Annotated in this window: 52 protein-coding genes, 1 tRNA gene and 1 other RNA gene (1 of these 54 running past the window's edge); 29 read left to right on the forward strand and 25 right to left on the reverse strand. The window is 33.2% G+C overall.

The annotated features are described in order from the left end of the window. Positions 1-179 (forward strand): integrase core domain-containing protein (locus tag ACYIAM_RS03155; RefSeq protein WP_141672912.1); only part of this gene is annotated, 179 nt, incomplete at its 5' end. Between the two features lie 183 nt (positions 180-362). Here ACYIAM_RS03155 and ACYIAM_RS03160 read toward each other — a convergent pair. Further along, a complete protein-coding gene (locus ACYIAM_RS03160) occupies positions 363-809 on the reverse strand; it encodes a YaiI/YqxD family protein (RefSeq protein WP_174797412.1) in 447 nt (148 codons plus the stop codon). Between the two features lie 254 nt (positions 810-1,063). Between ACYIAM_RS03160 and thrS the strand changes: the two genes are divergently transcribed. The 11 genes from thrS to ACYIAM_RS03215 all read left to right on the forward strand — a co-directional run bounded on the left by thrS (position 1,064) and on the right by ACYIAM_RS03215 (position 12,636). After that, positions 1,064-2,989 (forward strand): threonine--tRNA ligase, encoded by a 1,926-nt coding sequence (gene thrS, locus ACYIAM_RS03165; RefSeq protein ID WP_174797411.1) that lies wholly within the window; start codon positions 1,064-1,066, stop codon positions 2,987-2,989. A gap of 27 nt (positions 2,990-3,016) precedes the next feature. Next, a complete protein-coding gene (infC, locus tag ACYIAM_RS03170; RefSeq protein WP_065587350.1) occupies positions 3,017-3,556 on the forward strand; it encodes a translation initiation factor IF-3 in 540 nt (179 codons plus the stop codon). 84 nt (positions 3,557-3,640) lie between these two features. After that, positions 3,641-3,838, forward strand: coding sequence for a 50S ribosomal protein L35 (rpmI, locus tag ACYIAM_RS03175; RefSeq protein WP_034945602.1), 198 nt, complete (start codon positions 3,641-3,643; stop codon positions 3,836-3,838). A 30-nt stretch (positions 3,839-3,868) separates the two neighbouring features. Further along, complete coding sequence (gene rplT / locus ACYIAM_RS03180; protein ID WP_024496189.1) at positions 3,869-4,222, forward strand: 50S ribosomal protein L20; 354 nt, start codon at positions 3,869-3,871, stop codon at positions 4,220-4,222. Positions 4,223-4,432: 210 nt separating this feature from the next. Further along, on the forward strand, positions 4,433-5,416 hold the full coding sequence (gene pheS, locus ACYIAM_RS03185) for a phenylalanine--tRNA ligase subunit alpha (protein ID WP_483747214.1): 984 nt from the start codon (positions 4,433-4,435) through the stop codon (positions 5,414-5,416). A gap of 16 nt (positions 5,417-5,432) precedes the next feature. Then, positions 5,433-7,820, forward strand: a complete 2,388-nt coding sequence (pheT, locus tag ACYIAM_RS03190; protein WP_483747215.1) for a phenylalanine--tRNA ligase subunit beta — start codon at positions 5,433-5,435, stop codon at positions 7,818-7,820. A gap of 5 nt (positions 7,821-7,825) precedes the next feature. Then, positions 7,826-8,119, forward strand: a complete 294-nt coding sequence (locus tag ACYIAM_RS03195; protein ID WP_065637551.1) for an integration host factor subunit alpha — start codon at positions 7,826-7,828, stop codon at positions 8,117-8,119. A gap of 137 nt (positions 8,120-8,256) precedes the next feature. After that, an RNA gene (gene ffs, locus ACYIAM_RS03200) (signal recognition particle sRNA small type) lies at positions 8,257-8,352 on the forward strand. Positions 8,353-8,595: 243 nt separating this feature from the next. Further along, entirely contained in the window at positions 8,596-9,465 is an 870-nt protein-coding gene (gene htpX / locus ACYIAM_RS03205) for a protease HtpX (protein ID WP_174797408.1), read from the forward strand. A gap of 138 nt (positions 9,466-9,603) precedes the next feature. Next, the gene (locus tag ACYIAM_RS03210) at positions 9,604-11,541 is read left to right on the forward strand and encodes a peptidase U32 family protein (protein ID WP_483747216.1); all 1,938 of its coding nucleotides are present in this window, start codon (positions 9,604-9,606) and stop codon (positions 11,539-11,541) included. A 258-nt stretch (positions 11,542-11,799) separates the two neighbouring features. Then, positions 11,800-12,636, forward strand: a complete 837-nt coding sequence (locus ACYIAM_RS03215) for a phage/plasmid replication protein, II/X family (RefSeq protein ID WP_483747217.1) — start codon at positions 11,800-11,802, stop codon at positions 12,634-12,636. A gap of 418 nt (positions 12,637-13,054) precedes the next feature. On the opposite strand, the gene ACYIAM_RS03220 is transcribed toward ACYIAM_RS03215, so the two are convergent. After that, positions 13,055-13,357 carry a hypothetical protein gene (locus tag ACYIAM_RS03220; RefSeq protein WP_483747218.1) on the reverse strand — a complete coding sequence of 101 codons (303 nt, stop codon included), beginning with the start codon at positions 13,355-13,357 and terminating at the stop codon, positions 13,055-13,057. A 170-nt stretch (positions 13,358-13,527) separates the two neighbouring features. Next, a complete protein-coding gene (locus ACYIAM_RS03225) occupies positions 13,528-13,710 on the reverse strand; it encodes a hypothetical protein (RefSeq protein WP_483747219.1) in 183 nt (60 codons plus the stop codon). A gap of 161 nt (positions 13,711-13,871) precedes the next feature. Here ACYIAM_RS03225 and ACYIAM_RS03230 point away from each other — a divergent pair, with 161 nt between their 5' ends. The 3 genes from ACYIAM_RS03230 (at position 13,872) to ACYIAM_RS03240 (ending at position 16,981) form a co-directional block, all read left to right on the forward strand. Then, positions 13,872-14,987 (forward strand): phage/plasmid replication domain-containing protein, encoded by a 1,116-nt coding sequence (locus ACYIAM_RS03230; protein WP_483747220.1) that lies wholly within the window; start codon positions 13,872-13,874, stop codon positions 14,985-14,987. Between the two features lie 186 nt (positions 14,988-15,173). Then, complete coding sequence (locus ACYIAM_RS03235; protein WP_483747221.1) at positions 15,174-15,887, forward strand: helix-turn-helix domain-containing protein; 714 nt, start codon at positions 15,174-15,176, stop codon at positions 15,885-15,887. A gap of 50 nt (positions 15,888-15,937) precedes the next feature. Further along, positions 15,938-16,981 carry a YdgH/BhsA/McbA-like domain containing protein gene (locus tag ACYIAM_RS03240; protein ID WP_174797406.1) on the forward strand — a complete coding sequence of 348 codons (1,044 nt, stop codon included), beginning with the start codon at positions 15,938-15,940 and terminating at the stop codon, positions 16,979-16,981. A gap of 70 nt (positions 16,982-17,051) precedes the next feature. Here the strand turns inward: ACYIAM_RS03240 and hrpA are convergent, their stop codons facing one another. Next, positions 17,052-20,927, reverse strand: coding sequence for an ATP-dependent RNA helicase HrpA (gene hrpA / locus ACYIAM_RS03245; protein WP_483747222.1), 3,876 nt, complete (start codon positions 20,925-20,927; stop codon positions 17,052-17,054). A 76-nt stretch (positions 20,928-21,003) separates the two neighbouring features. On the opposite strand from hrpA, the gene ACYIAM_RS03250 reads away from it, so the two are divergent. From ACYIAM_RS03250 to ACYIAM_RS03265, 4 genes are all read left to right on the forward strand, one after another. After that, positions 21,004-21,423 carry an META domain-containing protein gene (locus ACYIAM_RS03250; RefSeq protein ID WP_483747223.1) on the forward strand — a complete coding sequence of 140 codons (420 nt, stop codon included), beginning with the start codon at positions 21,004-21,006 and terminating at the stop codon, positions 21,421-21,423. Between the two features lie 346 nt (positions 21,424-21,769). After that, on the forward strand, positions 21,770-23,182 hold the full coding sequence (gene pykF / locus ACYIAM_RS03255) for a pyruvate kinase PykF (protein WP_483747224.1): 1,413 nt from the start codon (positions 21,770-21,772) through the stop codon (positions 23,180-23,182). Positions 23,183-23,292: 110 nt separating this feature from the next. Then, positions 23,293-25,359 carry a polyphosphate kinase 1 gene (gene ppk1, locus ACYIAM_RS03260; protein WP_483747225.1) on the forward strand — a complete coding sequence of 689 codons (2,067 nt, stop codon included), beginning with the start codon at positions 23,293-23,295 and terminating at the stop codon, positions 25,357-25,359. 1 nt (position 25,360) lies between these two features. Further along, positions 25,361-26,884, forward strand: coding sequence for a Ppx/GppA phosphatase family protein (locus ACYIAM_RS03265; RefSeq protein ID WP_483747226.1), 1,524 nt, complete (start codon positions 25,361-25,363; stop codon positions 26,882-26,884). Positions 26,885-26,965: 81 nt separating this feature from the next. Here ACYIAM_RS03265 and ACYIAM_RS03270 read toward each other — a convergent pair whose 3' ends face one another. From ACYIAM_RS03270 to ACYIAM_RS03280, 3 genes are all read right to left on the reverse strand, one after another. Beyond that, positions 26,966-28,429, reverse strand: a complete 1,464-nt coding sequence (locus ACYIAM_RS03270; RefSeq protein ID WP_483747227.1) for a DASS family sodium-coupled anion symporter — start codon at positions 28,427-28,429, stop codon at positions 26,966-26,968. Between the two features lie 219 nt (positions 28,430-28,648). Beyond that, positions 28,649-29,620: an FAD:protein FMN transferase gene (locus ACYIAM_RS03275; RefSeq protein WP_483747228.1), complete on the reverse strand. Its 972-nt coding sequence runs from the start codon at positions 29,618-29,620 to the stop codon at positions 28,649-28,651. Positions 29,621-29,649: 29 nt separating this feature from the next. Next, on the reverse strand, positions 29,650-32,421 hold the full coding sequence (locus tag ACYIAM_RS03280) for a flavocytochrome c (protein ID WP_483747229.1): 2,772 nt from the start codon (positions 32,419-32,421) through the stop codon (positions 29,650-29,652). A 511-nt stretch (positions 32,422-32,932) separates the two neighbouring features. On the opposite strand from ACYIAM_RS03280, the gene ACYIAM_RS03285 reads away from it, so the two are divergent. After that, positions 32,933-33,997, forward strand: a complete 1,065-nt coding sequence (locus ACYIAM_RS03285) for a dihydroorotate oxidase (protein WP_483747230.1) — start codon at positions 32,933-32,935, stop codon at positions 33,995-33,997. Between the two features lie 135 nt (positions 33,998-34,132). On the opposite strand, the gene ACYIAM_RS03290 is transcribed toward ACYIAM_RS03285, so the two are convergent. Both ACYIAM_RS03290 and dnaQ read right to left on the reverse strand, forming a co-directional pair. Continuing rightward, a tRNA-Asp gene (locus ACYIAM_RS03290) sits at positions 34,133-34,209 on the reverse strand. 114 nt (positions 34,210-34,323) lie between these two features. Further along, positions 34,324-35,061 (reverse strand): DNA polymerase III subunit epsilon, encoded by a 738-nt coding sequence (dnaQ, locus tag ACYIAM_RS03295; protein WP_483747231.1) that lies wholly within the window; start codon positions 35,059-35,061, stop codon positions 34,324-34,326. Positions 35,062-35,285: 224 nt separating this feature from the next. On the opposite strand from dnaQ, the gene rnhA reads away from it, so the two are divergent. From rnhA to ACYIAM_RS03310, 3 genes are all read left to right on the forward strand, one after another. Then, complete coding sequence (gene rnhA, locus ACYIAM_RS03300) at positions 35,286-35,759, forward strand: ribonuclease HI (RefSeq protein ID WP_174797801.1); 474 nt, start codon at positions 35,286-35,288, stop codon at positions 35,757-35,759. 75 nt (positions 35,760-35,834) lie between these two features. Further along, positions 35,835-36,563, forward strand: a complete 729-nt coding sequence (gloB, locus tag ACYIAM_RS03305; protein ID WP_483747232.1) for a hydroxyacylglutathione hydrolase — start codon at positions 35,835-35,837, stop codon at positions 36,561-36,563. A 40-nt stretch (positions 36,564-36,603) separates the two neighbouring features. Next, positions 36,604-37,839 carry a transglycosylase SLT domain-containing protein gene (locus ACYIAM_RS03310; protein ID WP_483747233.1) on the forward strand — a complete coding sequence of 412 codons (1,236 nt, stop codon included), beginning with the start codon at positions 36,604-36,606 and terminating at the stop codon, positions 37,837-37,839. Here the strand turns inward: ACYIAM_RS03310 and ACYIAM_RS03315 are convergent. The 3 genes from ACYIAM_RS03315 to rlmC form a co-directional block, all read right to left on the reverse strand. Then, complete coding sequence (locus ACYIAM_RS03315) at positions 37,811-38,599, reverse strand: endonuclease/exonuclease/phosphatase family protein (RefSeq protein WP_174797803.1); 789 nt, start codon at positions 38,597-38,599, stop codon at positions 37,811-37,813. The genes ACYIAM_RS03310 and ACYIAM_RS03315 overlap by 29 nt on opposite strands. Further along, complete coding sequence (gshA, locus tag ACYIAM_RS03320; protein WP_483747234.1) at positions 38,592-40,163, reverse strand: glutamate--cysteine ligase; 1,572 nt, start codon at positions 40,161-40,163, stop codon at positions 38,592-38,594. The genes ACYIAM_RS03315 and gshA overlap by 8 nt, the downstream gene beginning before the upstream one ends. 230 nt (positions 40,164-40,393) lie before the next feature. Then, positions 40,394-41,542, reverse strand: coding sequence for a 23S rRNA (uracil(747)-C(5))-methyltransferase RlmC (gene rlmC, locus ACYIAM_RS03325; RefSeq protein WP_483747235.1), 1,149 nt, complete (start codon positions 41,540-41,542; stop codon positions 40,394-40,396). A 218-nt stretch (positions 41,543-41,760) separates the two neighbouring features. Between rlmC and map the strand changes: the two genes are divergently transcribed. Next, positions 41,761-42,549: a type I methionyl aminopeptidase gene (map, locus tag ACYIAM_RS03330; RefSeq protein WP_483747236.1), complete on the forward strand. Its 789-nt coding sequence runs from the start codon at positions 41,761-41,763 to the stop codon at positions 42,547-42,549. Positions 42,550-42,800: 251 nt separating this feature from the next. On the opposite strand, the gene ACYIAM_RS03335 is transcribed toward map, so the two are convergent. After that, entirely contained in the window at positions 42,801-43,670 is an 870-nt protein-coding gene (locus ACYIAM_RS03335) for a co-chaperone YbbN (RefSeq protein ID WP_174797807.1), read from the reverse strand. Positions 43,671-43,696: 26 nt separating this feature from the next. After that, on the reverse strand, positions 43,697-44,488 hold the full coding sequence (locus tag ACYIAM_RS03340) for an SDR family oxidoreductase (protein ID WP_483747237.1): 792 nt from the start codon (positions 44,486-44,488) through the stop codon (positions 43,697-43,699). A 77-nt stretch (positions 44,489-44,565) separates the two neighbouring features. On the opposite strand from ACYIAM_RS03340, the gene mtnN reads away from it, so the two are divergent. Beyond that, positions 44,566-45,258 carry a 5'-methylthioadenosine/S-adenosylhomocysteine nucleosidase gene (gene mtnN / locus ACYIAM_RS03345; RefSeq protein ID WP_483747238.1) on the forward strand — a complete coding sequence of 231 codons (693 nt, stop codon included), beginning with the start codon at positions 44,566-44,568 and terminating at the stop codon, positions 45,256-45,258. Further along, positions 45,255-45,881 carry a TRIC cation channel family protein gene (locus tag ACYIAM_RS03350; RefSeq protein WP_483747239.1) on the forward strand — a complete coding sequence of 209 codons (627 nt, stop codon included), beginning with the start codon at positions 45,255-45,257 and terminating at the stop codon, positions 45,879-45,881. Before mtnN ends, ACYIAM_RS03350 begins: the two co-directional genes overlap by 4 nt. A 32-nt stretch (positions 45,882-45,913) precedes the next feature. Here the strand turns inward: ACYIAM_RS03350 and rnd are convergent, their stop codons facing one another. After that, positions 45,914-46,996, reverse strand: a complete 1,083-nt coding sequence (gene rnd / locus ACYIAM_RS03355; RefSeq protein ID WP_483747240.1) for a ribonuclease D — start codon at positions 46,994-46,996, stop codon at positions 45,914-45,916. Positions 46,997-47,020: 24 nt separating this feature from the next. Continuing rightward, positions 47,021-48,175 carry a metallophosphoesterase gene (locus tag ACYIAM_RS03360; RefSeq protein WP_483747241.1) on the reverse strand — a complete coding sequence of 385 codons (1,155 nt, stop codon included), beginning with the start codon at positions 48,173-48,175 and terminating at the stop codon, positions 47,021-47,023. 33 nt (positions 48,176-48,208) lie between these two features. On the opposite strand from ACYIAM_RS03360, the gene cmoA reads away from it, so the two are divergent. Then, the gene (gene cmoA, locus ACYIAM_RS03365) at positions 48,209-48,979 is read left to right on the forward strand and encodes a carboxy-S-adenosyl-L-methionine synthase CmoA (RefSeq protein ID WP_483747242.1); all 771 of its coding nucleotides are present in this window, start codon (positions 48,209-48,211) and stop codon (positions 48,977-48,979) included. Between the two features lie 36 nt (positions 48,980-49,015). Beyond that, positions 49,016-49,984 (forward strand): tRNA 5-methoxyuridine(34)/uridine 5-oxyacetic acid(34) synthase CmoB, encoded by a 969-nt coding sequence (gene cmoB / locus ACYIAM_RS03370; protein WP_483747243.1) that lies wholly within the window; start codon positions 49,016-49,018, stop codon positions 49,982-49,984. A gap of 423 nt (positions 49,985-50,407) precedes the next feature. On the opposite strand, the gene ACYIAM_RS03375 is transcribed toward cmoB, so the two are convergent. After that, positions 50,408-50,698 (reverse strand): hypothetical protein, encoded by a 291-nt coding sequence (locus ACYIAM_RS03375; RefSeq protein WP_483747244.1) that lies wholly within the window; start codon positions 50,696-50,698, stop codon positions 50,408-50,410. 76 nt (positions 50,699-50,774) lie between these two features. On the opposite strand from ACYIAM_RS03375, the gene ACYIAM_RS03380 reads away from it, so the two are divergent. Continuing rightward, entirely contained in the window at positions 50,775-51,008 is a 234-nt protein-coding gene (locus ACYIAM_RS03380; protein ID WP_483747328.1) for an alpha-2-macroglobulin family protein, read from the forward strand. A 181-nt stretch (positions 51,009-51,189) separates the two neighbouring features. Here the strand turns inward: ACYIAM_RS03380 and ACYIAM_RS03385 are convergent, their stop codons facing one another. From ACYIAM_RS03385 to ACYIAM_RS03420, 8 genes are all read right to left on the reverse strand, one after another. Then, positions 51,190-52,125 carry a hypothetical protein gene (locus tag ACYIAM_RS03385; RefSeq protein WP_483747245.1) on the reverse strand — a complete coding sequence of 312 codons (936 nt, stop codon included), beginning with the start codon at positions 52,123-52,125 and terminating at the stop codon, positions 51,190-51,192. 712 nt (positions 52,126-52,837) lie between these two features. Then, positions 52,838-53,335, reverse strand: coding sequence for a hypothetical protein (locus ACYIAM_RS03390; protein WP_483747246.1), 498 nt, complete (start codon positions 53,333-53,335; stop codon positions 52,838-52,840). A 29-nt stretch (positions 53,336-53,364) separates the two neighbouring features. Beyond that, positions 53,365-53,574 carry a hypothetical protein gene (locus ACYIAM_RS03395; RefSeq protein ID WP_483747247.1) on the reverse strand — a complete coding sequence of 70 codons (210 nt, stop codon included), beginning with the start codon at positions 53,572-53,574 and terminating at the stop codon, positions 53,365-53,367. 73 nt (positions 53,575-53,647) lie between these two features. Beyond that, entirely contained in the window at positions 53,648-54,445 is a 798-nt protein-coding gene (locus ACYIAM_RS03400; RefSeq protein ID WP_483747248.1) for a DUF3944 domain-containing protein, read from the reverse strand. A gap of 115 nt (positions 54,446-54,560) precedes the next feature. Next, positions 54,561-54,827, reverse strand: a complete 267-nt coding sequence (locus ACYIAM_RS03405; protein WP_174797819.1) for a YkgJ family cysteine cluster protein — start codon at positions 54,825-54,827, stop codon at positions 54,561-54,563. Next, on the reverse strand, positions 54,824-56,395 hold the full coding sequence (locus ACYIAM_RS03410; RefSeq protein WP_483747249.1) for a cobalamin adenosyltransferase: 1,572 nt from the start codon (positions 56,393-56,395) through the stop codon (positions 54,824-54,826). Before ACYIAM_RS03410 ends, ACYIAM_RS03405 begins: the two co-directional genes overlap by 4 nt. A 62-nt stretch (positions 56,396-56,457) precedes the next feature. Next, positions 56,458-57,528 carry a chemotaxis protein gene (locus ACYIAM_RS03415; protein ID WP_483747250.1) on the reverse strand — a complete coding sequence of 357 codons (1,071 nt, stop codon included), beginning with the start codon at positions 57,526-57,528 and terminating at the stop codon, positions 56,458-56,460. A 61-nt stretch (positions 57,529-57,589) separates the two neighbouring features. Continuing rightward, positions 57,590-57,671, reverse strand: partial view of a WCX domain-containing protein gene (locus ACYIAM_RS03420; protein WP_483747251.1) — the end only. The gene runs 860 nt beyond the window's last position; only the last 82 of its 942 coding nucleotides appear in the window; its start codon lies off the right edge, out of view; the stop codon is at positions 57,590-57,592.

Consider the following 57,671-nt stretch of genomic DNA (forward strand, 5'->3'; position numbering starts at 1 on the left):
TTGAACGATTTAATCGTACCTATCGTACTGAAGTACTCGATTTATATCTTTTTAACAACTTAGCACAAGCAAGGAGAATAACCGAAGAATGGTTAACGATTTATAATACCGAAAGACCGCATGAGGCATTAAATAACATGACACCGATTGAGTATAAAACACTAAAACAAGCAGCATGATTTTCTACTTGAATCTTGTACTAAGTTTGGAGTATTTACATATTAACCCTCGCATTAATCAAAAATTCACGAACTCTATTTACCAACAAACATATGGAAAAGACGAGAAAGTAATACAGACATTTATAAAGATGTAGCATGATGAGTAAATATTCGAAGATTCAAAAGATAGAAAACAAAAGTTTAAACGATCCTACATATTAGAATATCAAGCTGATTAGCAAACTTTTCTCTATCTCTGTTTGAAAAAGGAGAAGGACCTTTAGACTGTATTCCGCTAGCTCGCATCGTTTCCATAAAATCTCGCATAGTTAATCGTTCTTTAATTGTATCAAGTGTATATTGTTCTCCTCGTGGTGTGAGGACTAAAGCACCTTTATTTAAAATCTCTGATGCAAGTGGAATGTCAGACGTAATGACTAAATCATTTTTTTTAACCAACTCAATAATTTTATTGTCTGCAACATCAAATCCTTTTTCAACTTGCAAGCTTTTAATATAAGGCGAGGAGGGGGGATATAGCCGCTGATTAGCAATTAATACAACATTAATTGCTTTCCGGTTAGCTACTCGATATAAAATCTCTTTAATTGGGTTTGGGCATGCATCGGCATCAATCCAAATGTTCATAACAAGTATGTCTATATTATAAAATATCAATTGCTAGCAATTATAGCTGTTATTAGGGGAAAAGTGCTATTCATTTTTTGTGAAAATATTTTAGGTAAACCAGCAGTTTATTCTATTTTATGAATTTATTTATGTTGATATAAACTGATTCTTTCTATTTAAAATTTTGATGATAAGTGGTAATATATCCGACCAATTTATTTATGTACGCAAGTGCGCTTTCGTGTGGCGCACCACTGTTATAAGGATTTATTATGCCAATTATTACTCTTCCTGATGGAAGTCAACGCCAATTTGATAAACCCGTTACCGTTTTAGAAGTTGCACAAAGTATTGGTGCAGGGCTGGCAAAAGCTTGTATAGCTGGACGTGTAAATGGTGAGCGTAAAGATGCCTCTGATATCATTGAGCAAGATGCAACATTAGCCATCATTACTACTAAAGACGAAGATGGACTTGAAATTATACGCCATTCTTGTGCGCATTTATTAGGTCATGCGATTAAGCAATTATGGCCTGATACACAAATGGCAATCGGTCCAACAATTGATAATGGCTTTTATTATGACGTTGATTTAGATCACTCATTAACGCAGGAAGATCTTGATGCATTAGAAAAACGCATGCATGAATTGGCTAAAAAAGATTATGAAGTAAAAAAAGAAGTCGTTAGTTGGGAACGAGCTAGAGAAGTATTTTGGGAGCGACGTGAACCATATAAAATTGCTATCTTGGATGAGAATATCCCTAAAGATTCAAAACCAGCACTTTATCACCACGAAGAATATATTGATATGTGTCGTGGACCACATGTTCCTAATATGCGTTTTTGCCACCATTTTAAATTGCAAAAAGTTGCAGGTGCTTATTGGCGTGGTAATAGTGACAATAAAATGTTACAACGCATTTATGGAACAGCATGGGCAGATAAAAAACAACTTGATAGCTATTTACAATTTTTAGAAGAAGCGGCTAAACGTGATCACCGTAAAATAGGTAAACAGCTTGATCTTTATCATATGCAAGAAGAAGCACCCGGTATGGTATTTTGGCATAATGATGGATGGATTATCTTCCGTGAACTTGAGGTTTTTGTTCGCACTAAATTAAAAGAGTACGATTATCAAGAAGTCAAAGGTCCGTTTATGATGGATCGTGTTTTGTGGGAAAAAACAGGGCATTGGGGTAATTATAAAGAGTTAATGTTTGTCACTTCATCTGAAAATCGTGAATATTGTATTAAGCCAATGAACTGTCCAGGGCACGTACAGATTTTTAATCAAGGTTTAAAATCTTATCGTGATTTACCATTACGTATGGCGGAATTTGGTAGCTGTCATCGAAACGAGCCATCTGGATCTTTACACGGATTGATGCGTGTTCGAGGTTTCACCCAAGATGATGCACATATTTTTTGTACTGAAAGTCAAATTCGCAGTGAAGTTAATAGTTGTATCAAAATGGTTTATGATACTTATAGTACTTTCGGTTTTACAGATATTACTGTTAAGTTATCCACTCGTCCAGAAAAACGAATCGGTAAAGATGAAACATGGGATCTTGCAGAAAAAGATTTGGCCGAATGTTTAACTGAAAACGGCATTGATTTTGAATACCTACCAGGTGAGGGTGCCTTTTATGGACCAAAAATCGAGTTTACTCTACATGACTGTCTAGGGCGTGCATGGCAATGTGGTACTGTTCAATTAGACTTTATGCTACCAGAACGTTTAGATGCAACTTATGTTGGTGAAGACAACGAACGTCATGTTCCCGTTATGATTCATAGAGCTATTTTAGGTTCAATGGAGCGCTTTATGGGAATCTTAACAGAAAACTGCGCAGGATTTTTTCCTACATGGCTTGCTCCATTGCAAGTTGCAGTAATTAATATTACCGATAATCAAGCTGAATATGCAAAACAATTAACCGCGCAACTACAAAAAGTTGGCATTAGAGCAAAAGCGGACTTGAGAAATGAGAAAATAGGGTTTAAAATTCGCGAGCATACTCTTAAACGTGTTCCTTATATGTTTGTTTGTGGAGACAAAGAAATGGAATCAGGAACAATTTCAGTTCGAACTCGCCAAGGTAAAGATCTTGGTAGCTTTGAAGTGAAACATGTTATAGAATTGTTGCTTAACGAAATTCATAGTCGTTCATTAGAACAAATGAATTAATGATAAATTAATTTGGAGGAATGAGATATTAAAGTCAGTAAACGAATTCAGTCAACACGAGCACATAAGATTAACGATGAAATTACCGCTCGTGAGGTGAGATTAACCGGCGTCGATGGTGAGCAGCTCGGTATAGTAAGCTTAGATGAAGCTTTAAAACAAGCTGAAGAGGCAACTTTAGATTTAGTTGAAATAAGCCCTAATGCAGAGCCACCTGTTTGTCGAATTATGGATTATGGCAAGTTCCTCTATGAAAAGAGTAAAGCAACAAAAGAGCAGAAGAAAAAGCAAAAGGTTGTTCAGGTTAAGGAAATTAAGTTCCGACCTGGTACAGACGAAGGCGACTATCAGGTAAAACTCCGCAGCCTGATTCGCTTTCTTGAAGATGGCGATAAAGCTAAAGTCACATTACGTTTTCGTGGTCGTGAAATGGCTCACCAACAGTTAGGTTCTGAAATGCTTGATCGCATTAAAGAAGACTTAGCTGATTTGGCGATCATTGAGTCTTATCCAACTAAGATTGAAGGTCGGCAAATGATTATGGTACTTGCGCCGAAGAAGAAATAATGGTTTGACAAGCTAGTTTTCGATTTATTGAAAATTACACCATTATTTTATTTTTATTAACAATGCGAAGTGGAAATTAATAAAATGCCTAAAATTAAAACTGTAAAAGGCGCAGCAAAGCGCTTTAAAAAAACAGCTTCTGGTGGCTTTAAGCATAAGCAAGCTAACAAAAGCCATATCCTAACTAAAAAATCAACTAAACGTAAACGTCATTTACGTGGTTTGACGACTGTGTCAAAAGGCGATTTAGGTTTAGTTACTGCGTGTGTTCCATACGCTTAATTTTGGTTAATTATTTAGAGGATATAGTTTATGGCTCGTGTTAAACGTGGTGTTATTGCTCGTGCACGTCACAAGAAAATTTTAAAACAAGCAAAAGGTTATTATGGAGCTCGTTCACGTGTATATCGTGTTGCTTTCCAAGCTGTAATTAAAGCTGGACAATATGCTTACCGTGACCGTCGTCAACGTAAACGCCAATTCCGTCAATTATGGATTGTTCGTATTAATGCTGCAGCTCGTCAATGTGGTCTTTCTTATAGCCGTTTTATCAATGGTTTAAAGAAAGCATCAATTGAAATTGATCGTAAGATCCTTGCTGACATTGCTGTATTTGACAAAAATGCATTTGCTGCATTAGTTGAAAAAGCAAAAGCAGCGCTATAATGACTTGATAAAAGCCGAGTTATCTCGGCTTTTATCATTTTAATTTTGATATTTTTGAAGAGTAAATTAATTATGAAGATAGTTATTTTTCGTTTCTTTTTTGGTTTCTGTTGCAATATAAATTCCTGAGGCAAAGAAAAAACGAAAAATGATTATAAAAGCCTCAAAAGAGGCTTTTTTTATGCAATGAACAATAAGCAGGAGAACTGTATGTCTCAATTAGTTGAACTGGTTAATAATGCCAAATCCGCTATTGAAAGTGCTAATGACATTAATACGATCGAACAAATTCGTGTGGAATATTTTGGTAAAAAAGGCTATTTTACAATGCAAATGGCTTCATTACGCGATGTTCCTGCCGATGAGCGTCCGGCTGTCGGTCAAAAAATCAATGAGGCAAAACAAGAAGTCATTGAAATATTAAATCAAAAGCGCAATCTTTTAGAGCGTCAGGCTCTTGATGCAAAGCTGGCAAACGAAACAATAGATATCACTTTGCCAGGTAAAACACTTGAATTAGGTGGATTACATCCAGTCACAAAAACAATTAATCGATTAGTTGATTTTTTTGGTGAGTTGGGTTTTGTTGTTGAAACAGGTCCAGAAATTGAAGATGACTACCATAATTTTGATGCACTGAATATTCCGGCTCATCATCCTGCGCGTGCTGATCACGATACATTTTGGTTTGATGCAAAACGATTATTAAGAACACAGACGTCAACTGTGCAAATTCGCACCATGGAAAACCAAAAACCCCCAATCCGAATCATTGCACCAGGTAGAACTTATCGCAATGATTATGATCAGACTCATACGCCTATGTTCCACCAAATGGAAGGCTTACTGGTTGATAAGGATATCAGTTTTACACATTTAAAAGGGTTATTACACGATTTTCTTCATTGTTTTTTTGAAGATAATATGGAAATTCGTTTTAGACCAGCCTATTTCCCATTTACAGAACCTTCAGCTGAAGTTGATATTAAAGCTAAAAACGGTAAATGGTTAGAAGTGTTAGGTTGTGGAATGGTACATCCTAATGTATTACGTAATGTAGGCATTGATCCTGAAATCTATAGTGGTTTTGCTTTTGGTATGGGTATAGAGCGATTAACCATGCTACGTTACGGTGTCACTGATTTGCGTTCTTTTTTTGAAAATGACTTACGTTTCTTAAAGCAATTTAATTAATTCTGGAGATCAAAACATGAAATTTAGTGAAAATTGGCTACGTGAATGGATCAATCCAGAAATTAGTAGCGAAACGCTTGCCAATCAATTGACAATGGCTGGTTTAGAAGTCGAGGATGTCGAAAAAGTAGCGGGCGATTTTACTGGAGTAGTTGTCGGTAAAGTTGTTGAATGTATGCAACATCCGAATGCAGATAAACTTCGCGTAACAAAAGTTGATATAGGTAAAGCCGAACTACTTGATATTGTTTGTGGTGCGCCAAATTGCCGTCAAGGTTTAACTGTTGCTTGTGCAACAGTGGGGGCAGTATTACCTGGCGATTTTAAAATTAAAGCGGCTAAATTACGAGGCGAACCTTCGGAAGGAATGCTTTGTTCTTATTCTGAATTGGGAATTTCGGATGATCATAATGGGATCATTGAGTTGCCAGATGATGCACCTTTAGGCATGGATATTCGTGAATATTTAAACCTTAATGACGTTATAATAGATATTAGTGTTACACCAAATCGAGCGGATTGTTTTGGAACTGTTGGCATTGCCAGAGATATTTCCGCAGTTAACAATATTGCTATGAAAGAACTAAAAGTTGATAGTGTATCTGCAACAATTAATGATACATTACCAATCCAGATAGATGAACCGAAAGCAGCACCACGTTATTTAGGTCGTGTAATTAAAGGCATCAACGTTAATGCCCCAACGCCATTATGGATGAAAGAAAAACTACGCCGTGGTGGAATCCGCTCTATTGATGCAATCGTTGATATTACCAACTATGTATTATTAGAACTTGGTCATCCAATGCATGCGTTCGATTTGGCTGAAATAGAGAAGGGGATTGTTGTTCGTTATGCCCAAAAAGAGGAGAAACTTGTTTTACTTAATGGTAATGAAGTTAAACTTAATGATAAAACCTTAGTTATTGCTGATCACCAAAAAATCTTAGCATTAGCAGGAATCATGGGGGGTGAAAAATCAGGCGTAACGCAATCGACTAAAGATGTGTTTCTTGAATCTGCGTTTTTTAATCCATTAGCAATAACAGGTAAAGCTCGTGAATATGGTTTACATACAGAAGCGTCACACCGTTATGAGCGTGGAGTCGACCCATCTCTACAATTTGTAGCAATGGAACGAGCTAGCAAATTATTAATTGATATCTGTGGTGGTGAAGCTGGTCCAATTATTGATGTAACGCATAAAGAAGAACTTCCTGTACAAGCAACTATCCAGTTACGTCGCAATAAAATTGATCGTATTATTGGTTATACAATCGAAACACAAAAGATCACTGATATTTTAGTTAGACTCGGTTGTGAAGTTGAATACAAAGAGAATGTGTGGGTTGTAAAATCACCAAGTTGGCGTTTTGATTTACAAATTGAAGAAGATCTAGTTGAAGAAATAGCTCGAATCTACGGATATAACAATATCCCAAATGCTAACCTGAAGATTGAATCAGTAATGAGACCAAAACCAGAAAGTCAAATATCATTACGAAGAGTAAAAGACTTATTGGTTGATAAAGGGTATCAAGAAGCTGTTACATATAGCTTTGTTGATCCAAAAGTTCAGCAAATTCTTCATCCTGAACAGCCTGGAATCAAGCTACCTAACCCGATTTCAAGTGAAATGTCAGTCATGCGTTTATCACTATGGTCTGGGTTATTAGACGCGGTATTATACAACCAAAATCGTCAGCAAGCACGTATACGGTTATTTGAAACAGGTCTACGTTTTATACCAGATGAAAAATGTGAATTAGGTGTACACCAAGAACTGATGTTATCTGGTATCGTTACAGGTAGTTTGTACGAAGAACACTGGCAGCTTCCGAAAAAGCACGTGGATTTCTACGATCTTAAAGGTGATATTGAGTCAATTTTTTCACTTTTAGGCTGTGCGGATAAAGTGCAATTTAAGAAATCGCAGCTTACTACCTTACATCCAGGACAGAGTGCAGATATTTATTTAAATGATGATATAGTAGGCTATTTTGGTGTCTTACATCCAGAAATTGAAAAAAAATTATCTTTAAATAGTAAAACGCTTGTTTTTGAAATAAATTTAGCTAAAATTGGTAGCAAGAAAGTACCTGTTGCTCAAGATTTATCAAAGTATCCATCGAACAAACGGGATATAGCTATTGTTGTATCAAATACAATTCCAGTAGCAGATATTATTTCTGAGTGTAAGCAAGCTGGTGGTGAGCAACTTATAAAAGTTAATCTGTTTGATGTTTATCAAGGCGAAAATATCAAGGAAGATCAAAAAAGTCTTGCTATCAGTTTGATTTTGCAAGATAAATCGCGTACACTTGAAGAAGAAGATATAACAAACATTGTAAGTAAGTGCGTCACTGCTTTACAAAATCGTTTTGAAGCCCTATTAAGAGAATAATAACTATGACATTAACTAAAGCTGATATTGCAGATCGTCTTGCCGAAAAATTTAACATTGATCGTCAAGAAGCTAAAGTCCTTGTTGAACTCTTTTTTGAAGAGATCCGAGTGGCTTTAGAAAAAGGAGAGCCCGTAAAATTATCTGGATTTGGTAATTTTGCAGTACGTGATAAGAATTCACGTCCAGGACGTAATCCAAAGACAGGCGAAAGTGTGGATATCTCTGCTCGTCGAGTTGTTACATTTAGACCTGGAATTAAATTTAGAGAGCGTGTAGAAAAAAATTTAGTTATCTAGTTGCTAAGTTTTGATCCTACTTTTGCAATATAATGCCTTTCTTTTATTGAATATATTAGAAGGGCGTAGTAATTTTTGATAAAAATAGTTGTATTAGTTTCTTAAATAAAGCATAATAATACCTCCAATGGAGGCTCTATGGGTCCTCTTGCAACATTTTTTTGCTCATCAGGTCAGGTCCGGAAGGAAGCAGCCAAAGTAAAAAGCATGTGTGTGGGATGTGGCTGATAGAGTCTCCTCCAGTACTTTCTCATCGGTTATTTACTTCATTATGTTATAAAATATTTAATTTGCTTTATGTTTAACAAACAAGCAAATATCGCATATTCCTCAAAATATACTTATATTGATAGTTGTATCTAGGCTGTATTTTTGCGATCATAAGCAGTGTGTTATTAATTAAAATTCATGATATTGCAATTTAATTTAATCATTAAGAATTTGAAATACATGTAATATATAAAAAGAGAAAAATTATGATGCGAGTTGGATTATTTATTCTAACTAACTTAGCGGTTATGTTAGTATTTGGAATTATTCTAAGTATTTTAGGTGTTGATTCACATAGTACCTTAGGATTACTTATTTTTGCAGCAATCTTTGGTTTTGGAGGATCTTTTATATCCCTTCTATTGTCTAAGCGAATGGCTTTGCGGTCAGTAGGGGGACAAATCATAACTCAACCTAGTAATAGTCAAGAACAATGGTTAATTGATATTGTTCGTCGCTTATCAACAGAACTTAATATAAAAATGCCAGATGTTGCTATTTATGATGCTCAAGACGTTAATGCTTTTGCGACTGGTGCAACTAAAAATAGCTCTCTTGTTGCGGTAAGTTCAGGTTTATTAAATACGATGACCCAAGATGAAGCTGAAGCAGTGATTGGCCATGAAATGAGTCATGTCGCAAACGGTGATATGGTTACAATGACTTTATTACAAGGTGTACTGAATACTTTTGTTATTTTTATTTCACGAACTTTAGCGTCTGTTGTAGCTCAAGCACTAGATGATCGCAATCGCGGCTTATCACAATTAACATATTTTATAATAGTTATGGTATTTGAAACGGTCTTTGGTATTTTAGCTAGTCTTATCGCAATGTGGTTTTCTCGTTATCGAGAGTTTCACGCTGATGCTGGTTCGGCTAAATTGGTTGGAAGCACAAAAATGATTGCCGCTTTAGAAAAACTCAAAACTAGCTATGAGCCAAACGAAGATACTTCAATTTTAGCATTTTGTATTAATGGTGCTAAAAAAGCGAAATTTTCAGAATTATTTATGTCTCATCCTCCCTTAGAAAAACGTATAGAAGCCTTACGGAACAATACTTACCAAAGTTAACGTTAGCTAAGCTATAACAATATTTATACGCAAACGTATACTTACCTGAAACTTTTTGACAAGCATTAGGGAATTAACAATAATGCTTGTCAAATAAAGATTAAACTATCAAAAATTTACATTTTTTAAGAGTTCATCATGCTATATCATAGTGCCAATAATAAATTAGAATTACTTAGCCCCGCTAAAAATATTGAAATTGCTCAGCAAGCCATTTTACATGGCGCAGATGCCGTGTATATTGGTGGACCGAGCTTTGGTGCTAGGCATAATGCAGGTAATTCCGTTAGCGATATTGCTCAGTTAGTTGAATTTGCTCATCGTTATTATGCAAAAGTGTTTGTAACCTTAAATACCATTCTTCACGATAACGAACTTGAACCAGCAAGACAACTTATATGGCAGTTTTATGATGCGGGTATTGATGCGTTAATTGTGCAAGATATGGGTATTTTAAATATGGATATTCCACCCATAGATTTACATGCTAGCACTCAAATGGATATTAGAACACCTGAAAAAGCCAAATTCTTGTCTGATGTTGGTTTTTCACAAATAGTATTGGCTCGTGAACTTAATTTAGCTGAGATAAGCAAAATTAATGAGCAGATTGATGCAAAAATAGAGTTTTTTATACATGGTGCACTTTGTGTGGCATTTTCGGGACAGTGTTATATCTCTCATGCACAAACAGGGCGTAGTGCGAATCGGGGAGATTGTTCCCAAGCTTGTCGGCTTCCTTTTACCTTAAAAGATGATCAAGGCCGTATTGTTGCTTACGAAAAACATTTATTATCAATGAAAGATAATAATCAATCGGATAATTTGAACGAATTAATTCAAGCCGGTGTGAGATCTTTCAAAATAGAAGGACGTTACAAAGATTTAAGTTATGTCAAAAATATTACCGCTTTTTATCGTCAAAAAATAGATAATATTTTAACTCAATCATCAGATTTACAACCTGCTTCAAGCGGTCGAACAGAACACTTTTTTACACCTGATCCTAACCGAACATTTCATCGAGGAAGTACAGATTATTTTCTGCACGGAAGAAAACCAAATATAGGCGCTTTCAATTCACCTAAATTTATTGGTTTGCAAGTTGGAGAGATAATCAGAATTACGCCTAAAACCATCGATATTAAATCCGAGAAAATGTTAGCTAACGGAGATGGTTTAAATGTACTGATAAAACGAGAGATTTTTGGATTCAGAGCCAATAAGGTAGAAAAACTTTCGGTCAATCAATACCGAATTTACCCAAATGAAATTCCTAAACTACTTTTTTCAGTTAAATTACCTTATGTGGTTAATCGAAATCTTGATCACGTGTGGCAACAAAATTTATTAAAAGAATCAAGTAACCGCAGAATTGGTGTGTCATTTGAACTATATGATATCGAAAATGGTATTGAGCTAAAAGCAAAAAGCGAAGAGGGGATTTGTGTTAAATTAAAACTAACTAGCTCATTCGATCTTGCAGAACAACCAAATAAATCATTATTAAATATTAGAGATAATTTATCTAAACTAGGTCAATCTATATATTATTTAACTGATTTTGATGTAAATCTATCGAAAATTTATTTCATTCCAAGTAGCCAATTAAACCAATTTAGACGGGATGCTATTGATAAATTGACTGCCACAAGATTAGCGAATTATCATCCCGAAAAACGTAAACCTGAGCAGAAGCCAGCTCCAATTTATCCTGAAAATCATTTAAGCTTTTTAGCCAACGTTTATAATCATAAAGCAAGAGAATTTTATACACAACATGGCGTTGAGTTAATCGAAAGTGCCTATGAAGCTCATGAAGTTAAAGATGATGCACCATTAATGATAACGAAACATTGCTTACGATTTGCTTTTAATTTGTGTCCAAAACAAGCAAAAGGGATTCAGGGAGTTAAAACCAAAGTTACACCAATGAAATTGATTCAAAATAATGAAGAATTACTATTAAAGTTTAATTGTAAAGCTTGTGAAATGCAAGTTTGGGGTAAAATCAAAAAACACATTCTAAAAATGCCTCTTCCTGGTAGCGATGTTATTTTTATGACAAAAAATTAAAGTATCTAAAAGTAGTAGCGGAAAGTTCGCAATAATGCACGTTATTTAACATAATATACATTATTTTTACTTTAACATTTTGATATTTAATGTTTTTTATTGTGTAAAGGTGAGGGCGATAATTTTTCCACAAATTAGTTTTTGAAAGATATAAATCATTTATTAATTAAAACAAAAAATACCATTGAGTTAGCATTCGTAATTACCAGTTCAGCGTTGAAAATATCGGGTAATCCTAGTCAGTAATGGCGGTTTGTTTTGCAAACAAAATCGCATGATGATATCGGTGGTCGTTATGGGCAATATGTCGATTTGATGGAAATTTGTAAGCTGTCGGGTTGCGCACTTGGTGCTCGTACTGTTGAGTTTTGCATCAATGGTGATTTGCAAGTTCGAGATCTTAATCATCCTTTTGAATCTTTGCCGTCGAGTTTCGGTAGTTTAGCGGTGAAAATTCATGCTGGCTCTATAACTATGAAGCCTTGTGTCGAGATAAAGGCGAGTCCTGCTAAATTGTTACAAGGTCACAATGTTTTTGGTTCTGAAAATTTAGAATTATGTGCAACTGAATTATTGAGCGGTTTAGCATATGGTATGCCTAAACTTTTTGATTTATTAGATATTTCTAATACAAATTTGGACTGGATTGATGTTACTTATTCAGCTCATGTTGATAATGAGCTAATAGCTCAACAAGTGATTGATTCATTGAAAAATGTTACTAGCGGTCAAACAAAAAAATCACGTTATAACAGAGAATATCAAACTACTGTTGAATGGAATACAGGTAGTCAACTTAAGTCATTGAAAGTTTATCTTAAATTTTACGAAGTCATCAATCAATTATCAGAATTAGAAAAATTATCATTATCTAAACCGCAAGATCATTTATTACAACGAAAAATCAAAATCTTATCAAATCCCGAGTTAATTAATTGGGCTAAAAAATGCGTTAGATTTGAAGCACGGTTAAAGCATAGTTATTTAGAAAAGCATAATATACCCGGAAATTTATTTAAATTTATTAAATATCAACAAGATAAACAAAACAATGGCATTAATATTATTAAAGAATTATGGCAGACAGCATTATAGCAGTTAAAGGCGCAGAAATGAATATTTATGATGATAAACGTATACGAACATTATTAAATGATAGTTATTTTACTATTACTAGAGCTGGGAAAATCTCATATTCAAAAATAACGTAATTCCTTTATGTAGGGTTATTAATATCGACTTTGGTCGTCAGCGTCCAGACTGATATGTTGAACCGATTTCATTTTATGATGATATTAAAAATTTGGAATATCTAAAAGCTGTTTAATGATTAAGTGAATTTAAATTGACGACATGATTTTGTTGGTTGTATCTACAGAATTCACGTACGTTTATCTTGGTGCGCGTAATGTAAAATGCGTTATGTTGAAGTCGCAGATTGTAAAATGTTGGCCGACTCAGTCGGCTAACAATCAAGAATTTAGCATAACGTCATTATGCGAATTAATATTTATTACTCAATGATTTCTGTGGTAGCAATTGTTCCATAATAAGTTATATAAAGAAATGTACCGTTTGAAAAGGATCCAATTGCTGTTGATATTTTTACGCCATATATGGTATTACCGTTACCTAACTCTTTGGCTGAATTAACAAAATTATCATAAGCCTCTTGATGTTCATTTTTATTGCGTTCTACAAGACCTCTAATAAATCCTTTTTTTGATATTTCAATTGGGTACGTTGTTTCAATAATACCGTGAATTTCTTTTATTCTCATATTATTAGGCAAAGTGTCTGCGGTTATTATATTCATAATTATTTATCCTTATATTCATTTTGATTAATATAGAAATAGTTCAACTTTGTAACAACATGTTACAAATAGCTTGTTATTTATACAACCACTTTTTACGCCAATTAAGTTTTAAGTTCGGATGTTCAGTGACACCCGAGACACCCGAACTTTACCATGGTTTACCATGGTTATTTATTTTTTTTGCTTGCTAATTTTATATAGTCTTCATCTGTTATATTTTCTATACCTTTTTTTATTAATATTTTTAATATTTCAGTATCTTTTAATGATGTTTTAGTTAATACGACGGCTTTTACTGTTTCATCTTGTATTTTTTTCCACGTTATATCGTCTATATGTTTGCTGGGCATTTTTACCTCCAACTTTAAAATTTAATTTTATCATTTCTGTTATTCTGATCTGTTATTCTGATTAATGTTTTTCTTGACAAATTAGAATCTAAGAAATTAGAATCCATCTATAAAATAATTTCTCAGATTCTAAGAAATCTTTCGAGAGAATAATAAAATTTATGTTTTTGGACTGGTTGGCAATAGAACAGGATTTTGGTCATCAACTCCCGCTTATTGGGGATGTTGCTTATCAACGCATATTTTTAGAAACAGGGGAAGCGAGCTCTTTATCTCAACCTGCTTATAAGCATTCTGGTTCATTTTGTGATTCTGTTCTGATTAAGATTTCTGGCTCGGTATTAAAAATGTCGGGAAATCCTTCTCGGTGGGGACGTATAGAGAATCTGTTCGGTTTACGTTCTGTTGATAATTGTGTTGATGTTTACAACAAAATTTTAACTGAACTTAATTTACCCGTATTTACAAAATGCACTAAATTGCAGTTTAGACAACCTAATGGTTCAAAAATAGAAACTTTTTCTGACGGAGCAATTATAAAAGAACTGCATATCACATCAAATAAAACGGTTGGCGCAGGCAACGTTAATGATTATTTAACAGGGTTATCGACTTTAAACTATCGTTACAGTGTCCCACGATTACACAGTAACGGTCAATCTGTGGATTGGCTATCAAAAAATGGTAATGCACATCTGATTTATCCAACTGTCTACAATAAAGCCCATGAACTTGAATTACACAGCATAACAAAAATTAAAAATAAATTTGGTGAAAACTCAATAGAATTTAAATACTTAATTGACGTAATAGAATATTGTAAAAATAACGGTGTAGTACGATTTGAACAAAAATTAAAATCCCGATTTTTAAAACGAGAGAATTTACATTACTGGGGATTATCAGACTATACACGATTAAATAAACTACATGATGAATTTTTAAACTTAGATAAGAAGCTATCGGTGAATGCTATGGATTTTGAAACTATCAGCGAACGATTGATAAGATGCGGTGTGGTTGATACTACACGAGCAGCTAATACGACCGCTATGTATGCCATTCAATGGATGCATGGACAAACGTTTAATTTTGAAAAATCTCAGGTGCAAATACACAGAGCAAGATTACGAAAAATCGGCATCGATATAGCACAACGTTGTAACTTAGCTAAGTTTAGTCCAGTGACGGTTAAAGAAATAAGGAAAGTGGAAGTTGCGGATTGTCGGATCCCTGATTGGTATAAGATGCCGCAAATTTTTAAATTAGCGTCATGATTTTGTTGGTTGCATCTACAGAATTCACGTACGTTTATCTTGGTGCGCGTAATGTATATTATGTTAAATAACGTGCATTATTACAAACTAATTAATATAATAAAAATATTATTTATTAGTGAGCAATTGTTGTTTTATTATAAAATATGATAATCTAATGAATTATGATTATTTCTTTTGGTTAATATGCAAAATATTTTTAAGACACTACGTTCAAAAAGTTATTCTGTTCCATGTGAATTATGTAGTATAGGCTCTCTTTGTATTCCCATGATGCTCAACAATAAGATAGATAGCATTTTAAATCGCAAAGTATCTTATAGCAAAGACGAAATTGTAGTTAAAGCTAATACACCATTTACCAAATTTTATATTATTCATGCAGGTGCATTTAAAACCTTTGTTACAACGGCAGATAATCATCAACAAATTAATGGTTTTTACTTACCTGGTGATATTGTTGGTTTAGATTCAATTTCGACAAAAGTATATAATAATACTATCCAAGCGCTTGGCAATACGCAGGTTTGTGAGCTTCGTTATGATGAATTAATGTCACTTGTTGATAATCAAAAAAACATTAGAGACATGGTATTTAATTTACTGAGTTCTGATATTTATAATTATCAAAAATTAGTATTATGCTATTCACAAAAAAAAGCGGATGAGCGATTAGCAACATTCATATATTCGCTTTATCAACGTTATGAAAAAAGAGGACATTCTTCATTAAATATTAAACTGATGATGAGTCGAGCTGATATTGCTAACTATTTAGGCCTAACGATTGAAACAGTTAGTAGAAATTTATCAAAATTTCAGGAGCAAAATATTTTATCAGCTAGAGGAAAATATATATTTATTAAAAACTTAAATGCTTTAATAGATTTAGGCAACTAGATTTATTTATGTTAAAATAATCGCAATACTATATTGTAAGGTCTTAATATATGACAAGTTTAAAGAAAACATTTATTGTAGCAACTTTGGCTCTCGCCCCTCTTTCTTCGTTTGCTGCCCAACAACTAACCGAGCAACAAGCTAAAGATTTGCAATCATTTAAAAGCATAACTATCCGTGGAGCGTTTTATACTGATAATGACTATGTTTTGGCTATGTCAAAAGCGGCAGATAAAGAAGGTGCCGCATCTTTTTTTATAACAACTACCAATATCAGCCCTTCTAATGATACTTTACGCATTGTCTACGCTAGATTATATAAATCTGATGCACCTCAAACTGAACAACAAATAGAAAGTTTCCGCAAATTCGAGGGTGTATATGAATATCCCAAATCTAAAGCCATACGTTTAGAGCCTTTCAATATTGTGCGTATTCGTGGTTATTTCCCTAATGAATATGATGTGAACCAAGCAATTGCTAAAGAAGCATCAGCAAAAGGTGCTTACGCCTTTTATATTGATTCACGTTCTGAATTAGGTAGTAATATACAAGTTGCCGCCTATTTATTTAAGAAGGATGCACCTGAACGTAAACTACAACCAGAAAATGCAATTCCTTATGATTCTGAAGCTGGTCAACAAGCCCTAGCTAAAGGTGGTGATGCCGCAATGCAAGTTGAAAAAACAGGATATTATTCTCCATCAGCGTTTAATGAAAAATTTTATGCGGATAAATTTAATAATAAAGTAAAAGTTATTAATGAACCTACTAATAAAACGAAAACTTCTGCAGCAACCAGTATCCATGCATCTGAAGTTACCACGGTTGCGACTGAACCTCAACGTGTTAATCGTTACACTGTCACTCTTTCAGACGGGCGAAAAATTCAAGAATTAAATGATGCAACTGCAGCTAAAATGGTGGCATTTGATACAATTAAATTCAGAGGTTATTATGTTACCGATCAGGAAATTTCTTATCAGGCAGGTAAACGAGCTATTGATGCCGGTGCTAAGTATTATCATATTGCTAGAGTAGCTCATGATTCAAATGGCCCGAATATAACAGTTTTTGTCGATCTTTATCGATAAACTTATATAGATAATTGGGCGCATAAACGCCCTATTTTTTATCGAACAAATATCTTCATTCAATTAACTGTTACAACTCAGATTTTACTTTGTCGATTTGTTGCTTAATACGTTTTGCTGAAATTGGATATGCAGTACCTAACTGCTGTGCAAATAGATTTACTCTAAGTTCTTCAATCATCCAACGGATATTTGTTACTTTTTCTTGTGATTTTGAATTTTCCGATAAACTATTAACCCATTTTTTATATAGAATTTCAACCTCTTCAATTATGTTCATCGATTGCCTATCTTTAGTGAAATTCAACATTAGTTTTTCAATTCTTTTTTCAATCGCCAATAAATAACGATTGATATCTGGCAGTCGTTTATAACCCGATTTTGCAACAAAACCTTTATAAATAAGATGATCCATTTGCTTTTTTATATCAGATAAAGCAAAAGCTAATGATATATCAATACGACCCTTTAACTTTTTACTGATGTTGTAAAATAAAGTCAAAATGGACTCAACTTCTTTGGCAATATTAACCACAACATCATTAATATGACTTTTAGTATAATCCAATAATGCCTCATAATCATCTTGGCTTTGAATGACTTTACCATTTTTTTCAATCAAATAGTCAACACCACAAGCAATGCAATCATCAATTAAACTCAGTACTGTACCAAAAGCATTGAAGTATAAGCCTAATTTAGATTTATTCGGTAACTTTTCGTGCAAATACTTGATTGGCGATGGTATATTGAGCATAAGTAGGCGTCTTAGCCCTAGTTTTGTAAGTCTTTGTTGCTCATCTTGATTATCGACTAACTTAATGCTTACAGAATGTTGATTATCAATGATTGCAGGATAAGCTTTAATCGTATAATTTTTATGATTTTCTTCATAGATACTAGGCAGAGAGCCGAAATTCCACTCAGTTAAATTATTTTGTTCAATTTGAACCTTTTTCTTAATTGTTAAAGATGACAATGCTTGTTGAAGTTCATTTTTGAGTTGTTCTTTTAGTAAAACCAGATCTTTACTTGCAGCAATTTCTTTATTGTTACTATCAACAATGCTAAAAGTCATTTTCAAATAGTCTGGAATTTGATCCAATTGCCAATCTTCGGAGGTAATTTTTACACCTGTCATTTTGTGAAATTCAGTTTCTAAACTTTCAAGTAAAGGTTGATCCGTTGAAATGCCTCTACTCAAAAATGCATCAGCATAGTTTGGTGCTGGAACAAAATTTCGGCGCAGTGATTTAGGTAAAGATTTAATTAATGCAATAATTAAATCTTTTCTAAAACCAGGTACTTGCCAATCAAATCCCCTATTTTTGATTTGGTTTAATAGATTAAGAGGTATTTTTATTGTGACACCGTCACTTTTGTGTCCGATATCAAATTGATAACTCAGTGCTAATTTCAAATTATCTTGATTCCAAAAATCAGGAAAGTCATTTAAATTTACCAGTTGTGCCGATTGTTTGATCAACATCTCTTTCTCAACATTAAGAAAGTCAGGATCTGATTTTTGTTTTTGTTTCCACCAAGCATCAAAATGTTTAGATGACACGACTGATTTATCTATTCGCTTATCATAAAAATCAAAAAGTTCATCATCATCTATTAAAATATCTTGCCGACGAGATTTATGCTCAAGATCTTCAATCTCATTAATTAATTTTTTATTTTTTTTATAAAACTGATGGTTGGTAAACCAATCACCTTCAACCAAGGCATGACGAATAAATAGAGAACGACTTAATACAGGATCGATTTTACTATAATTCACTATTCGGCTAGCAACAATAGGTAAACCAAATAATGTCACTTTTTCATTTGCAATAGTTGTACCCTGTTTTTTGGTCCACCTTGGTTCGTTATAACTATATTTCACCAAATGTTTTGCTATGGGCTCAATCCATTCAGCTTCAATTTTAGCCGCTGTTCTTCCCCATAGCCGGCTAGTTTCAATTAGTTCACTAGCGATACACCATTTAGGTTGATTTTTGAAAAGTGCCGAATTAGGAAAAATTGCAAATTTAATATTTCGTGCCCCAATATACTCATGCTTTTCAAGTTCTTTCATTCCGATATGGGATAATAAACCGCTTAGTAATGAAATATGTAATGAATTATAATCTGCCGCTTTACTATTTATAGGGAATGCTAATTGTTTAATGGTTTGTCTAATTTGTGTATAAACATCTTGCCATTCTCGAATCCGAAGGTAGTTTAAAAATTCTTTCTGACACAATCGTCTAAATTGATTTCCGGATAATATATTTTGTTGTTCTTTAATATAATTCCATAAATTAATTAAAGATATAAAGTCAGATTCCTTATCAACAAAACGACGATGTTTTTCATCCGAAGCTTGCTGTTTATCAAAAGGTCTTTCTCTAGGATCTTGGATAGACAAAGCTGCAGTAATTATCATCACTTCTTTAGCACAACCCAATCGCCTTGCTTCAACCAGCATTCTCGCCAATCTTGGATCGATGGGTAATTGCGCTAAAATTCGTCCTATTTCAGTTAAATGATATCGATAATGTTTAATAAATATTGCACCAAGTTCTTCTAACAATCGAATGCCATCACGAATATATTTTGCATCAGGCGCTTCAACAAAAGGAAATGCTGCAATGTCGCCTAAACCTAACGAGGTCATCTGTAATATCACCGATGCTAAATTTGTACGTAAAATTTCAGGATCGGTAAATTCAGGACGAGATAAAAAATCTTGTTCATCATATAACCGGATGCAGATTCCATCTGAGGTTCGTCCACAGCGCCCTTTTCGTTGGTTGGCTGAGGCTTGAGATATCGGTTCAATCGGTAAACGTTGAACTTTAGTGCGATAACTATAGCGACTAATCCTAGCTAAACCCGTATCGATAACATATTTAATTCCAGGCACCGTCAACGATGTTTCTGCCACATTTGTTGCTAGAATTATTCGCCTTTTAGTGTGCGACTGGAAAATCCGATTTTGTTCTGATGCTGATAGCCTTGCATATAATGGTAAGATATCAGTATGACGAAGATCCAATTTATTAAGTGTATCGGCAAGATCTCTAATTTCTCTTTCACCAGTTAGAAAAATAAGTATATCACCATGGCTTTCAGCTGAAAGTTCATCAATCGCATCTATGATGGATTGAAAATCACTATTTTTATCGTTGCAATTATCATCGTCATCTAATATTGAAGGACGATATCTAACTTCAACAGGATAGGTGCGACCAGATACTTCAATAATCGGTGCTTGATTGAAATGTTTAGAAAAACGCTCCACATCAATCGTTGCCGATGTTATTATGACCTTCAAGTCTGGACGTTTAGGTAATAATTGCTTAAGGTAACCTAAAATAAAATCAATGTTTAAGCTACGTTCATGAGCTTCGTCAATAATAATAGTATCGTATTGTAATAAAAGTTTATCTTTTTGAATTTCAGCAAGCAATATACCATCAGTCATTAATTTAATCAGTGTTGTTTCACTAACATGATCAGAAAATCTGACTTTGAAACCAACTAATTGACCTATTTCTGTTTTCAACTCATCAGCAATACGATTAGCCACTGAACGCGCGGCTAACCGCCTTGGTTGGGTATGACCTATAAATCCCTTTACGCCTAAGCCCAACTCTAGACAGATTTTAGGAATTTGCGTGGTTTTTCCTGAACCTGTTTCACCTGCGATTATGACCACTTGATGATTCTTAATTGCGTCATAAATTGTTTGTTTTTTTTCAACGACAGGTAAATTATCAGGAAAATCAATGCTCTTTGGTAATGAATCTATTCTAGCTTGGTAATGTAACTTAGCATTTTGTATGGCTGAATCTATATTAGTTATAGTTTGACTTTTCTGGGCAAATTTTATTATTTTGTGCTTATCTAAGAAAGTCATTGAATCAAGGTCTTTTAATTGGTTTTGAGATAACATAGAGAGTCAGATATTTTTAATTAACGTCATAATTAGGTTTAATTATAGCAAATTTAACCTGTCATTAGGAGTTCATATGAAAAAAACATTATTGCTAATTTCGCTATTTACTGTTGCTCTAGTTATGTCTGGATGCTATGAATCGAGTAAGATACAAGATACTGATCTTATGCATCACCGTTTCGTATTAATTAATGCAAATGGTCAGGACATCTCTTTAGATGAGCAAGCTGAACTTATATTCAGTGAAAAAATGACTATCACAGGCAAAATGTGTAACCAGTTTTCAGGTCAAGTTATTTTAGATAAAAACCTCATTAAAGGTACAGGTGTTGCAATGACCAAAATGCTTTGTAATGATGATCAATTAAATCAATTAGATCATGTTATTCAACAATTAATTACTGACGGTGCAAAAATCAGTTTAACCAATAATCAATTAACTTTGAAAAACAACAAAAATGAACTCATTTACCAACTTAAAGATTTAATGTAGTTCAAGCTTTTTATTTTTGTGCGCGTTTTAGCAAAAATATATTTATGAATGTTGTTATTGAATTATTTTATAAACAAAAAAATTTATTTAGGATAAAAAACTTTATTTAAAATACTGTTAAGAATATAATAAGGGTAATTTTTAAAGGATTTAACTTATTGATGAAATTATCATACTCTTCAAATGCTTTATGTGATTTTTGTGGCTATTTAAAGCTACATAGAAGCCTTTTAACCAACCCTACCAATGCTCTGCCATTGGTTTTTTTTTGCATAACGTTGATTTATCGAGTTTTTAAATAGAATCAAAACATTAACATTAAATAAATTACAAAGTAGATATTATTATGAAAAAGACTAAAATTGTTTGTACTATCGGACCCAAATCTGAATCAAAAGAGATGTTAGCAAAATTGTTAAACGCAGGCATGAATGTTATGCGTTTAAACTTTTCTCATGGTGATTATGAAGAACATGGCAACCGTATTAAGAACTTACGAGAAGTCATGCAAGAAACTGGATTAAAAGCGGCGATCATGCTAGATACCAAAGGGCCAGAAATCCGCACCATTAAATTAGAAGGTGGTAATGATGTATCACTTATTGCTGGTCAAACATTTACTTTTACAACAGACAAGAATGTTGTTGGAAATAGTGAACGAGTAGCAGTTACATATGATGGCTTTGCGCATGATCTGAAACCAGGTAATCGTGTACTTGTTGATGATGGTTTAATTGCAATGGACGTGATAGAAATCAAAGGTAATGAAGTTATCTGTACGGTTTTAAACAACGGAGAGCTTGGTGAAAATAAAGGTATCAATTTACCGGGCGTTTCAATTAAATTACCAGCACTCGCAGAAAAAGATAAAAACGACCTTATTTTTGGTTGTGAACAAGGGGTTGATTTTATTGCAGCATCATTTATTCGTAAACGTTCTGATGTTGAAGACATTCGCGCTCACTTAAAAGCGCATGGTGGCGAAGATATAAAAATTATCTCTAAAATTGAAAATCAAGAAGGTTTAGATAACTTTGATGAAATTCTTGAGGCTTCAGACGGTATTATGGTTGCACGCGGTGACTTAGGTGTTGAAATTGCCGTTGAAGAAGTTATTTTTGCTCAAAAAATGATGATCAAAAAATGTAATAAAGCCTCTAAACCAGTTATAACCGCAACACAAATGCTCGATTCAATGATCAAAAATCCGCGCCCTACTCGAGCTGAAGCTGGCGATGTGGCAAATGCAATTATTGATGGTACCGATGCTGTTATGCTTTCAGGCGAAAGTGCTAAAGGTAAATATCCACTAGAAACAGTCAATGTCATGGCGACTATCTGTAAACGTACAGATGGTACTATACCTGCTTCTTTAGAACTAACAACTAAAGAAGAAAAATTAAGTATAACCGCGGCTGTTTGTTGTGGTGCTGTGGAAATTGCTGAACGTTTAAATGCACCATTAATCGTTGTTGCAACACGTAGTGGTAAATCCGCTCGAGAGGTTCGTCATTATTTTCCAAGAGCCCGCATTTTAGCGCTTTCATCAAGTCAAAAAACAGTTAATCAATTAGCTGTTACTAAAGGTGTAGAACCAATTTTAATTGATTCAATCAATTCAACTGATGATTTTTATCGTTTAGGTAAAGAGATGGCGGTAAAAGTATGTGGTTTACAACAAGGCGATATTATTGTGATGGTGTCTGGTGCTTTAGTACCAAGTGGAACCACTAACACAACTTCGGTTCACCGTATTTAAATCTTAAATTTTTAATCGATATAAAATAAAAAAGCTAGCTATCTGCTAGCTTTTTTTTTTACTTAAGTTATTCTGTATAGAATCTTTTTACTAAAATTTGAAAAACTATAATGATTGAAGAAAAAGTATATTTACCTAAAGAGCTCAGCTGGTTATCTTTCAATCAGAGGGTTTTACAAGAGGCTGCAGATAAAAGCAATCCGCTTATCGAAAGAGTACGTTTTTTAGGCATATACTCCAGTAATCTTGATGAATTTTATAAAGTCCAGTTTGCTAATTTAAAAAAATATGTGCTTATTGAACAAGAACAAGTGCATTCTTCATCTAATGCTAAAAATCTATTACGACAAGTAAATCAAAAGGTTATTCAATTGGAATTACAGTTTGATCAACTTTATAATGAATTATTGTTAGAAATGGCCAGAAATCAAATCTTTTTGATTAACGAAAGACAACTTTCGGCTTATCAAGAAAATTGGATTAAGAATTATTATAAACAAAATCTGAGGCAATATATTACCCCTATTTTGCTTGATAGCCATACAGAATTGATTCAATTTTTAAAAGATGATCATGCCTATTTGGCTGTAGAAATAGTTTGCGAGGATAATATCAGTTATGCATTACTAGAACTCCCGACTGATAATGTTTCTCGTTTTGTACTGTTACCGTCAGAGGTTTCAACTAAAAATAAGTGCATCATCTTTTTAGACAACATATTACGATATTGTTTATCAGATATTTTTAAAGTGTTTTTTGATGCCAAAGAATTAAATGCGTATTCAATTAATATTAATCGAGATGCAGAATATGAGTTGAATACTGAATTAGATAGTTTACTTGAACTTATGTCTCAAGGTTTAAAACAACGCTTAACAGCACAGCCAGTACGATTTACTTATCAAAAAGATATGCCAAAAGCATTATTTGAATTGTTGATTAATAAGTTACGGTTAACCGAACAAGACGCAATGCCTGGTGGACGCTATCCCAATTTTAAAGATCTTGTTAAATTTCCTGAACTTGGGCAAAAGAATTTATTAAATAAGAAAATACCAAACTTAAGTTACACTCGATTTAAGCAATTTCGAAATTCGTTTGATACAATTAAAGATCGAGATGTTTTACTTTATTACCCCTATTACTCTTTTGGCCATGTTTTAGAAATCATGAGGCAAGCTTCATTTGATCCATCTGTTACGCATATTCGAATGAATATTTACCGAGTAGCCAAAGACTCGCGCTTTATTCACGCTGCAATTAATGCGGCCAATAATGGTAAAAAAGTCACTGTTGTCGTCGAATTACAAGCACGGTTTGACGAAGAAGCAAACATAAAATGGGCCAAACGATTAATTAGCAGTGGTATTAAAGTTATTTATTCACAACCAAAACTCAAGATTCATGCGAAATTGTTTTTGATCGATCGTAAAGAAAACGATGAAATAGTTCGCTATGCCCATATTGGTTCAGGTAACTTTAATGAAAGAACTGCACGCATTTATACAGACTTCTCACTATTAACAGCAGATCCTGCTATTACTGAAGAAGTCAAAAAAGTATTTAATTTTATTGAAAATCCATTTAAACCCGTATCATTTAACCATTTGCTTGTTTCACCACAAAATACACGATTACGATTTTATGAATTTATCGAACGAGAAATAAGTAACGCCAAAGCTGGTAAAGTAGCAGGCATTTATTTAAAACTTAATGCAATAACTGATAAAGATATGATAGATCAATTGTATCGTGCATCTTGTGCTGGGGTAAAAGTTAGAATGGTTGTAAGAGGAACTTGTGTATTAATACCTCAGATTCCGAATTTAAGTGAAAATATTACTGTTACAAGTATTGTTGATCAGTTCTTAGAGCATGCTCGTGTTTATATTTTTGAAAATGATGGGAAAAAAGATACTTATATCTCCTCTGCCGACTGGATGCCTCGTAATATTGATAATCGGATTGAAGTAGGCGTGAAAATCTTCGATCCAATAATAAAGTTAACTATCCACAATATATTTGATATACAATGCAACGATAATGTAAAAGCTCGTATTATTGATAAAGATGCAGCCAACAATTACGTACAAAGAGGTAATAAGAAAAAAATCAGAGCCCAGTATGCCATTTATGATTATTTGAAGCAGTCAGAATCTTTTGAAAAAGGACTCTAACATGAATAGATTTAATGAATATGCGGTAGTTGATCTTGGTTCAAATAGTTTTCATATGGTGATTGCTCGTATCATTAATGGTGTCGTACAGATCATTTATAAAAATAAAATAAATATTCATCTCGCAACAGGGCTTAAAGCCAATAACGAACTCACTGAATCAAGTATTATGCGAGGCGTAGAGTGCCTTGCGCTGTTTGCCGAACGATTAAATGGATTTCCTCCCGAACATATTCGTGTTGTCGCAACACATACTTTAAGGGTGGCCAAAAATAGACATAAATTTTTAATGGCGGCGGCTAAAGTGTTTCCCTTCCCTATTGAAATTATTTCGGGCCAAGAAGAGGCTCGTCTTATTTATTTAGGCACCATGACAGCAGAATCAACATCACCAACCGATACAAAACTTGTGATAGATATCGGTGGTGGATCTACTGAAATTGCGATAGGTAGAGGGAATGATTTAACCCCTTTAATTGTTGCTAGTCGTCCCATGGGATGTGTAACTTATACCAAACAGTTTTTTTATGAACAGACGATTGATGCAGTATCATTTCAACAAGCAAAACTTGCCGCTGCACAGCAAATAGAGAGCATGATCAGTAGACTTAAAAAAATGAATATCACAGCTGCATTTGGTACGTCTGGAACCATTAAGTCTATTTATCATATCTTGTTAGATCTTGGTGTCAGTGATGGCATTATCACTCCTAAAAGGCTCGATGATTTAATTAGTTATGTTTTGGAATTTAAAACCTTTAACGATATTAATTACCCCTCTTTGTCCAAAGAAAGAAAAAAAGTGTTTGTCAGCGGGTTAGCTATATTTAGTGGTATTTTTAGTGCGCTGGGTTTACAGACTTTACAATTTAGCCCATGCGCATTACGAGAGGGGGTATTTTATGAGTTGATTGATAGACCTAATTACCAAGATATTAGAAAAAACACCGCACAATCACTTTCAGAACATTACAACATAGATCAACGCCATGCAAAACAAGTTGTTAAAACTGCAAAATATTTATTTTCACAATGGCAAAAGCAAGCACCGATTACTATTCCCCCCAATCTTGAATCTATTTTATACTGGGCAGCTCAGCTCCATGAGGTAGGTTTAAAGATTAACTTTTCTTCAATTCATAAACATTCAAGTTATATTTTGCAAAATAGTAATCTGCCAGGATTCAATGAAGAACAACAATTACTTTTATCTACCCTTGTTCGCTACCATAGAAAATCGATCAATATTGATGAACTATCTTATTTTAGCCTGTTTGACTACAAACATATAATATCATTAATGCAAATTCTAAGATTGTCTATCCTCATAAATAATCAACGGAATACCGATATTGATTTACAGGCATTTCAATTAAAATTATTAGAAAATAAACTAGCCAAAATCACTTTAGAAATTAATAAAGAATTTGTTGAAAATAATAAACTGATATTACTTGATTTAGCCCAAGAACAAAAATATTGGGAAGTGATTGACGATTGGAAACTATCAATTGTAATTTGCTAGCAATAAAAATTGATATACAGATAAATACCGCCAATCAATGTGGCGGTATATACAATAGTTTGTAAGATAGTTTTTTAATTATTATTGACCAAGGCCAATAACCTTCCACCATAAAATACCGATAGTAAATATAATGAGCAGATTTACAACACTACAAATAAAACCAACTTTCCACCAAGTTTTTACAGGAACAAACCCCTCAGCAAATAATAGTGGATTTCTAGCATTTGCAAACTGTGTTATTGACCCAAAATAATTAGTACAAATGACTAAAGCAAAAATGGCAATCAAAGTTGGTACGCCAAGCGCAATAGCAATCGATAAGAAAACTGGAAATAATGCAGCAATATGCGCGTTTCCACTGGCAAAGAAGTAATGTAAATAAACATAAGCAACACATAAAACGATTATTACAAATATCCAACTGCTTTCACCTAAATGACCTTGCACCGCACTACCTATTGTATCGCCCAGCCATTTTGTTACGCCAAGTTTATTCACTTGGCCCGCCATCATTAATAATGCCGCAAACCAAATTAATGTGTCCCAAGCAGCTTTTTCACCTTTTATATCATCCCAGCTTAATACTCCGGTTAAGATCAATATAGTCAAACCAATAAAGGCTGTAGTCGTTGAATCTATACCAAAGTTTTTACCAAAAATCCAAAATACTAATAATAGCAGTACAGTTCCTCCCATAACAATTTCGTTAATGGTTATTGGTCCCATTTTTGTTAATTCTTCATCAGCTAACTTTGGTGCTTCTGGTGTTTTTTTTAGTTCTGGATTAGTTAAGAAATAAATAACCAGAGGGATCACAATAAATGAAACTAAACATGGCACAATTGCTGCAATAAACCATTGTCCCCAGCCTAATGTAATACCTAGTGATGTTGTAACTAATTTAGCAGCTAATAAGTTTCCAGTAAATGCTGTTAAGAACATTGCAGAGGTGATATCATTCACATGACTAATCGTTAACATTAAAAATGTACCAATGCGATTTCTTGATTCATCTTTTGGGTTAGAGTTAAAATTGATGGCTAAAGCTTCTGCTATTGGATATATGACACCTCCAGCTCGAGCTGTGGTACTTGGAATAGCTGGCGCCAACGCGATATCAGTGACAGATAAACCATAAGCTAATCCCAATGTATTTTTACCCAAAATCTTAACAAGATAATAAGCAATGCGTTTACTTAATCCTGTTTTGATAAAGCCCCTAGCAATCATAAAAGCAATAACAATCAGCCAAATAAGGCTGCTATTTAATTCGCTTAACGAAATTTTTATAGATTCAGCTGCAGTTGTAGCACCAGAAGGTCTTAATACAGCAAAAATCGTGATCGCAAATAGACCAATTGCGCCAATAGGCATTATTTCTGTCACAATACAGGCGATTGTTGCAACAAAAATAATACTGGTTTGCCAACCTTCTTGACTAATACCAGTTGGCGGTGTTACAAACAACCAGAGTATTGTTGAGATTGCCGCAATAATTATGAGTGGAAGCCATTTTACTGGCGGTTTTTTTACTATATTCATAGTATCTTCCTTTTTAATTTAAATAGTATTTAATAAGTTAATATTTAATTTTGTTACACTATGATACCCACTTCATTATTCCATGATTTGCACAAGTTTATTGTCTTGTATAAAAGCATCAAAAGAATTAATATTTTTAACAAATTTCGAGCAAAACATCTCAAATAAAGCATAAAAACTTAAATAAAATCAATGTAAATTCGTTTTTTGATGCCAGCTTTAATTATAATTTGTGCTGATTGTGTATTGAGTATCAAGCTGTTGAAAAATAAAACTATCAGTATTGATTAATGTTATTGTTTTATTTTTTAACAAGAATATAGCTGATAAGTTTTGATGTTTTTGTAAATACTCTCTACTTTTATCAAGTCCCCATCCATAAAAAACAGTTGAATAAATATCGCCTTCCAATGAAGAATCTGAAATTATTGTCACGCTTTCTAATTCATTGTCTAGTGGATAGCCTGTTTTGGGATTAAATATGTGGTGGTAAAGATGACTGTTTTGTATAAAAAAACGCTCATAAATCCCTGATGTTACAACCGACTTGTTTATAACTTTAATAATCCCAGACAGCTTATTTTTAGTTGAAAACGGTTTTCTTAGCCCCACATGCCAATAGCCGTCTTCATTAAGTGAAGATTTACCCAATGTTAATACATTGCCACCTAAATTAATAATACCTTGATACACTTGATATTGTTGTAAAATCAATTTGACGACATCAGCAATATATCCTTTAGCAATTGCACCTAAATCAATTTCCATCCCAGATTTTTTTAAAAATACGGAATGGGTCTTTGCATCCAGTTCAATATTTTTAGGATCAGTTAACAATAATTGTTGTTTTATTAACTTGGTAGATGGTACTTGATAATCTTGGAAGCCTATTTTCCAAAGCTTAACTAATGGACCAATGGCAAAATTAAAGCAACTATTGAAATGTAGGCTGACTTTTTGAGCTTGTTCAATCAAAGAAAACACAGAATGGCTTACTGTAACAGGGTATTGGCCAGCTGCTAAATTAATTGACATAACTTCTGATAACGACCTATTAACTGTTAATTTATCCTCAAGCATTTTTATAGTTTCAAAAACAGCGTATGCAGCGGCTTCATTAGGCTCTAATAGCGTTAATGAAACCGTTGTTCCCATTAAAGTTTGAGTATATTCATAGCTAGGACGTACCATACTAAACAAGCTCAAGTAGTTATAACAAGTTAACTTTTGATATAATCACCAGCATTTTTGCCCGCTTGTATACCAAAAATAATGATATCTGCAACTGCATTACCTCCTATACGGTTTGCTCCATGTACACCACCCACTACCTCACCTGCGGCAAACACACCTTGAATGACATTTTTATTAGTATCTAAGACTTGCGTTTGAATATTGATAGTTACACCGCCCATGGTATGATGAACACCAGGTGCAATTTTTATTGCATAGAAAGGCCCTTTTTCTATCGGGTGACGCATACCCGTTGTTCGTCCAAAATCTTCATCATGTTTAGTTGCTGCAAACTGATTGTATCGTTTTACAGTTTTAGTTAATGTGTTGTCATTAATCGATAACTTTTGAGCTAATTTTTCAATCGTATTTGCTTGGGTAACAAGTTCATTTGCAACATATTCTTCAACTGATCTGTTTTCATCACGTACTTGTTGATCAAATAGGATATAAGCATAGTGTTCCGGTAGTTTGATTATCTCAGCTGATACATTGTCCCGGGTGTCAAGTTCATTAACAAATCGTTGGCCTTCTTGTGATACAAGTATCGCACCCCCACCACGAATAGATTCTGAAATTAAATAAGAAGAAGTTTGTTCAACTGTTGGATGGATTTGAATTTCTCCCATATCAACGGTTCCAGCACCAAGCTTTTCAAGTATCATAATACCAGAGCCGGTGGCACCTTTATGATTTGTGGTGACAAATCCTTTAAGATCAGGGCGATATTTTTCAACCATTGCAGTATTAGCACTAAATCCACCAGTTGCAATAATGACTGCTTTGGTTTTTATCATATGAGTTGAACCGTCTTCTTCTGAAACTTTAACGCCAATAACTTTATGGTTTTCGGTGACAATTTCAGTGACTGCTGTATCAAGCATGACTTCGATACCACGCTTATTGATATTTCTGACTAGTCCACTAATTAAGAAACCACCTACCGCTGCACCACTTTCTGGGCGGTGTGTTCGATCAATACTCATACCGCCAGTTGTTGTAATACCACTTAGTTCAATACCATTATCATCTAACCAATTGATCGCATCTGGTGCATTTTCAACAAAATAATGTAATAACTCTGGATTATTTTTATTTTTTCCACCTATCATCGTTTCTTGATAGAAAAGTTCTTTACTGTCTTTGATACCTTTAAGTTTTTGGAACTTAGTTTCTGCGGCATTCATACCAGCTGAGGCTTTATTGGTATTACCGCCAATGACAGACATTTGCTCAACAATTACTACATTAGCGCCCAGATCATGCACTTGAATAGCAGCCGCTAGCCCGGCCCCACCACTACCCACTACCACTACATCGAAAGATTGGTCATTAGGATCGCCACCTTCGGCAATAATCGCCTCTTTGTTAGATTTTGCCATCGCTTTAGTGACTGCTTTTTTAAAAGCTTCACATTGCGTAGTTGCTCCCGAAATCGTATCAACATGTGGACTATTGGAATCAATAATTCTATTTTTTATAACAGTAAAATTATCTAGGATATCATTATCTAACTCTTTAGCATTCACTAATGCCATATCCTTAATAAAGTCTTTACCTAATTCAACATTAATAAGAAATTCATAAGATTCGTCGTTGACTGTTTCTTGATAATTACCTGGTTTAAATTTTTTAACATTAAGATTAACATCACGAATCAAACTTTCAACCAAAGAAAAACGCCATAAAGGTTCAGGAATATTAAGTTCTTCACGTTTATCACTATTGATAAACAGTTCTAGTTTTTCACCTTTCTTAATACGGCTAATCCAATCAGGATAAGCAATACAAGCTCGTCCAACGGCGACTAAGTCATAACCATTATTGATTGCATCATTAACATCATTTAGGTTAATAACATTACCAACACCCACAACAGGAATTTTTGCTAATGTAGCCGATCGCATAGCTACATATTTTTTAATTAGTGGGGTTGGATCTTGTGTATCAACAATAGATGGCCTAAGTGTCGTTCCCATTGAAAAATGGACATAATCAAGCCCTTTGTCAGCTAATTTTTCAAGTAAATACATGGAATCATCAAAACGAATGCCTGGAACTTCTAGCTCTTCAGGTGAAAAACGATAACCAACAATAAATTCAGATGTTGCATATTGTTTAATCATATTATGGGTGATATCTAAAATAGCAAGCGGGAATCGAGTACGATTATCACGGCTTCCGCCCCATTTATCCTTCCTTTGATTTGAATTAGGAGAATAGAATTGTTGAATTAAATAAGTATTAGCACCATGAATCTCTACCCCGTCAAAACCAGCCTGAATAGCTCGACGCACGGCTTGACCAAACTTATCAATCATTTCATCCACTTCATCAGTAGTCAATTCAATTGGCATAGCAGCATTAGGACGCGGAGCTGCAATTGCACTAGGCCCCACAGGAGATTGTCCACCAATGAGTTTCGGTTCGACCATTCTTCCGCCATGATACACTTGAATAATTGCTTTAGAGCCTTGGTCTTTGATAGCTTGAGCAATTTTAGCTAATCCTTCAATTTTATCGTCACTATCTAAACCAATCGCTCCAGGAAAAGCTAAGCCTTTATTATCGACAAATCCACATTCAACAATAATAGCCCCTATTTCACCAGATCTTACACGATAATATTCGATCAAGTCATGTGTAACAGAACCATCATAAAAACCAGAACATGTTGTCATTGGTGCCATCATTATACGGTTTTTTAATTCAACACCATTGGGTAGCGTTAACGATTTAAAAATATTTTCATTTTGCATTTTTATATACCTAACATTTAATCTTTTTAGTTTTCAATAATGATAACATTACCAATAGTCATTCTCCACTTACATTAATTTCATTAATAGTTGGTGTATCATTTTTTCGACAAAAATTTTTCTTGATTTATTAATTGATTAGAAAATTATCGATATAAATAAAATAAGACTTTACTTATTTTTTATAATTGACTGTGTTTAAAGTGTCTACTGTATAGCTATAAATCTAAAAAATAATATTATAACCTTTTCATTTAGTTACATATTTCTTAAATTTTCATATTGAATTTTAAATTTGATCAGCTACAATGCCTTACAGTTAACAAAAAGAGAATATTAGAATGTTTGGAATACCCATTAACAAATTAAAATCAAAATTGTCTGTTTATTCTCTACTTGCCCTATTTTTAAATCCTCCTTCATGGAGGATTTTTTTTGGTTAAAAAACTGTTTTTTACTATTTCAAATTAATAATCAATTTACTTTAAGACATGCATAATCAGGAGAGAGTATGAAATCTTTAACACCTTTTTATAATCCAAGTATAAGCTACGAAGATAATTATGCTCAAGGACCCTTTGGGCTTTTTGCACAACTCGATAAAGCACAACAAATCCCAACAACAATGTCAAAATTCTTAAATGTTGAGGTCAATTTACCATTCGGTATGCCCGCAGGTCCACTATTAAATGCAAACTATATTAAAGCTGCTTTTGCTTATGGATTTGACTTATGTGTATATAAAACGGTCAGAACTAAGCTACATAAATGCCATCCTTTACCTAATGTTTTATCTGTTCATCCTAAAGATAAATTATCATGCAATCTAGATACAGTATTAGCTGATACCAATTATAATCAGCCATTATCAATTACCAACTCATTTGGCGTGCCTTCATTTTCACCTGATATTTGGCAACCCGATATGGCTAACGCTGTAAAATCGGCTGGCAATGGACAATGTGTTATAGGTAGTTTTCAAGGAACACAAGGTAATGGAGAAATAGAAAAAGATTATGCTTTAGCGGCAAAATTAGTTAAAGAAACCAATGCACCTATTCTTGAAGCTAATCTAAGTTGTCCAAACGAAGGAGCAAGCAAACTACTTTGCTTTGATGTAGATAAAGTTGAACGAATAGTCAATGCTATTAAAACTGCTGTGCCTGATCGTCCACTTATTTTAAAACTAGCGTATTTTCCTGATAATGAAAAGATTATTTCTTTATTAACTCGTGTCGGATCTATCATTGATGGTTTAAGCGCCATCAACACATTATCGGCTAAACCCGTTGATGCTAAAGGTCACCCGGCCTTAGGTGAGAATAGAAAAGAAGGTGGAATTTGTGGTGACGCAATTCGTTGGGCTGGCTTAGATATGGTGAGTCGTTTAGCTAAATATCGTAAACAGATGGATCTAAAATTTGCTATAGTGGGCGTCGGTGGAGTTGGTTCTAGTGAACATTATCATCAATTTATAAAAAGTGGTGCTGATGCTGTTATGAGTGCAACGGGTGCTATGTGGAACCCCCTCCTTGCGATAGAAATCAAGAAAAGCCTTTTGAATAAGAATGAATAGTTGAAAAAAACATAAAACGTTACAGGGTAATCTTCCCTGTAATTCTATTTTCAACAATAAATTTATACAATCTTGCTTTATTTATTTTTACTGGTAATAAATAGACTAAATATATTTAGATAAGATTTAATGAATTGGCGGAACGGACGGGGCTCGAACCCGCGACCCCCTGCGTGACAGGCAGGTATTCTAACCAACTGAACTACCGCTCCGCTTTTATTTGATAGTTTTAATGTTAGAACATTAAATCGGGTGTGATGTTAAAGATTTTTTTTATTATCGTCAATAAAATTTTAAAAATTACCGTTTAATTGACCATAAAGCAATCATTTGTTCAAATTCCATAATGCTCCACCACTTTTTTTATCAATTTTTTTTAAAACTGATTCATGTTCAGAAAGCTCATATTCAGTTGCTTTGATTACTTTTAAAGGCGTGCCGTTACGTTCTACTCTTTTTATTATATTATTTTCCGATGAAGATGAGTTATTATCCTCTGCATTAAAAGATAAGGTCGTTTGCCCCCCCGTCATCGCTAAATACACTTCAGCTAAAATCTCGGCATCTAATAACGCGCCGTGCAGGGTTCTGTGAGAGTTATCAATTTGATAGCGCTCACATAATACATCTAGGTTATTACGTTTACCAGGAAATAAGCGCCTTGCCATAGCTAAGGTATCAGTAACAATACAATGATCAGCAGTTTTAAAATCCAACCCACAAAGGCGAAATTCATAATCCATAAAGCCTACATCAAACGAAGCATTGTGGATAATTAATTCAGCGCCATCGATAAATTTGATAAAATCATGCGCTATATTTTTAAAAATCGGCTTATCTTTAACAAAATCGTCACTTATGCCATGCACTTTAAATGCATCTTCATCAATTAAGCGTTCTGGATTAATGTAAACATGAAAATGGTTACCCGTTAAACGGCGATTAATGACTTCAACAGCACCAATTTCAATAATCTTATGTCCTTCATAGTGATTATTACCTTCTTGGTTCATACCAGTTGTTTCAGTATCTAATACAATTTGTCGCGTAGAATGATTTATCACTTGCTTCTCTTTTTATATCAATGATTGGGAAAAAACATTTTTAGTGGTATAGTTTAGCACCAAAAAACTTTAATGTTGATACTTTCATAAATGAAGATAATCGTCAATTTGCTAAAGTTATAGAATAACAGTAAATAAATTAAATGGCTGTTAACTTGCATTTTCAATTAAAATAAGCAAGAGATTCAAATCTATCCCCAACAATTATTAAATAATTTTAAAAAATGTTAAAAAAAATCGAAATATATACAGATGGTTCTTGCCTTGGTAATCCGGGTCCCGGTGGTTATGCTGCTATTTTAAAATATAAACAAACTGAAAAGATATTATCGAAAGGTTTTTTTAAAACAACGAATAATCGCATGGAATTATTAGCTGCAATTGTGGCTTTAGAACAATTAAAGCAACCTTGTCAAATTGAGTTATATTCTGACAGTCAGTATTTGCGTAACGGTATTATGAATTGGATCCACGGTTGGAAAAAAAATGGTTGGAAGACAGCCAGCAAACAACCAGTAAAAAATGTAGACTTATGGAAAAAGCTTGATGAATTAGTGCAACCCCATAACATTAAATGGATTTGGGTCAAAGGTCATGCTGGTCATATTGAAAATGAGCGCTGTGACATTATAGCTAAAACACAAGCCCAATCCCCTACTATGCAAGACGCTATATTTGAACAATCTCTAACTGATTAATTTATAAAAATACTTTTATGAAACTGATATAAATTTACTTGCTTTTAAATAGATAACTGATGGTATAAAAATAATATGTATCAACTGAATAGCATAAAATCCTTAAAAGATAATTATATTTGGATTCTAAGCAACTCTGATAATCAAGCCGTGATTATTGATCCTGGCGAAGCTGGACCTGTTATTAGTTATATTAATAAGTATAAATTATTTCCCCTTGGAATCCTACTTACCCATCACCATATTGATCACACTGGTGGGGTGTGTGAATTAAAAGCTCAATATCAGCATATTGATATTTACGGCCCTAGCGAAATCGATTTGCCGATTAATTATCTTATTAATCAAGATAAAGTTTGTATTGGTAATTTTAGCTTTGATGTTATAACAGTACCAGGACATACTCTTGGGCATTTAGCTTATTATTGCTGCCCTTATTTGTTTTCTGGCGATACTTTATTTTCGGCTGGTTGCGGAAGTTTTTTTGAGGGTACTTATCAACAAATGTTAGATTCATTAGAACATTTAAAACGGCTGCCTGATGATACTTTAATCTGTGCTGGTCATGAATATACTCTATCAAATTTAGCCTTTGCGTCCCATATATTGCCTAATGATAAAAACATCAAAAGCTATATAGATCTGATTTCAAAAAAATCAAAAACATTACCGTCTATTTTGTTTAAAGAAAAGCAAATTAACTTATTTTTGCGATGCCATGAACATCAATTACAAAATAAGTTCAATTTTAATAATGAGTTAGATTTGTTTGCTTTTTTTAGGAGCCAAAAAGACATTTTTTAGGTATAATATTAAACTTAATTTGGGTAAAACTTACGGAATAATGAAAAAGTTATTAATATTTACAACATTATGTTTGTTTCTAGGTGCGTGTCATCATCATACACCGCGATATAATCCTGTTGTTAGAATAAAGTATTCGAAAAACACGGCTAATAACAGAAGTAATTCTAGTAGTTATGTATCTATCACTCAGAATCCATGGCAATATATGCTTAATCAGATTGATGCCAATGTTCCTGAAAACAGCCGAATTAAAGCAGAACGAGAACGATTATTACGTAATCCTAAAGGATTTGAAACGGTTGCCTTACGTTCTGAACCTTATGTTTATTACATTATTAATCAACTTCGTAGGAATAATCTACCTGCTGAATTAGCTTTAGTTCCTCTTATTGAGAGCGCTTATGACCCACTTGCAACATCACCTGCACAAGCTGCGGGACTGTGGCAATTTGTACCAGTGACAGCTAGAGAGTATGGGTTACAACAAAGTAATTCATTTGATGCCCGTAGGGATCTAATTGCCTCCACTAATTCTGCAATATCACTGCTACAAAATTTAAATAACCGTTTTAATGGGGACTGGCTTTTAACACTTGCAGCTTATAATGCGGGTGAAGGTCGAGTCAGAAAAGCCATTGAGAAAAATCAGGCAAAAGGTTTACCAACAAATTATTGGTCATTAGACTTGCCAACTGAAACCATGCACTATGTGCCTAAAATTTTAGCTATCATTGATATTGTTAAAAATAATAAACGATATGGTATTAAGTTACCTGATTGTAATTACGAAAATTCGCTTGTTAGAATTGATATTTCTAAAAATATTTCATTAGCTAAAATTGCTAAATATTCTAAACTATCGCTTGATGAATTAACAACATATAATGCAGGATATGTACAACAAACAGTAAATGGTCCTTTTCATCTGCTTGTTCCTTATACTCATGCTCATGATTTATTTAAAAAATTACAAAAAGAAAATCTTGTTGCAAATGAAGTTACAGAACTTCTACAAGAGACTCCTCATGCTAATATGCCATTTGAATTTGGATCAAGTTTCATTCAAAGCAAAAGCATTGTAAGTAGAAATAACTTTTCTAGAAATGAAAAAAAGATTGCTTATCTTGTCAAAGCAGGAGATAGTTTATATTCCATAGCAAAAAATTATCGTGTAAAAATTACTGATATATTGCAGTGGAATAATCTAAAAAATTCTAGAGTTCAAGAAGGTGATATCTTAACAATCAATCTTGCCAATGCAAATCCAATCTAAAATTTACTAATAGAGGATTATGATCTGATGCGGTTGTGCTAATAATTTCAGCTGCATTAAGTTGTAATCCTCGGTAAAAAATAAAATCTAACGGTCTGCCCATAAATCTCTTACGAATATCGATTGAAAAATTAACAGGCTTAAGTTCAATTGAATAAACAAGATGATACAATAAATTTAGTCGCTGTCTACTCCATGCATTAAAATCCCCAGCCAAAATAACTGGACCATTATGTTCTTTTATTCGGGTTAATAACATGCGTATTTGTTGACGGTAGACTTTTACACCAATACTAAAATTTACAGCATGAATATTAGCAACTAATAATTGTTGCTTAGAATCTCTAATCGGATAAATAGTAATTAAAGCAGATTTAGGAACACGAATTAATGGTTCTTTCTCTCTAAAAGAGAAAAGTGAAGTTGGTAACGAGTCAGAGATTGTCATGACCCCAGCATAAATATTGTTAAAACAATATGCAGGGACATGATCGGCAATTTTATTATGCTGTGAAATAAAATGAAGTAAAGGTAATGTTGTTTGTGCTTCTTGTAATAAGATTAGTTTAGCTTTATCAGCATATTGTTTGAGTACAGTAATACAATCAGATTTCTTTTGTTTAAAAATATTCCAAACTAAAACAGTAAATGATGTTTGATCGATTAACGGTTTATTAACTGTAATTTGTTGGTTAGGCAATAGCAACTCAACTTCGTTGCTTGCCTGATAACGTAAAGTATAACATCGATTTTTAAACATTTTTATCGTTCAACTTTTTCTGCAAATATTGATCAAAAGTTAAAGTATCACTCTGCTCTTTCTTCGTCTGTTTTTCAATAGATAAATTGCGTTGTTGAACAAAATCACCCTCAGTTAATAATGTTAAAGGTTCTGCCATAAGCTGTTTTTTATATTGGCTTGCTAAAGCTAAACCAAATTTTGCTGTACCTAAATCGCTTATTGCTTGTAGTGTTCTTGCTGATAAAGTTAATTCAGGTTGATCAAACATCAAATCTAAACGCTCACAAACATTACGATAACCCTGCTTGTCATCTTGATGATCTAAAACATCAGCAACACGTAATAAATCTTTGAATAATTGGTGTCCAACTTTGGCCAAAGGTTCTCGATAGCTATTGCAACCAATACCAATCTCAAGCCCTGGTTTTCGTCCTTCCATTATTACCCTATTCCAATTTAATTTGGCACACTCAAGTTCTTGACTGCTCATTTCAGGCGCTGGTGCTAGTGCACACCAAATTAAAAACAGATCGATAAATCGTATTTGTTCTTCAGTAATCCCCACCGGTGAAAATGGATTAACATCTAATGCGCGTACTTCAATATATTCAATACCACCACGTAAAAGTGCATCCGACGGCGACTCCCCAGTCATTGCAACTCTTTTAGGTCGAATTGGCCCGTAAAATTCATTTTCAATTTGCAATACATTATCGTTTAATTGACGATAATGACCATCGACTTTGATACCCAGTTTAGCAAATTCCGCTGATTTTGTATGCGTTGCTCGTTTTAATCCTTCAACATAAGTATCTAAATGATTAAAAGTAATGCCTAGTTGTTTTTGTGCATTATTAGTATACCCTATATCGCTTAACCTTAAAGAGGTTGCGTAAGGCAAATAACAATTACCATTTGTTTGTTCAATAAAGGCTTTTGCTTTTTGTGGATCTTGAATAAATGAGGAGCACATCGATGGTGATGCTCCAAACAAATAAGGAATAACCCAACCAAAGCGATAATAGTTACGAATCAATGTAAAGTAGCCTTCAGAAATAACAGTTTTACCCTCTTCTGTATTTTTTACACCATCTCTTGCTTGCCAAAATGCCATAGGAAATGAAAAATTATAATGAACGCCAGATATGGTTTGCATCATTGCACCATAACGGTTTTTTAAACCTTCTCGATAAACCGTTTTAAAACGTCCTTCATTTGATGATCCATATTGAGCTAAAATAATATCTTCTTCATTGGCAACAAAACATGGCATACTTAATGGCCACATCATTTCGTCATCAATATTTACACTAGCATAACGATGCAAATCGCGTAAAAACGTTAGCATATAATCAATATTGGTATTAACCGGTGTAATAAATTCTAGCATTGATTCAGCAAAATCAGTTGTTATCCAAGGATGAGTCAACGCTGCGCCAATTTTTGCGGGGAATGAAGTTTTCGTCAATGTCCCGTCAGGCAAAATGCGTAAAGTTTCACGTTCAACACCGCGTTGAATACCTTGTAAGATGGTGTAGTGTTTTTCTAACCAGTTAAGCGCTTTAGAAACATCAGGAATCATATTTTGCCTTCCTTAAATGAAATTATTTATTTTTTTATATTAACATAATTTGATATTAACAATGGTCTAATTTATAACAACCTTTAAAATAAAAACTAAATATAATTTGTAATTTAATGATTAGAAAATACAATTCACTATTTTTATTACAGATAATTGAATATTGGTAGATCTTTAAATATAACAACTATCTCATAGATTGAAGATAATATTAGGGTTTGATAATTAAATTATTTATCTTTTCTTTGTAATAAAATCAAGACTTCCATATGTGAAGTATGGGGAAACATATCAAACAGTTGCACTTTCATAATTTGATAGTTGGATAACAACATCAAATCTTCGACTAACGAGGTTAAGTTGCAACTTGAATATAAAATATAGCTTGGTTGTACATTTTCTAAATACTGCATAAGCACTTTACCACCCCCTCGTCTTGGTGGATTAAGCAGCACTAAATCTGGAATGTGTTGTTCAGCAATAGCGTATTGAGTAGCATCAAGTGATTTAAACGTTAACCGCTTAAAACCTAACTTGTTAGCTGATTTTGTTGCACATTCAATCGCATCTGGACTAATTTCAATTCCTGTTAGCTGGATTTGATTTTCAATAGCAAGACTAACACAAGTTAATCCAAAACCACCTACACCACAAAACAAATCCCAAATTGAGTGAATAGATAAGTTTGTGACCCAGTCACTTGCAGTTTTATAAAGATTGCTGGCAACATCACTGTTTGTTTGAAAAAAACTTTTAGGCTTAATGAAAAGAGGAACGCCATTTAATGTCATTGGTAAAAATGAGGTGTCGGTTAAAACTAACTCTTCTTCCCCTTCTAAAATAGCTGCATGATTAGGTTGGATATTTATTGAAATTACCTTTAAGTTTTGTATTTTATCTTGTAATTGTTTAAAAGAATTATTTATTTTTTCGACAAGTTTGTGCGATTTTAAAACAAATCGCAGCATAAAACAGCTTATATTATTCTCTTTACTTTCAGTAACAATAACAAATTTCAACTCTCCTTTTCGCTTATTAATATTATAAGGTACAAGTCCCTGTTTACGGATGAAAGTTCGAACAAGTTTTAGGATGTTTTGCATACTATTTGAGTAAAGAGGACAATCACATAAATCGACCATCTCATTATCTGTTTGTATCCCTAAAATAGGTCTTTCAACAGTACCTAACACCGCCATTTTTGCTTTATTACGGAAAGCAAATTCATTACTAGCAAACGGTTCTACAACGTCATTAGGTTTAAATTGAGTTAATTGTTGTAACAGATTATTTTGTTTTTCTGCTAGTTGTGCATGATAGGGCTTATCCATCCACTGACAAGATAAACATTTTTTCTGCTGATAAAAACGACATTGCATTGCGATAAAACCCTTTCTTATAATGAGTTATTATATATATAAAACCGTATTGAAATAAGTATAATTTTTTATTTTATACTAAAACATATACTTTCCTGAAACTTTTTTACAAAATTTTATGAGAATATAAGCAAAATGCATAATTAATCATCCGGTATGATTTGACGAAATAGTGGGGTATGATAGGATATTGTCATTAATATTACAGGAAAAATTTAATGTCTATAAAGTTAAAAACCCTCGACGAAATTGAAAAAATGCGAATAGCTGGAAAACTTGCAGCTGAAGTATTAGAAATGATTGAACCTTATGTTAAACCGGGCATTAGTACTGGTGAACTAGACAAAATTTGTTATGAACATATTGTTAATGTTCAAAAAGCTATTCCAGCTAATATTGGCTATAGTGGCTATCAACACACTAGTTGTATTTCAATTAATGATGTGGTTTGCCATGGTATTCCAAGTTTTGACAAAAAGCTAAAAGATGGTGATATTTTAAATATTGATGTAACAGTTATCAAAGATGGTTATCACGGTGATACTTCTAGAATGTACATTGCTGGCAAACCAACTATCGCAGGTGAAAAATTATGCCAAGTTACACAAGAAAGCCTTTACGAGGCGATTAAAATTATCAAACCTGGCATACGTTTAAAGGAAATTGGTAAAACGATTCAAAAATATGTCGATAAATTTGGTTTTTCTTCAGTTCGGGAATATTGTGGTCATGGTATTGGTGAAGTCTATCATGACGAACCTCAAGTTTTACATTATGACGCTGATGACGGCGGTGTAATTTTAAAACCAGGCATGACTTTTACTATTGAACCTATGATAAATACAGGCGATTGGCGTACCCGTACCATGAAAGATGGCTGGACAGTCAAAACCAAAGATCATGGTCTTTCGGCACAATATGAACATACCATTTTAGTTACTGAAAATGGTGTTGAAGTCTTAACATTACGTAGTAATGAAGATTTTCCTCGCATTATTGAACACTAAATAAAAAGATTCAACAATAGTTTATTGTTGAATCTTTTCACTTATAAATTTCTATCTATAATTTTTATATTCGAATTTTTTTGTGCTAATTTTTTATTTAGTTCATCGAGTTTACTTCTATGTATATCTTTTTTTAGAGAACGAACATAAGAAGCACATAGAATAGCAAACCCACTGTTTACACTTAGCAAAAATAATAAACCTATAAGTAAACGCTTAAAAATTCGTTCCAGTTTAAATTTCATAAAATCTTAATATAATAAAGTATACAATTTACGTCGATAACTACTAGCTAACGGGTTACTTGTTCCTAATGCTGCTAGTAAATCAAGTAATGTTTTCTTCACTTGTCCGTCACCAACATTAAGATCTTTTGTCAACGGTTTAAATAACAACTCTAATGCTTCCTCATGACGCCCTACATGCATTAATTGGGAAGACAATTGAATCATTAATTCAACGTTATCAGGATGTTGAGCAAATTCCGCTTGTAATTGCTGTAATTCAGGAGAATTAGCGGCTTGTTCAAGTAGTTCTATTTCGGCTTGTAATCCATGATAACTTGAATCTTGATCTTGTAGAGGAATAGTTGCAAGCACTTCTTTTGCTTCATTTAGCTGTTTAAGTTCAATTTGTGATTTTATTAGCATTAATGCAATATCTGTTCTTGGTTTACCCAAATGATCGGTAAGTGATTTCCAAGTTTGCCGTAACAGTGGTAATGCTTCTTCATATTTGGCTTCATGAAATAAATTTTGTGCTTCAATTAATTTAAGCTCATCTTCATTTGGTAACACTTTTTCTAAAAAATTTTTGATGGTTTCTTCAGATTGAGGTCCTTGAAAACCATCTACAGGTTGACCATTTTGAAATAAATAAACCGTTGGGATAGCCCGTAAACCAAATTGAGCAGCTAACATTTGTTGTTCATCACAATTAATACTGGCTAAAATAAATTGCCCATGATGTTCATTAGCCAATTTAGTTAATGTTTGAGTCATTACCTCATAATTTGGACTTCTAGCTGACCAAAAATAAAATAACACTGGGGATGTCGATGATCTTTCAATCACCTCTTGAATATTTTGCTCATTAACATCAAAAATAAATTGATTTTGCATATTATGTCCTAGGGTATAATGATTTATTATTTATTCTTTAAAATTTTATCCATTAATCTATCAGGAAGCAAACGTTTAGCAATAGCTGCTATTGTTGTTATTTTTGTTACCCTGTAACGTATTTTAGGCTTGCTGTGTTCAAGGGCATGGAATAAGTAAGGCAAAACAGCCTCGGGCGGTAAAGTAAATCGTTTAGCTATAGGTGGATTTTTTACCATATTCTTTTGCTCTGTTTGATTTACATTGTTTGAAAAATATGTCTTTAATGGGCCAGGTTCAATTAAACAAACCTTGATATTGGTTTGTGCTAATTCCAGCCTTAACACATCAGACCAAGCTTCTAAGGCATATTTGCTGGCTGAATAAGCACCTCTCCCTGGTGTTGCAATAATACCAACAATGGAACTTGTTTGAATAATACGCCCTTCATTTTGTTCTAGCATGGCTGGAAGCAGTAATTGCGTCAACTGATGGGCACCAAAAAAATTGGTGGAAAATTGAGATTCTAACTGCTCCCGACTGATCGTGCTTAATCGCCCATAAACACCGTAACCTGCATTGTTAAATAACGCATATAATTTGCCTTCAGACAAAGCGAGAACTTCTTGAGCAGCTTGCTTGACTGATTCAGGATTGTCAAGATCAAGAAGCACAGTTTCAAATCCTTGCTCGATAAGTTTTTGTTGGTCCAATGATTTGCGACACGAAGCAATAACACGATAGCCACGTTTTTTTAAAGCAATGGCCGAGATCAGCCCTATTCCACTTGAGCAACCTGTAATAAATATTGTTCGCAATTTCAGCTCCGATTGATTCATATATTGTCAAATTTATCTTCTCAAACTATGATAGCACATCTAATTTGAAGTTACCCAAACTAAGCCAAGAGGATCGCATGAAAATTGCTATTATTGCTGCAATGGAAGAAGAAGTAGCCATATTAAAAAGTAAAATCACCCATTATCACGTTGAGCGTTATTTAGGTTGTGATTTTCATTTAGGTCAAATTGCTGGTTGTGAAATCGTACTGCTCCAATCTGGTATTGGTAAAGTAGCTGCAGCATCAGGTACTACGTTATTATTAAATAATTATAAAGTAGATGCTGTTATCAACACTGGTTCGGCTGGTGGATTATCTTCCGACCTTAATATTGGTGATATTATTGTTTCAAAGGATGTTTTTTACCACGATGTTGATTTGACTGCTTTTGGTTACAAGCCAGGTCAAATGTCAGGTTGTCCTGTAGCATTTAATGCTGATCAAAAATACCAATCATTAGCAAAAATCTGTATCAAAAAGCACGGAGTTAATGCGATTGAAGGTTCAATTGGTAGTGGAGATGCTTTCATAAATGGTAAAAGCAATTTAGCAAGAATAAAACAAACTTTCCCAAATGCTATTGCTGTTGAAATGGAAGCCGCAGCTATTGGTCATGTTTGCTGGTTATTTAAAGTACCATTTGTGGTTGTTCGAGCTATCTCGGATAATGGAGATAATGAATCTGCAGTTGATTTTCAATCCTTTTTAAAATTAGCTGCAACGCAATCATCACTCATTGTTGAATCAATGCTAAGTGAGCTTGCGTGAGTTATCTTTTTTGGTTTGACATATTAGGTACCATTGTATTTGCTATTTCTGGTGTATTACTAGCAGCTAAAAAAGAGATGGATCCAATCGGGGCCTTAGTGCTAGCGGTCATCACCGCTATTGGTGGTGGTACAATCCGCGATATTGTTTTAAATCATGGGCCGATCTTTTGGATCACTGATTCCACTGATCTATATATTGCTATCATCACCTCGTTAATCACCATGCTCTTATTACGTTACTCATCATCAATTACAGTCCCTAAATGGTTATTTTCTGTATTAGATGCAATCGGCCTTGCTGTATTTGTGGGTATTGGCGTGAACAAAGCGATTTATTCTGACGTAAACAGCTTAGTGGCGGTCTGTATGGGAGTGATGACTGGAGTTGGTGGTGGTATTATTCGAGATGTACTTGCTCGAGATATTCCAATGCTATTTAAAACCGACATCTATGCCACTGCTTGCGTCATCGGCGGAACAATCCATGTTATCGCTTATAATGCATTTAAACTACCTTTAGAATATTCAACATTCATTGGTATTTTGGTTACACTGGTTATTCGATTATTAGCTATTTATCGTAACCTGACTTTACCTATTGTTGGATTAAAAAATCATTAAATGCACAAACTACGCCTACACTTAACCAATAATCAAAGACAATACTGCGCAAATAAAGGTTTACGCCAACCTATTAATAATTCTGGTACCTTCCCCTTTTTATCGATTTTCCACTTTATGTATTGATTAATTAATCGACGTGAAAGCAATAAATCCTCACTAAGACCTGTTTGTGAAGAAATAGTCAGTGCTGCTTGTTTTAACTCACTAGTAATTTTTTTATAATCTGGATAGCTATTAACTCGGCGAATTGGTTGAATTTCGGGTATGGGAGTAGATAAAAGATCCAAAATTATTTGACCATACAAGCGAATTTCTTTCCCTTTCATACCTAACTTATCAAGTTCTCCTAATGATGTCGGTGCAAATCGTGCAATTTTCAATAATACATCTTCATGTACTACAAAATTTATAGCAATATCTTGTTCTTTTGCTAATCTATATCGCCAGCTCGCTAATTTATACAATTGTCCTAAACTTTTCCCTTTCAATTGCCAACTATTTTTAATATTTAGATAAGCATCATTTGGATCCATTAATTCCGATTTACGGACAACCGCCATTTGGCACTCTTGATAAGCTGCTTGTAAATAATGATTAGTATTTAACTGTGATTTTAAAATATTAATTAATGGGAAAAGATATAACACATCATTAATAGCATATTTACACTGTTTTTCAGTTAATGGACGTTTTAGCCAATCTGTTCGGGTTTCACTCTTATCAAGTTCGACCTCTAAATATTTTTTTACTAAACTAGCATAACCACTACTTAATGGATTATCTAAAAAAGAAGCTAATATTTGGCTATCGACAATCGGTGTTGGAACACAGCCAAAATGATAAGAAAAGACCTCAATATCTTCACTACATGAATGAAAATATTTTTCAATAGTTGGATTATTTAATATAGCCAAAAAAGCCTGCCAATCAGTAATATTAATTGGATCAATTAATGCTGCATGTTCACCATTAAATACCTGCAGTAAACCCAAATGAGGATAAAAGGTTCGGGTTCGAACAAATTCAGTATCTAAAGCCAAAGCCGAGCTATTTTCGATTTTTGAACAATAATCAGCTAACTGATCATTACTAATAATAAGTTGATAAGACAAAATCAAATTCCTGTTCAAATATATTTATTCATTGTATGTCTTTTTGTCAAAAACGATATCCATTACCACGATTTCGGAACGAGTCATTAAGCGAATTGGTGGTCCCCAAAATCCATATCCACTACTCACAATGCTGCTAAAATGATGATCTTCGTTTCTATATAATCCATAATTATTTTTATACATTAATTTTTCAATAATATTAATAGGAAATATTTGCCCAGCATGAGTATTCCCAGAAATCATCAAATCAACCCCCAGTTTTTCTGGCTCATTAAGGTCTTTTGGTTGATGATCTAATAAAATAATTGGCGAATCAGTATTAGTAAACATAATAAGATCTGACAGTGAAGCCCTATTTACACCATAATGAAATGAAGAAAAATCATCTCGGCCCACTAATGTAATCCCTATATCATCAAAATAAATGATATCATCCTTTAATACTTTCATACCTGCTTGCCTAAAAGCATTAGCAATATCTTCTTCTCGGTTATTTTCTTGGTTAGTAGCTAAGTATTCATGATTACCAAAAATAATATAAGTACCATATTTTGATCTTAATTGTTGAAATTGCTTATCAAAACCATTTTGTGTAAAAGGTTTTAAACGTTTATCTAATGTATCCCCCGTAATCACAATAAAATCAGCATTAAGCTTATTCACTTCATCGACCATTTGTTGAATAAATCGATTTGTCGTTAGTTCATTAAGATGAATATCAGAAAGTTGAACAATACGTAAACGTTCAACATTTGCGGGCTTATCTATTTTAACTTGGTAATGAACGATCTTTGGATTAATTGCCATTTCATGACCAAAACAAAACAATACTACGGAGACAATAATATAAACAATTTTAAGCCATAAATTGGGTTTAACCTTTTTTTTACTAAGCCAACGTACAGTGTCAAAAGTAAGCGAAGTAAAAACGCAGCAGATCATCAAACCAGTAATAACATTACAGCATAATGGCAGCCAATAAGTTGATATATTATTAAATATTTTAGAAAATATTAGCGATAATCCGGCTATAAAAACAACGATCCAATAAATAAATCGATGACAGCCAATGAAATTAAAATCAAACCAAAATAGCCATCGTTTTCCTAGATAGAAAGTTATTAAAACACTAACAACAATCGCTATAAAAATAGTAATAAAATCGACAAAACTCATAATTATCCGAGCAATTGAATATAAAAAAATGATATGATAACAGAATTAATTTCTATAGTACCAATTAGTTTTATGGATACCAAAAAAGACCAGCTATTCTCGACACCAATAGATAAATTAGGCGATTGGACATTTGATGAAAAAGTCGCTGAAGTTTTTCCTGATATGGTGCAGCGTTCCGTACCTGGTTATTCTAATATCATCTCAATGATCGGCATGTTAGCAGAAAGATTTGTACAGCCTAATTCAACGATTTATGATTTAGGCTGTTCCTTAGGTGCTGCCACATTATCTATTCGTCGTCATGTTAATCACGAAAACTGCCATATTGTTGCGGTAGATAATTCCCAGCCCATGGTTGATCGCTGTAAAAGGTACCTTGAATCATATAAAGCAAATACACCAGTGGATGTAATTTGTGATGATATTTGTAACCTCAATATGCAAAACGCGTCAATGGTAGTACTTAATTTTACTTTACAGTTTTTGACGCAAGCAAATCGCCAACGTATCTTAAATAACATTTACAGCGCATTAAATCCTAATGGTATTTTAGTGCTGTCTGAAAAATTTAGTTTTAGTGATTCAACTATCGACGAATTGTTATTTAATATGCACCATGATTTTAAACGTGCTAACGGCTACAGTGAACTTGAAATCAGCCAAAAACGTAACATGTTAGAAAACGTCATGCTAACAGATACAATCGAAACCCATAAACAGCGACTATCTGAAGCTGGTTTTAAACATATTGATACATGGTTTCAATGCTTTAATTTTGGCTCTATCATTGCCATAAAATAACTGATTGATTTAAGCTTAATTGATAAGGAAAACAAAATGATTGATTTTGGTGATTTTTACCAGATTATCGCAAAAAATAAACTGAGTCGCTGGCTAGAAGTCTTACCAGCACAACTGGCAAACTGGCAAAACCAAAATATTGATAACCGTTTTAATCAATGGCTCAATAGTATTAAACACTTACCAGCTATCACCCCTTATCAAATTGATTTACTGCATAGTGTAACTGTCAATAGTGAACAACCTATCTCGATTGGTGAACAGCAACGAATTACTCAACTACTGAAAAACATGATGCCATGGCGTAAAGGCCCTTTTCACTTGTATGGTATTGATGTTGATACAGAATGGCGTTCAGATTGGAAGTGGGAACGCTTAATTAAGCATATTGATAATTTAGAAGGTAAAATTGTTTTAGATGTGGGTTGTAATAGTGGTTACCATTTATGGCGCATGATTGGCGCTGGAGCAAAACTTGCTGTAGGAATCGATCCTATGGCACTTTATCTATGCCAATTTGAGGCTATTCGCAAATTATTGGGTAACGATCAAAGAGCGCATTTATTACCACTTGGTATTGAGCAGTTACCCAAACTTGGTGCTTTTGATACAGTCTTCTCAATGGGCGTTTTATATCATCGTAGGTCGCCACTTGATCATTTATTTCAATTAAAAGATCAACTCGTTGAAAATGGTCAATTAGTACTCGAAACATTAGTCATTGATGGTGCTGAACATACAGCACTCATGCCGGGTGAACGCTATGCTCAAATGCGGAATGTTTATTTTATTCCATCTGTTCCAACAATGATTAATTGGTTAGAAAAATGTGGATTTTCTGATGCAAAACTGGTTGATATATCACTCACCAGTTTGGATGAACAACGTAAAACAGAGTGGATGACATCGGATTCACTTGCGGACTTTTTAGATCCAACCGACTTAACCAAAACCATTGAAGGCTACCCTGCTCCAATGCGGGCAGTTTTTATTGTAAAAAAATAAGAATAAATTGGCTAAATATTGTGTTTATTCATTATATATTAGTAGTGAATTCTACTTTAACCAATTGAACTTAATGAATATCGACTATTAGTCATAATGATTATTGGCAATGACCATCGGCTAGCTAATAATTTAAAGTGATTATAATAACTCAAATTTAGGACTAAACTAAAGTATATTGTTGTCACTACACTAGTTTGTAGGAAATCAATTGCATTCAGATAGATATATATTATTTTTTAACAAGATAATCAGAAACAGTATACTTTAAATGATATGCAGATTGGTTATTGCAACGGATTAATCTATCTATATTCTTGTGGTGATAATATTAACTGTTTATATTTCTGCTTTAATATTGCCAATTGCTGCTCTATTGATAATTTCCCTGTAAATGATTAATTTATTAATTTTATTATTATTTCACAATAAAATCTTTTCAATATAGCCATTTATTCTCGAATTAATACCTGATATATAAGCTAGCTCATCACCGTGATAATAATTTAAAGCCCCTTCTAAATTATCATGTAGAACCAAAATACTATAAGCAAGCTGCTTAGGAATATCGGATTGTTGCGCATAATTAACTGCAGCTTGATCAAGTAAATCATAGAGATAATTAACACTATTTTGGTCTAATTTTTCTGCAAACCTTAATTTTTCAACTATAGTTATAATGAAATCATTAATCTCAATATTTGAGTTATGCATATTAACTCACTTTTACTTAACCTAAATCTGCAATACATAATAATTTATTGCTTATTTTTACTCTATCTAACTTGTTATAAAAACAGATAAACATACTTGTTATCCGGAATATACAGATGTTCTTGAAGATCGTATTATCATCTATGGTTCAACCTATAATGATAAAATACAGAAATTTACTTATCAAATCAAAGCAACTAATGTAGGAACCTACAGCATTCCACCTGCATTTGGTGAAGCTATGTATGATCGTGATATTCAAGCTGTATCAACAAGTGGACAAAAGATAAGCATCATCTCACAGCAATAGTTGTTTACAACTAACCAATCACTAAAACGGGCTTATGCCCGTTTTTTCAATAAAATAACCATCATACATGACAATAAAAAAGCCATGTCCTGAAACATAGCTCTTTTATGCTCACACTCGTTTTATGCTTATACAGCTAAAATGCTAAATAACAATTTTCCTGATACTAAAAGCATTTTATTTACTGAGTAACAAAAAAATTGATTTGTTTGGTTTCATCGAAAGCTTCCTCAAGTTGTCTTGTTGCTGATTGATAACTTTGATTCGTATCTCCTTCCGATGTGCATTCTTTTATAATGGCATGTTTTTTCTGAAAAGTTTCATTCGATGTTAACTGTTTATATAACGATGCTAAGTCTTTACCTGTCGAGGTAAAAAACTTATTCCAATCATTTAATTGAGTTTCCACAAATTCACGGCCTTTTTTACAGACAATCGCATCTAACTGAATATTTGGAATCGTATATTTCTTGATCTCAGAAAATGTCGGATGTTGATTTATGAAGTTTACTTTTTCATTAAGTCCTTCTGATTTCAAAGATTCAATAAAACTGTCTTCGCGAAATAATTTAATTTTTTGAGATTGGAATTGCCCCTTTCCTCGCAAAGTCACTTCATCTGGATAAGGTTCATCAACGGAATAATCCCAAAAATCCTTTCGACGCTCAATAAAAACATCATTAATAACTTTAACCGGCAGTTCAAGCTCTTGTTGTTCACCGTTAATAATTACAGGAACTGAATTTAAATGTTTAGCTATCAACTTATCATAAGTTTCATCACTCACATTCGAAGTTGTATAGAAAGTAGTTAATAAATAATAGTTACTTTGAGTAGGATTAATTAATCCAGAACTATCAGTTGTTGAAGGTTTAGCTATAAAATTTAACGATTGATCACCATAAGACAATGTATGCTTACCGTAATCAAATGTATAATTCACACTTGATTTCGCTGGAATGGTTAATTCTTTTCCATCCACAATAACTTTTATTTCGTTTGGAGTTGGATTGTCAATCATACGATCAACTGAGCTAGAAGAAGAGGTATCAGAACCAAAACAACCGACCAATGTTATATTGCAAACTAGCAACAAAGAATATTTTACTTTTTTCATCGCATTAATTTTTTTGTAAAGGTTTTAAAAGAAACCAAATATTATCATAAATTTGATAAAACAACTATTTTAGCTATTATTTTTAATATTATTTGTAGTAATACCATAAATTCAAAATCCTGTAGGAAAACATCAGGCTGTTTACACTTCATGATAAAAATAATCTTCCAAAAATTTATACAGCGTTTTGCCAGAAATCACTTAAATTTTTGTTTTTTATCTTTTGAATCGTGAACTATTAGCTGATTATGCTACATCTTTATTAAAGTACAAATCACGTTTTCAACTTACCTATTCATTTAATAGCTAGCCGATTTCGTGAATTTTTAATTGATACGATAGAGATTACATATTTTGACAAATGGGATACTACCAAGTCTCAATCAATCACCAAACGGTATAGAATCCTGAATATTTTTTACAAAAAATAGAGCCTAAAAAACGACATCTGTGTAAATACCCACAGTGAGCACACTGCTCACCTAGAAAATGATACTAATTGTTTTTATGTTTTATATTCTATGAGAGTTATGTTATTTAATGTTTAATGAGCTCTTTCGGTGCTATAAATGGTTAGACGCCTGACCATAAAAAGTTTAGCTAAATCGGTGACGGGAATTTTTTTTATGATATAGGCGTTAGTTTTATGTATATTCATCACTGTCGTTTCTTAAATTACTATAAACAACGCGAGTAATTCCTACACTATATTTTATTCATAACCCATAACATCAGTTTGCCAAATTACGTAAGGTAACAATCCATCATAATCAGTTTCATCGATACCAGCATAATTAGAAAGATCACCTAACTGAGGTATACTCATTATACCTGTTGTGCGTAACTTATCTTTATCAAGAAATTCAATATCCCAAACGTTTTGTTTGTTATTAATGTTATCGACAAATACATTTAACAAATCGCCATATATTGGAACTCTCCAACAATCATCTGTTTCATCTACACAAAAACGCACGCTTACAGCCTGATATTTTTTTAACTTATCAGATATAACAGGTACAGCAGTTTCTTTTTTCGTGTCAACAAAAAATGAAAAACTAAATGTTTCATTAAGTTGAGATTTATATTCAATCAACTTTCCATTACTACCTTCAACTGGATATTTTTTAAATGAATATTCACCTATATTTGCAACAGAGTTACCACATAAAACACCATATAAAAAAATTAATGTAATAAATTTTTTCATAATATCTTTCATCCTATTATTTATAATATCTAATTAAAAACACGATTAATAAGCTTATTCACAACTCCACCAACAATAACCGATGTTACAAAACTCGCTAATACTCGTCCTTCTGTTTTGATTGACTTAAGATCTTCATCTTCTTCACACGCTTTTGCTATTTTATCTTGCGCAGTATATACAGCAGCTGTTGTTAAAAGAAGCCCAGAACCCATACTAATTAATTTAAAAATTGACATATATACTCCTTATTGTTTTGTTTTATAACTAAATAGATAAACATTTCCCTAATTAGAGGAATAAAAGCTATTGTTAAAGATTTTTTCCCATAATTTTTTTAAGATCTATATTATTTTTTAGGACCTGATTTGTTATATTGGCATCAATATATTTTTTCCTTAATACAGCTATATATAAACAAGCAGGGATTGTGACGCGATAAGCTGGACCTGTAATATTAAAGAGTAACCATAAATGGTTTATTGCTAAACAAATAGAAGATACTAGTTGCAGAGTGTTTTTAGGATAAGGTTCTGGGAATGTCGTTTTGATTAAATTTCCGACTTTAAATCCAAAATTTTCTAAAATGCTAAATGTCAAATAGCTCGACATTAAATAGGATGAAGTTATAAAATTCTGAAGACTCATCATTACTATGGCTGGAGTAACTTTGGAATTGACTTTACCTAATTCTGCCGCTATTTTTTTAAGATCGTTTTGGCTTATATTTTCTAATGATTGCTTAAGGAGCGAACTCAATAAAGCATCTTCAATTTTTTCAATAAAAAAAGAGGATGGCTCATTTAAAGTTGTATTAGTTTGATTACACACATCTATTAATATTTCGCGGTAACAAACCCCTTTTCCCTGCCTTAATAGGTTCATTCCAGAATTTGCGCCAAATGTTTGAAGTTCTGCAGCAATAGATTTCCAATATAATTGATGATTAGGATAATGGCGTTTATAGCTTGTATCACTCGTTAATGTTTCAGTAAATCGAGTGACATTATCATTAGGATCAACAGTTAATATTGAAATCAATAGTTCCAAATCTTCGTTAGTGCATTGTTTTAAAAATACTAGATCTGAATCATCTCTATAAATAGCCATTAATACTCTCCTTATTAATTATTGATAATCACAACACTATAACAATAAGAGTTTCCTTAATACGGAATTAGAAAAAATATTTTCAGATCTAATTTTGTTATTACTAATTCATTTGTTATTTCGAATTCAATATTTTGCATGCAATAGTATTTATCTCGATAAACTCTGCCCAACTATATTTATCTTTATAATTGAGCTGATATTGTTTATCTACACGACAAATTTCAGGTCTTGTATCATAGATGGTGCATAATTTAGTGTTATAGTCATAATAACGACATACCCCATTACCACTATCAAGAAATTGCGTTTCTTGCGAGCGATTAACATTGCAACAACAAGCTCCACATTGATAACAAGGAAATGGGGAAGTATGACTCATAATGATTTTACCCATGAATGCACTGATTCTAAATTGCCAGCTTCAAATGGTAATTTAATTCCTCGGCGAGTTACTTCTTCTTTTAACAGAAAGCTGCGTTCTAGTTCATTATTGGTCGTGGTAAGATGCAATGTAAACGACGCTAATTGTTGTGTATCCATATTGAACTCTAGCCTTGCCAATTCTTTTAAATAATTATCTAACTCAACATTTAAAGCTCTAAAAAAATCGAGTGTTCTTTCGTATTTATCCTTAAATTTATCCAAAAATGCCCAAATTTTTTGAGGAAGAGCCCCTTTATCTAGATAGTGATTAAATGCTAATGTTAAAATACCAGTAGCTAGTGCGCTACAAAATGCAGATAACTCAGTGCCAAATGGAAAAGCAAATAATTGTGAACATATGCTATAAATAGCAGTACCACAAACAACAGAAATTCCAGCACTAATAATTTTACTTACTTCTTTAACTAATTGACCTAAAGGCAATGAATTAGGGTTGCAAAAGATCAATTTTATAGCTGCCGTAATATGTCCCCACATTTCACGAATCATTTTTCCAAGCATTTTTTGCGTAGTGAAAAATATATTGGTAACAGTAGTGGTTACACTCGATAGCGCACCACTAACAGCGCCATCTTTGAAAGAATTAAAAAAATCTTTAAATTTTAATTTTATTCGTTCCCATATAGCATTAAATACATCGCTAATATCATTTAAGAAACTTTTTATAGAAAAGTTGTATTTATTATTTATATAAATAGAAGGAAATTGATCTCGTAGTTCAAACCATGCTTCGGCAAGGATAAGCCCTAACATCTGTCTTGTTCCCATTTTAAAACCAGAAAGTGCTGATTGATAAGCGACATCTTTAGCAAACTTACTACTAGTATAATAGGCTATATTGACAGTTCTCTCGTATTTAGCACGTGCTTTTTTGTCTATTTCAAGCATCTTATTGAAATTTGCTTTTTCTTTATTTTCTAACTTTTCTAATGACTTTTTTTCTTGATCTGTTAACGATTTTTTCTGTTTTAATATAGCTATTTCTTGACGGGTTTGGGTAAGTTCATTTTGAAGTTTGCTGACAAAGTCAGACATTGAACTTGCTTTTTTAGATTTATTTAATGTTTCATTGGTGAAATATAAATTACTACTGTCATTAGCAAGGTCAGTTCCTGATAATTCAGCTAATATTCGGCCTTGATCGTGATGTATTTCATTTGCAGCAATAACATGATCTAAATTTTTTTTATCATGTTGAGCAAATATTTCCCCTGTGTAAGCATCTTTTAAAGTATTTGCTTGATGAGCGATTTTTCCTTGTCGATTTGTCTCAATATAATTGGCATGAGAATGATATTCATGTGAATCATATTTTGGTTGTTGCTCTTTTCTTATTCTTTCTCTATCAGTTGCGTAAATGTTTTGTCGTGCATTATGAACAGTATCAACATCTCCACCTACATTATCCTTAAATAATAAAAAATCTAACCCAAATGAAGTCACCAAAGATTTGACAACAGTATTATGTAACTCTTCGCTCCAATTAATTTCCTGTTTCATCATTATTTTTATTCCTCGTTAATATAATCAATAAAACAAAAGCCAAGTCTCCTTGGCTTTTATCATTACACTCCTAGAATAAAATCTTTATATTCCTTTTCTTTGTTAATTAATACATTATCTAATACTTCTTGATTAAAAATATTGAATCCATCACTATCTTTTTCAACTTCAATAATACCATCTTCGGATACCTTTTTAATTTTAAACAGCGGGGTTGTAATAATATCGGTCATAATAGCTGCTAATAAATAACCGTTATTAATAATCCTTAGGCTTTTTTCCCTCATATCGCTTATTGCTTGCCATCCCCCCAGAACCACTATCTTTTCATGTATCTCTTTTAATGCAGAAAAATATTCATTAAAGGTCTGATTAATTTTTTCTAACGATGTATAAATTTTATCCACATAGTTATTTGTATTAGATAAATGTTTATCAATTAAATTCATTTTTGTTATTGCTGTGTCAATTTCACATCTTGTTTTTTTTGCTTTTACTAATGCTTTTTCAGCATAGTTATCATAAGCAAAACCACCAATAGCAATAATTGGCGCAATAGCAGCAGCTCCTAAAACCATTGCTCCACCAGCCATTCCCCAACCTCCAGCAGCAAGTGATCCACCTCCAATAGCAGCCATAGTGGCATTATATGCAGCTACGCCAGATAAAGCGGCAATAGGTGTTCCTGTTGAAGCAGCTGCAAAACCCATCACTCCGCTATATACTGCAAAACTTGCAACAGCTCCCGCTGCACCAGATGCTACAGCCGTACCTAAAAACTCCACTGTAGAAAAAGAATATTCTTCAATTTTATCTATCTTAAATTTAGGAATAGATAACGTTAGATCTTTATTGTCTTTTCGTTTTAATTGTTTTAATAATTCGTCGGAAATTTTTTTAAATTCACCAAATGATTTACCAATATCAAGTTCCAATGTACCTAACTGTTCTAATTTCTGTTCTGAAACTTTATTTAATGCCTTAATTTCATTTTCTCGTTTGTCATATCGATTTTTGGATCCATCTAAAATTTCATCGGCCTCAGATTTTTTTTGATAACCATCGTATGCTTTTTTGCCACCAACTGCTGCAGCGACTGCAGCTGCACCGGCAATAATAAAAGGTAATGCCATTGTTATTTCCTCGTTAAATTTATGTTAATTAAAAATATATTATATTTGTGTTACAACAAACTTAAGATGTGAGCATTTTTGCTTGCTCTCCAAACCCCCTAACCCATGCGTTTAACTCACGTTCACTAGATGTGGTGATAGTA

The sequence above is a fragment of the Gilliamella sp. X-60 genome (assembly GCF_057063585.1).

What these genes read in the sequence shown, in the direction of transcription:
- ACYIAM_RS03160 (WP_174797412.1), bottom strand. Translation starts at nt 809, where the DNA reads ATGAACATTTGGATTGATGCCGATGCATGCCCAAACCCAATTAAAGAG.
- thrS (WP_174797411.1), top strand. Translation starts at nt 1,064, where the DNA reads ATGCCAATTATTACTCTTCCTGATGGAAGTCAACGCCAATTTGATAAA.
- rpmI (WP_034945602.1), top strand. Translation starts at nt 3,641, where the DNA reads ATGCCTAAAATTAAAACTGTAAAAGGCGCAGCAAAGCGCTTTAAAAAA.
- rplT (WP_024496189.1), top strand. Translation starts at nt 3,869, where the DNA reads ATGGCTCGTGTTAAACGTGGTGTTATTGCTCGTGCACGTCACAAGAAA.
- pheS (WP_483747214.1), top strand. Translation starts at nt 4,433, where the DNA reads ATGTCTCAATTAGTTGAACTGGTTAATAATGCCAAATCCGCTATTGAA.
- pheT (WP_483747215.1), top strand. Translation starts at nt 5,433, where the DNA reads ATGAAATTTAGTGAAAATTGGCTACGTGAATGGATCAATCCAGAAATT.
- ACYIAM_RS03195 (WP_065637551.1), top strand. Translation starts at nt 7,826, where the DNA reads ATGACATTAACTAAAGCTGATATTGCAGATCGTCTTGCCGAAAAATTT.
- htpX (WP_174797408.1), top strand. Translation starts at nt 8,596, where the DNA reads ATGATGCGAGTTGGATTATTTATTCTAACTAACTTAGCGGTTATGTTA.
- ACYIAM_RS03210 (WP_483747216.1), top strand. Translation starts at nt 9,604, where the DNA reads ATGCTATATCATAGTGCCAATAATAAATTAGAATTACTTAGCCCCGCT.
- ACYIAM_RS03220 (WP_483747218.1), bottom strand. Translation starts at nt 13,357, where the DNA reads ATGAATATAATAACCGCAGACACTTTGCCTAATAATATGAGAATAAAA.
- ACYIAM_RS03225 (WP_483747219.1), bottom strand. Translation starts at nt 13,710, where the DNA reads ATGCCCAGCAAACATATAGACGATATAACGTGGAAAAAAATACAAGAT.
- ACYIAM_RS03230 (WP_483747220.1), top strand. Translation starts at nt 13,872, where the DNA reads ATGTTTTTGGACTGGTTGGCAATAGAACAGGATTTTGGTCATCAACTC.
- ACYIAM_RS03235 (WP_483747221.1), top strand. Translation starts at nt 15,174, where the DNA reads ATGCAAAATATTTTTAAGACACTACGTTCAAAAAGTTATTCTGTTCCA.
- ACYIAM_RS03240 (WP_174797406.1), top strand. Translation starts at nt 15,938, where the DNA reads ATGACAAGTTTAAAGAAAACATTTATTGTAGCAACTTTGGCTCTCGCC.
- hrpA (WP_483747222.1), bottom strand. Translation starts at nt 20,927, where the DNA reads ATGTTATCTCAAAACCAATTAAAAGACCTTGATTCAATGACTTTCTTA.
- ACYIAM_RS03250 (WP_483747223.1), top strand. Translation starts at nt 21,004, where the DNA reads ATGAAAAAAACATTATTGCTAATTTCGCTATTTACTGTTGCTCTAGTT.
- pykF (WP_483747224.1), top strand. Translation starts at nt 21,770, where the DNA reads ATGAAAAAGACTAAAATTGTTTGTACTATCGGACCCAAATCTGAATCA.
- ppk1 (WP_483747225.1), top strand. Translation starts at nt 23,293, where the DNA reads ATGATTGAAGAAAAAGTATATTTACCTAAAGAGCTCAGCTGGTTATCT.
- ACYIAM_RS03265 (WP_483747226.1), top strand. Translation starts at nt 25,361, where the DNA reads ATGAATAGATTTAATGAATATGCGGTAGTTGATCTTGGTTCAAATAGT.
- ACYIAM_RS03270 (WP_483747227.1), bottom strand. Translation starts at nt 28,429, where the DNA reads ATGAATATAGTAAAAAAACCGCCAGTAAAATGGCTTCCACTCATAATT.
- ACYIAM_RS03275 (WP_483747228.1), bottom strand. Translation starts at nt 29,620, where the DNA reads ATGGTACGTCCTAGCTATGAATATACTCAAACTTTAATGGGAACAACG.
- ACYIAM_RS03280 (WP_483747229.1), bottom strand. Translation starts at nt 32,421, where the DNA reads ATGCAAAATGAAAATATTTTTAAATCGTTAACGCTACCCAATGGTGTT.
- ACYIAM_RS03285 (WP_483747230.1), top strand. Translation starts at nt 32,933, where the DNA reads ATGAAATCTTTAACACCTTTTTATAATCCAAGTATAAGCTACGAAGAT.
- rnhA (WP_174797801.1), top strand. Translation starts at nt 35,286, where the DNA reads ATGTTAAAAAAAATCGAAATATATACAGATGGTTCTTGCCTTGGTAAT.
- gloB (WP_483747232.1), top strand. Translation starts at nt 35,835, where the DNA reads ATGTATCAACTGAATAGCATAAAATCCTTAAAAGATAATTATATTTGG.
- ACYIAM_RS03310 (WP_483747233.1), top strand. Translation starts at nt 36,604, where the DNA reads ATGAAAAAGTTATTAATATTTACAACATTATGTTTGTTTCTAGGTGCG.
- ACYIAM_RS03315 (WP_174797803.1), bottom strand. Translation starts at nt 38,599, where the DNA reads ATGTTTAAAAATCGATGTTATACTTTACGTTATCAGGCAAGCAACGAA.
- gshA (WP_483747234.1), bottom strand. Translation starts at nt 40,163, where the DNA reads ATGATTCCTGATGTTTCTAAAGCGCTTAACTGGTTAGAAAAACACTAC.
- rlmC (WP_483747235.1), bottom strand. Translation starts at nt 41,542, where the DNA reads ATGCAATGTCGTTTTTATCAGCAGAAAAAATGTTTATCTTGTCAGTGG.
- map (WP_483747236.1), top strand. Translation starts at nt 41,761, where the DNA reads ATGTCTATAAAGTTAAAAACCCTCGACGAAATTGAAAAAATGCGAATA.
- ACYIAM_RS03335 (WP_174797807.1), bottom strand. Translation starts at nt 43,670, where the DNA reads ATGCAAAATCAATTTATTTTTGATGTTAATGAGCAAAATATTCAAGAG.
- ACYIAM_RS03340 (WP_483747237.1), bottom strand. Translation starts at nt 44,488, where the DNA reads ATGAATCAATCGGAGCTGAAATTGCGAACAATATTTATTACAGGTTGC.
- mtnN (WP_483747238.1), top strand. Translation starts at nt 44,566, where the DNA reads ATGAAAATTGCTATTATTGCTGCAATGGAAGAAGAAGTAGCCATATTA.
- ACYIAM_RS03360 (WP_483747241.1), bottom strand. Translation starts at nt 48,175, where the DNA reads ATGAGTTTTGTCGATTTTATTACTATTTTTATAGCGATTGTTGTTAGT.
- cmoA (WP_483747242.1), top strand. Translation starts at nt 48,209, where the DNA reads ATGATAACAGAATTAATTTCTATAGTACCAATTAGTTTTATGGATACC.
- cmoB (WP_483747243.1), top strand. Translation starts at nt 49,016, where the DNA reads ATGATTGATTTTGGTGATTTTTACCAGATTATCGCAAAAAATAAACTG.
- ACYIAM_RS03375 (WP_483747244.1), bottom strand. Translation starts at nt 50,698, where the DNA reads ATGCATAACTCAAATATTGAGATTAATGATTTCATTATAACTATAGTT.
- ACYIAM_RS03385 (WP_483747245.1), bottom strand. Translation starts at nt 52,125, where the DNA reads ATGAAAAAAGTAAAATATTCTTTGTTGCTAGTTTGCAATATAACATTG.
- ACYIAM_RS03390 (WP_483747246.1), bottom strand. Translation starts at nt 53,335, where the DNA reads ATGAAAAAATTTATTACATTAATTTTTTTATATGGTGTTTTATGTGGT.
- ACYIAM_RS03395 (WP_483747247.1), bottom strand. Translation starts at nt 53,574, where the DNA reads ATGTCAATTTTTAAATTAATTAGTATGGGTTCTGGGCTTCTTTTAACA.
- ACYIAM_RS03400 (WP_483747248.1), bottom strand. Translation starts at nt 54,445, where the DNA reads ATGGCTATTTATAGAGATGATTCAGATCTAGTATTTTTAAAACAATGC.
- ACYIAM_RS03405 (WP_174797819.1), bottom strand. Translation starts at nt 54,827, where the DNA reads ATGAGTCATACTTCCCCATTTCCTTGTTATCAATGTGGAGCTTGTTGT.
- ACYIAM_RS03410 (WP_483747249.1), bottom strand. Translation starts at nt 56,395, where the DNA reads ATGATGAAACAGGAAATTAATTGGAGCGAAGAGTTACATAATACTGTT.
- ACYIAM_RS03415 (WP_483747250.1), bottom strand. Translation starts at nt 57,528, where the DNA reads ATGGCATTACCTTTTATTATTGCCGGTGCAGCTGCAGTCGCTGCAGCA.